Here is a 57,542-nt window from a genome sequence, read left to right as displayed (position 1 = left end):
TAGAAAAAGATGCAGTAGTAGAAATTAAAATAGGAAATAAGAAATTACCAGATCCGACTGGACAATTTGAAATTGAGAAAGTTGATGATAAGGATATCAATTTAAAACTACAAGGCGCTATATTTCAAGTCTTAGATAAAGAGGGTAAAGAAGTGGCTAGATTAACAACGGATGAAAAAGGAAAGGTGATTTCCAATCAATTAGTACTTGGAAAATATACGATAAAAGAAATAAAAGCGCCAAACGGATATATGTTACTTAGGAATCCAATAGAAATAGAAATTACAGAAGCAGTAAAGACACAAAAAATAACAGTGAAAAATGCGAAGAATAATTGGGTAATTCCTAATACTGGTGGGAGCGGAACAACAATTTTTTACGTAATTGGTATTATGCTAATGTTTGGTGTGCTATATTTCTGTAAGAAAAATCGTATATCATGAACTAATTTTATAAAGTTAGACAGATTGTTACATTAGAGAGTTTATAGGACATGAGTTCGGTATTGTACTGGACTCATGTTACAAAATTTTGAAGGAGGAAGGATAATAGTAAACATAGAATATATTAATGAATTAAAATATTTAAGAGGTGAAAATGGTGGCAATAAAACAAGACGAAATTAAAGTAGTTGTCGGAGCTGGAGTGTTTAATAATAATCCAGGCTGGATTCAAACGCAAGAAGGTGAACTTAACTTACTAGATAAAGCTACGTGGGAAGAAAGATTTGAATACAACTCTATTTCAGCTATTTTAGCTGAGCATGTATGGGAACACCTTACTTTTGAAGAAGGTGTAAGAGCAGCTGAAATTTGTTATGAATTTTTAAAACCATCTGGTCATATTCGGTGCGGAGTCCCTGATGCATTCTTTCAGGATGAGGCATATCAAAATATAGTTCAAATAGGAGGACCCGGTCCGAAAGATCATCCAGCAGCAAGTCATAAAATCGTTCATAATTATACAACATTAACGAAAATGTTTGAAACTGCTGGATTCGAGGTAGTTTTACTTGAATATTGTGATGAAAATGGTCGGTTTTATTACAACGAATGGGATGCAAACGACGGTGTTATTTTCCGTTCGAAAAGGTATGATTCTAGAAATAAAGGCGATAAACTTGGTTTTCCATCGCTAATTGTCGATGCGATTAAGCGTTAATCATTCAACAAAACAGGAGTTAATCCTATGATTTCATAAGTCGCAAATGCGGCTTTTTTATTTGTACGTAAATCTATATTTAATTTTTAATAGTATATAACTGGATTTAGAAAATATTTAAGTTTTTCTCAGCACCATTCACTTTAAATTAACACTTCGTTGTCATAAATATTTATTTTATATTTATATTCGTGTAAAATGAAGTGAGAACATATATTCTGTATAAGGAGGCAATCAAAATGATAGCTGAAATTGGGAAACTAACTGATGGATATATTGTAAAATTTGAACGCGAATTTCCATATACGGTAGAGGAAGTTTGGTCTGTATTAACAGAAAACAGTAAGCTGAAAAAATGGATGTCCAATTTACAGATTGAAAGCCTTAAAACTGGTGGAATAATAAAGTTCGACATGATGGACGGTTCATTCATAAACATTGATATTTTAGAATGTCAACTAAACTCAGTACTTGAATTTACTTGGGATAAAGACCGTGTCCGATTTGAAATACATAAAGAGGAAAATGGTACTCTTTTACTTCTTAAAGAGTACATTCATGAATTAACAGATCATACACCGAGAGATATAGCTGGTTGGCATATTTGTTTAAATCTTTTTTCTTACGTTTTAAAAGGAGAAGAGAAAGAATTTTCTAAAGATGAATGGCAACAATGGTTTGAAATATACAAGGATAAGATTCATGAAACGAGAGGATAATTGCATAATAGGTAATATTCATTATGTAATTATTATATTGTAAAAATGCTTTTGTGAATAAATAAGAATAGAGGTTAATATGAAAGTAAATCAATTAATTGCTAATAACATAAATAAATTAGATGCAACTATACCGTTTAATAAATCGTTTGGAATTGCTGGGTTATCTGGATCGGGTAAAACAACTTTTTGCCAAACAATTGGTGAAGAGTCAAAAAAACGATTAGTTTCTTTATTACCAAAGGCTGAATATCAATATTTATTTCCTAACATTATGGAAACAAATTTTAGTGCCATTAAGATGGAAGAAATGCCTTTAGTACTTTTTCTAGGAAAATCATCGATTTCGTCTAATCCGCGTTCAACGATTGGTACTCATACTGGTGTTTTTACAGAGGTTCGGGAAAAACTTGCTGAAGTTTTTAATCTTTCTCCAGAGGTCTTTTCATTTAATAATCAATTAGGCTGGTGTACTGGTTGTAAAGGCCGTGGTACTACAAAAAATGTTGAGTGTAAAAAATGTAAGGGAAAACGTTATAGTGAAGAAATTGAACAATATGAAATTGATTTGTTGGACAAGCCACATTCAATCTCAAATATTAATGATTTAAGTATTGAATCTATTCTTTCACTAGCAAAAGAATTAAATATTAGTGAAGAAAAACAGCATATACTGCAAAATATTATTAATATGAACATTGGTTATTTAACATTAAATCGAATTATGGGTACGTTGTCAGGTGGAGAGTTAACACGACTTTATTTGGCTGAATTCATGGCAGTAAGTGAAAATGCTGTAATTATTATTGATGAGATTTCAGTTGGACTTGATCATGAAACATTATTGAAAATTTTGGAAGAGATTAAACGATTAGGGTGTAAAAATCAAATTTGGCTTATTGATCATTCAGATACGGTACTAGATACAACTGATGAGCAATTGTTCTTTGGACCTGGTAGCGGAAAATATGGCGGGAAAATTGTGAAAGAATCACCAAGACCAAAGTCAATACTGTGGGATCGAAATAAAGAAATACCAACAGAATATTATACATTCTATGATTTATATTGCCGTAATATCCAAATGGAGGAGTTTCAAATTCCTAAAAACAGGCTTGTAACGGTTACAGGAGAATCAGGATGTGGGAAATCTACACTTGTCAATGAATGTCTAGCTACAGATTTCTTGAAAAGATATCCAAAAGATAAATTAGTTATGGTGGGACAAGACCGAAATCAATCAATTACAAGTCGATCAACTGTAGCAACTTTCCTAGATATTAAAAAGAAACTAACAAAGTATAGTGAAGACATTGATGATATTTTTGAGCGCTCGATTGAGGATATTATTGATGAACTTCCAAATGAAGATATCGCTTATAAACGTTTGAGCCTACTAATTAAATTAGGACTTGGCTATTTAACATTAGAGAGAAAAACACAAACATTATCGACAGGTGAGTTTCAATGTGTTCATTTAGTTTCGGAATTATTTGCAAACACTAGAAATCCACATACATTATTCATTTTTGATGAGCCTTCAAAAGGTTTATCACAAAATATTTTAAATCAATTTATCGATAGTATTAGAGGTATTCTGCAAGATGAATCAGTTTCAATCATTATGATTGAGCATAATCGTTACATGTTAGAAAGCTCTGATTATATAGTTGATTTTGGAAAAAGGCAGAATGAATCTGTAGAGCATTTGGATGTTGTTAATCATGAGGATTACTATCGTCAAAAAAGTAATGTGAATAGCACAGAGAAAATAAACATCTCTTCAATGCTTAAGCAGAAAAAAGGAGTTCACTATTTAGAAGGGAATCATATTAACTATTTTAAAAATGCCGAAAACGTTTATAAGGGCGGTATTTTAAAAAGTTTATCATCAATGGCTAGGTTAATTTATGGTGAATATGAATCTGATACAATCGCACCTGTTGTTGCTATTGATCTTGAAAGACATTTATATAGTCAATATAGTTTCTTATATGAGATTGGTGGATTAATTAATCATATTGTAGCTGCTCATCCAATTAATAAAGATACGAGAAGTTTTGATTTCTATTCACAGGACAATCATTGTCCATCTTGTTCTGGACGTCTTCAAATTGAAGTTTTTGATAAAGATATTGCCATTCAAGATAAAAGTGCTCCATTTTGGGATGGGCTATTCGATCCAGAAATCATGAAGGTATTAAAATTTTATCAGCATGAAAAAATAGAATTTCTATTCGAAGAAATAAAAAATGAGCTTGGTCACGATTTGTCAAAGAGCTATAATGATATGTCAGAAGAAGAAAAGCATACGTTTTGGTACGGATATTTTGAGAAATCATTTTATGATAAAAAAGGAAAGACACGCAGAACATGGGTAGGGTTTAATACAATTATTGGTGGATATATTGTTATTTCAAAAGCACCTATTAAAGAAGAAATTAAAAGTTCAAAAAAAATGATGAAATGTCCAATTTGTGAGGGGACGGTTTTAAATCATCATAAACCACTTAAATTTGATAACGTAGATATTCGTGAAATAATCAATCAGCCTATTAATGAAGTATTGAAAACAGTTGGTGATTTACCGGCACTTGTTAAATTGAAGTCTATTGTTGGTGGCGATATGGTATTGACGGAAGATATTTCTTTATTGTCAAGAAAAGCACAAGTCGCACTGAAGATGTTTGAATTAGAACAAGCAAGCTTTTCAAACTATGAAATGGTGTTACAAAATGTCTTACCATTCTGGGGCGAAATAAAAGGAAATATCGAATCCATTAGTGTTAATAATCAAGTAACTGTTTGTGATTTCCCTAATGTTTATGAAACGAGAGAAACCATTATAGATAAGTATTTCACAAATGGTAAATATAAAAAACTTACGTATGTATACGAAGCATTTGGATACAAAAAATTAGTTACCCAAATTAATAAAATTAAAAAAAGTAATCCATGTCCATTTTGTAAAGGTAAGAAAGTGATAACCGAAGATAATCTACATGATGGTGTCTTTAAACTAACAATTCCATGTGTAACTTGTAATGCAAGTGGTATTAATGACGAAGGGTTAAAAGAAGTTGTCGAGGGCGTGGATGTACAAACGTGGTTAACTGGAAAAGTAAGTGATGTTGTGAATGAAAGCTTATTAACAGAAGCTGTTGGGCAAATACCAATTTTTAATCGTATTCGTGAGTTGGATAAACGAGATATGATGGCGGTTTATGAATGTCTTGAGAAAAATAACTAGTGATGATTTTGTCAATTGCAGTAGTCATAAAAACAGGAATATGGGTTTTTAATTATATAAATATAACATGTTAAATTGTTATTTAAATCGTTAAAAGCAGTTGACCCTCACATAATGTCATTGTTTATGATGAAGTTGAGCTTCAAAGTAGATGTAATTTATAGGAGGAAATCATGTTTAAAATAGGGGATTTTTCTAAACTATCTTCCATTAGCATACGTATGTTGAGACACTACGATAAAGTGGAATTATTACAACCAGTAAAAGTCGATGAGCAGAGTGGATATCGATTTTATTCAGCTGACCAATTAAAAAAGGTAAATCAAATTCAAACATTAAAAGCTATGGGGTTTAATATTGCTACCATCAAAGAAATAATAGAATGCGATAATATAGATAGCATAAAAGAGCAATTTTTAAATCGTAGTGCTCAAATTAAAGAAGACATGAATAACCTCCAAAAACAATTACGTCTCCTCGAAGACTCAATGAAAACGATGAGAGAGGATGTTGTTGAGATGAATTATCATGTTTCAATAAAAGAAATTCCAGAAAGAACTGTAGCTAGTGTTAGAAAGATTATTCCATCGTATAATTGCGAAGGTGATTTATGGAGTGTATTAATGCAAGAAATTCAAATGAAAAATATTAGTATCGCCCAACCGAGTTATAGTATTGCGGTTTTCCATGATCGTGAATACAAAGAAAATGATGTAGATATAGAAATACAGCTAAGTATTCTAGGTAAGCACGAAAATACAAAAGACGTTACATTTAAAAATATGAAATCAACCAATGTAGCTTCTATAACAGTTAATGGAAGTTATGAACAGATGACAGCTGTAAATGAGGCTGCGGCAAAATGGATTGAGACAGAGGGTTACAAATTAGCAGGCCCGATGTTTAATATTTATCATGTGAGCCCAGCGATGGAATCGGATCCTAATAAGTGGGTTACAGAAGTTTGTTATCCAGTTAAATGATGATAAAGAAAAAAGGCATTATTTATATGCCTTTTTTCTTTGTAAACTTATCCGTAAATATCAAGACAAATTACTTCTAGATTCGATTCGTCAACTACTAGTACAATTTTATTTGCAAATGTACAAAATGAGCGGATTGTAATGGATTCCTTTAATGAATCATCTAAAAACCAACCTGTTGGTACTAAAGAAATGTAATCATCTTTTTGGAAATTTCAGCAATGTTTAAATGAGCAACAAAAGCCACCGTAATAAGGGGCTTTTGTCTTAAATAATTTAATGATATGTGTATCCTCCATCAGGAAACAATACATTACCCGTAGTAAAACTATTTTGCATTAAATATAGGACAGTATGTGCAATTTCATCATTATATCCAGCTCGTTGTACAAGTGAAAGAGATTTATAAGCTTCATAAGCAGCTAGTCTATTTTCGTTTTGTTCATTCTCTCTTTTTATTGTTCCAGGAGAAACCACATTAACTCTAATAGGAGCTAATTCCACAGCTAAAGCTTTCCCTAAACTTTCAATAGCACCATTGCAAGCTCCATAGGCAGGTGCGCCTTTAAGTGGTCTTTGACTAAATGCACCAGACATTAACACAATCGATCCAGAGTTTGAAAGAAAAGGAATTGCATATTTTACGGCATAATATTGAGGCCAAAACTTTCCGATGAAGCTACTTTCAGCAATTTCCTCTGTAGAGGTAATCGGTCCAAGTGTGTAAGAGGCTCCCGGTGTGAATAAATGATCAAAGTTCCCAACTATCTTGAAAAAATTTTGTAATTGCTCTTTATTTTGATTATCCAATATATAAGTTTGAAGATGATTGTTATTTATTACTTCTCGAGCAACTTTTAATTTTTCTTCCGAGCGTCCGGCAATAATAACATGTGCGCCTTGTTTAATTGCTTGTGTTGCTGTTGCTAATCCAATACCAGAACTCCCGCCAATGATAACAATACGGCTATTTTTTAATGTAGTAATAGACATATTTTAGCCACTCCTTTAATAAAAAATTTAGAATATAACTGTGCTATGCTTTTATTATTCGCTAAAAGGGAGCAAGTGAAAAGTACGCACTTTATATGTACATAGTCGTAAATTTCGTACTAATCGCTATTTACGCGGATAAGTAATTGGAAAAATCGCTAAATATGGTTTATCCCGCATTAACGGGCAGTAAAACTCTCACCTCAAAGTTAGGAAAATGCAAGGAAGTTAGGTAAGAGGTCAACTGCCCGTAAAAGCCCGATTGGTTCAACTAATAATCAGTGTGGGATGGACAAAACCCCCACTGATTAAAGTTTCACTTTATGATATCTGAGGAGAGGTGAGAAAAATGGATTTACAAGAACCGAAGTTAAAAGGGGTAATAGCAACATTACAAATAATCGGTGGGAAATGGAAGCCACTCATTTTGTTTATTTTGCTAACAGATGGAACGAAACGTTTTGGTGAATTAAAGCGATTAATACCAGATATATCTCAAGGGACGTTAGCAAAGCAATTACGTGAATTAGAGCAAGATCAACTAATAGAACGCGAAATTTATCAAGAAATACCACCTAAAGTAGAATATAGCTTAACTGAACATGGAAAAACAGTCAGTACTGTTTTGGATAGTATGTGTAGTTGGGGAAGAGGGCATTTAGAATATATAGATAAAGATAAACCATAAAAATGTTATGTAAACTTATTGTAGTGTGAAGGGAAATGTTGTTTTAATAATTTGTATTTTATAATATGTAATTAAGGAGTGTCGTAGGTTATTATACATATTTAATTTATTTTTACAAAGGGGAAGTAATAAGATGAACGAATTAGAGTATAAAAGCTTCTATGATAAAGTAGGAAGATTAAATGGATGGGATTTTAGCAAAATAAAATGTGAAACTGTAGGGGATACATGGGACTTTTATAGTGAGGTAAAAGAAAGGTGTAAACCATCACATATTTTACTTGATGTTGGTACAGGCGGAGGAGAAAATGTACTTAACATAGCATCATCAGCTAAATTGTTGATTGGAATTGATAATTCTAACGGCATGATTGAAACGGCACATTCTAACTTGAAAAAATCAGGTGTACAAAATGTTGAGTTTCTTCAAATGGGTTCTGAAGCTTTAACATTTCCACATGCACATTTTGATATTGTTTCAAGTTGTCATGCCCCGTTTCTGGCATCTGAGTTAGCGAAAGTAATGAAAAAGGGTGCATTTTTCTTAACACAACAAGTAAGTGAGAATGATAAATTAAACCTGAAAGAAGCATTTGGTAGAGGACAATGCTTAGGTGAACGGGATGGTACTTTAAAAGAAAAGTATATGAATGAACTTATTAGTGCAGGATTTGATCTCGTGCAAGTACGTGAATATGATGTTACTGATTATTACAGTAGGTCTGAAGATCTCATTTTCTTATTAAAACATACCCCTATTATTCCTAGATTCGGAGGACAGGAAGAGGATTTTACTATTTTACAAAAGTTCATTGATACGTATAGTTCTGAAAAAGGGATTCGTACTAATTCAAAAAGATTTATGATTATTGCTGTAAAATCTTAATGTATTTTATTGTAAAAGGTGCTTTTCGTTTAAGGAAAGGCAGCTTTTTTTATATAGAAACAATGCAGGGGAAACTTGAAAAAATAAAAATAAGTAAAGTGTTAATCAAAAAAATGAAATATGGAGGATAATTGTGTTGAAATGTTACTGTACTAACAATGAAAGAAGCTAACATATTCATACTAAAGTTGTAGTTTTTATATCACAAATCAATCCTTCCGTTTGATTTCATCTGTTTATAAGTTTAATACAATATGAATAGATAATAAAAAACGAGGGGGAATGTAACGTGATTACACATATTTCAGATATAAAACTACAAACGGTTTCTATAGAAGGGGTAAAACAAGTTTATAAGGACATATTATCTTTTCCAATAAAAAAAGAAACTGCATCATTTATTCAATTTGAAGTAACACCGTATACAACAATTAGTTTTCAAGAAGTATATGGGCCAATTGCACCTGCGCACTTCGCTTTTGAAATTTCTTATTCAAAATTTCATGAAACTGCAAGATGGCTTGAAGAGTCCGGATTACTCATTGTAAAATGGAAAGATGGAAATATAATTGGTGAGGAGAATGATCTATTCAATTTATACTTTAAAGACGGAGATGGAAATCTACTCGAAATTATCGCGCATAGTTATGTTAAAGAAGATGTATTAGTACCGCAGTCACCTTTAAACATTTTATATGTAAGGGAAATTGGTCTTCCTGTTAAAAGTGTACCTATTTTTACGGAATGGCTGAAATCAAATCTAAATATGAAAACGATGGAAGATGGGGATATTTTCAACTTTGTTATAGGTGGCACTGCATATATCGTCGCGACTTGGTGGCAGAGACCTTGGATTCCAATCGCAATGAAAGCTTTACCACCGAAAGTACACGTTTCTTTCGGAACACCGGATTCAGCATTTTTACAGCGAATCCAAAATAACTTTAAGAAAAATAGTGTACCATTTGAATGTAAACGTAATGAAGTATCATTTATTGAGCAAGGATATGCATTTTCAATTGTGCATACATCAGAGTTTCATTCGGATATTCCTAAACAATTAAACTTACAGCTTTCTATTTAAGGATGGAAAGCTGTAAGTTTTTTGTATATTCGTGAAGAAGGTTTTAGTTAGGATTATAGTGAATTTAAAGAGAAGTATAAGGTGTTATTCTAATTTATGTTAAGGGGAGAAATGAAGTGGTTTTAGGTAATCCAATTGCAAAAGGGAATACTGCAGAAATTTATTTAACTGATGATAAGGTTGTAAAATTATTTAAAGATTACCTCCCAGATACAGAGTCTATGAATGAAGCAAAAAAACAAAAATATGCCTATTCATGCGGGCTGCCAGTTTCAAACGTATTTGAAGTGACAAAGATACAAAATAGACAGGCAATTATTATGGAACATGTAAAAGGGGACAACATTGGTGATCTTCTGCTTAATAATTTAAATGAGGCAGAGCGTTATATCGGTCTTTGTGTTAATGAGCAAAAAAAGATTCATGCTATACATGTGAATACAGATGAAATGGAGTTAATGAGGGAAAGGTTAGAGCGTCAAATTAAATCTGTACATAAATTGGATGAAAGCAAAAAGAAGAATATATTACAAAAATTAGATTCTATTATATTTGATTTTAGACTATGTCATGGAGATTTTCATCCATTTAATTTGATTTTGAGTAAGGAAGAGAAAGTGAAAGTTATAGACTGGGTAGATGCTAGTTCAGGTGATATTCGTGCAGATGTATTTCGAACATACTTGTTGTACTCACAATCTTCGGTAGAATTAGCTGAAATGTATTTACATATATATTGCAGTCGTACCGGCTTATCAAGAGATGAAGTTTTTCAATGGGCTCCTATTATTATTGCAGCTAGATTTTCTGAAAAAGTATCACCACAAAATGAAGTGTATTTGAAAAGATTATTGAATCAGTATTTATAAGTCATAAAAAAGGTTGTCAGCTAATTAATAAATGCTGCTGTTTAACTAAAGTTTCCTTGTAGTTAAACAGCAGCATTCTTAAATATTGATATAGGTATTCTTATTTTCGATCTTCATCCTATAAAGGTTCATAATCCGTACTTGTTCCTCCGCTAATTCTTCTTTATCCCAATACATATGCATTAAGCTATATTCAAAAATCTCCTTTAATTTAATAAATAATGGAAACTTGTCTATCATCTCTTTTGGTAGCTCATTTTCCTCTTGGTAGCCTTCAAATAGTGCTTTTGTAATTGAATACTCATAGTCAACGATATTCCCATTTCCAGCAAATGAATATTCTATCGCACTATAAATAGGAACGGCTAAATCGAATATGTAAAAATGTTTTTCGCAGTCTTGAAAATCTATCATTGTTAAGTTTGAATTATTTTCGACTAAAATGTTTTCTAACCATAAATCTCCGTGAATTAAGCCGTAATTTGAAGAGGATTTTGGTAGCTCTTTTATGGAAGTTAAAACGTCAGATGCAATTTCTCTTATTGTATTTTCTTCTTTAGGGATATATTTAAGAAAATTATATTCTTCATTTTCATACCAATCGTTTATATGTTTTACTGGTTTAATCTTTTCAAAGCTTTTAGATATACGATGTAATTTTCCAATTTGTTTACCAAGTTTTTTAAATATATTAGAATTCCATTCGCACCTTGGTAAATGTATACCAGGAGCAGCTTTATATAATACAGCAAAAAGCTCCTTGTCTAATGTGAATTTTTCTACAAAATTCCCTTGTAATGAAGGGATTATTGGTGGAACACTTAAACCATTTTGATATAAAAAATTCGTATATGTAACTTCTTCTATCTGTTCTTCATATGTTTTGTAGTTTGTAATTCTACTGAAGTATGTACCTTGTTCTGTAAGACATTCATACATCTCATTTGTTATTGGCTTAATGTTAATAAAATTCAACGGATACTGTTCATTTATGAATTGAAGTATTTCTTTTTCTAGCTTGTTCATTGAAACGTCCTTTCCAAACCTTAATTTTTTAACTTGGGAATCAAAAGAATTTTATTTTATAAAATTCGTGTTTAATTTTTGAAATCCTTTAAAATGAAATATGATGTAAATTGACCTTTAATAATTAGTAAGGTGTTGCCAACATACCCATTAACGCTAAATTGAAAAATGAATAGAAGGTATGAAAAAATATAAAATTAATACTTATATATAGATTATAAAGACTTTAGAGAAAGGCTCATGTTATAAAACACAAGAAATATCAAAAGAAAGAAACGCACTTCTCCTATAATTTTAAATAAGGAGTGAAGGAAATGAATGAACATATACAGCAGATGATTAATTGGATTGAGAGCAATTTAAAAAAGAGATTTTCATTAGATGAATTATCTCGTTACATGGGGTATTCTCCGTATTATTGCTCTTTTAAATTTCATCAAGTAACGGGTTTCAGTATTAGACGTTATATTCTTCTTAGAAGGTTGTATTTATCTACGGAAGATTTAAAGAATGGTAGGAAGATAATTGAGGTAGCGTTGGATTACGATTACTCTTCCCAAGAGGCTTATAGTAGAGCTTTCAAAAATGTTTTTGGAATGAATCCAAGAGAATACCAACTTAACAAAATGCCTATTCAATCATTTGTTAAACTAAATTTAAATAAAGAAGGGGCGTTTAAAATGAATATTTCTAGAAAAATAGAGGTTGAACAGTTACGAGATAGGAAGAGTGAGCTATTTGATAAAGAGGTACTTAACATATTAAATGGTCAAGTTATGTATGAAGAATTTAAAAACGAAAAGCTAATGGGTGATTCTGATTATGCCCCATTTAATGAGGCAATGTGTGTGAACTCGGCTACTACTCAAGTTTTTAATGAAGAGTTTATTAAAACAAGAGCGAAAGCACATAACAGTTCAGTAGAAAGTTATATAAAAAAGGTTATAGATCCGTTAGAAAACCTTTTTACGAAAAAGTATAAATGTATTGTTCTATGGTTTGGTGAAGATATGTTTTGCCAAATGAACCTACTTACCATACTTTCTCACCTTGAACAGTCTGCTTATGAAGGGAAGGTATACTTAAATAGCTTTAGAGAGGATGAATTTAAAGTAAATCAAATTGAACTTGAATTGGGGAATTATTCTTCTATATACAATGAAGTATTAGTAAACCATAAAAAGACCTCTCATAAGGTACCACCTGTAATGTATCAGGCTATAGACTTATTTTTAGAAATGTTAACAGAAGATAATGCAGTAATGAAATTCATCTCTAAAAATAAAGATTTATCAACACGTGAGTTATTAATAAAGTTGTTTTATCTTTTTCCAACAATCGGTTATGGAGATACTCAGTACATAGAGCTGATTAATAAAATAAAGAAGAAAGCTACACCAAAAATATAGGTGCAGCTTTCTTCTTATAATTGTTCAAGTAATTCTAATTCTTTTTCTACAAATAGCATTAGTTCTTTAATTGTTTCACCAGAAAAATCAAAACGAATACCGGCTGCATCATACACTTCTTTTATAGATTGCGAGCTTCCTAGTGATAATGCCTTTTTATAATTTTCTAGCGCTTGCTTAGGATCCTCTTTATATTGTTTATACATTTGTAATGCACCAAGTTGGGCGATCGCATATTCAATATAATAAAATGGTACTTCAAAAATATGGAGTACAGGTAACCAACTCGTTGCTATCCAGTTTTCGTAGCCATCAATATGTATGACGCTAGACTGATAATGTTTTTGAAGTTGTAAGTATTTTTCATTTCTTTCTTCAGAAGTATGACTTGGATTTTCATACAGCCAGTGTTGAAATTGATCGACAATAAGCATAACAGGTAAATATGAAATAACATCTTTAAAGAAGTTAATTTTTGCTTGTTTTAAATCTTTTTTGTCTGTATAGAAGGTATCCCAATAATTAAGCGAGAATAACTCCATTGTCATACTGGCTAGTTCAGCTGTTTCAGCTGGAATTTCTATATACTGTCGTAATTTTAATGGTTTTATGAGTTCGTTATGAATACTATGACCCATTTCATGTATAAAAGTGACAATATCATCTTGTGTATAATTTAAGTTCATAAAAATATAAGATAATTGTGAAGCTGGTAAGTACTCACAAAAGCCACCAGCTGCTTTTCCTTTGCGGCTTGTTAAATCAAGACAATTGTGTTTATACATTCGGTTTAAAAGTGCTGAAAATTCAACATCTAGTTTATTAAAGATATGAGTGCTCTTTTCAATTAAATCATTTTCATTTGTAATAGGTTTAAGTACTTTTTGATCTGGAGTTACAGCTGATACATCCCATAGATGAAGCGTATCCACTTGCAGTTTCTCTTTTTTCTCTAGCAATATTTTATCTTTAAGAGGCACAACATACTTACGTATGGATTCAGCTAGTTCATAGCAGTCTTTCGCTGTATAATCAAAACGCTCGTATTTTTTGAACATATAATCACGATAATTATCTAGTTGAATATTTTTTGCCTTTTGATGGCGAATTTCAATTAATTGATTTAATATGTTTTGGAGTTCTTTTTCAACAGATAAAAATTTTTCAGAAATAATGGTTTTTGCCTTTTTACGGGTGTCACGATTCGAATCTTGTAAATAGGATTGTAATTCTGTTATCGTTTTTTCTTCTCCGTCCCAAATTCCACTTAATCCTCCAGTGATTTCAAAGTACTCTGTGATTAATTTGTCTTCCTTTATTTCTAATTCGATATTTTCCTCACAAAATAACTTTTGAGCGTTTTTTATTTTTGTATCTAATAAACCATATACGTTAGAATCTAATTCCATTCGAAAAGGTGACTCTAAATATTTATTATCCAATAAATTTTGGTACCGCTTTAAAAGTGGCTTTACAAATTGTTGATCATGTTCAAAAGTATCCTTTATTTCTTCATCATCCGTATTACATTGAAAGGCGATGTAATGTGATCTTACTTGTTCTTCGATGTCCCAAATTACTTTTGACTGCTCTTTTAACCAATTTTCAAGGTCTAGTTTTGAAGAAATCATTTTATTTAATAAAGTCGAAAGAGTTTTTTCCAATTGTAGTACATTACTAATATCAATCGTATTTACACGTTGCATTATATATCCCTCACTTTTTATTTATTCATAGAGATATTCTATTTATTAATTGTAATTCCTTTGTTAAGTGGGAGAAATGTGAAATAATGTTAAATTTAATAATTAAAGAAGGTATTTATATGTCAAAGTAAAAAGTTTATCGTAAATGAAAATATATGGAGGGGTGCTACATGAGAAAGGGAAAGAAGTTACTTGTATTATTATTTCCACTTGCTTTATTATGTGCCTGTGAGAATGACATTGAAGATGCTAAAAGTGAAGAGTCTATAGTGATGGATATTGCTACAGCCGCGGTAAAGGAGGAATCTTTTTTTAGTGCTGCTATAAGAGATGAAAAAGAAAGGATAGTAGATTTAGAGATTGCTGATAGCGAAAATGCTAACGAAATAAAAAAAGAAATTAATAAAAGATTGCAAATTCAAGGCGTTATGTCCTATAAAGTAAATGTATCTCAAAGAAACAAGGAGATTGTAAATGCAGAACATAGATGGGAGTTAGTTTTTGGACAGATATTTGATGACGTATTCAGAAAAAATGGATATGAAGGGTTTGGTATTCAGCAAATAAATTATAAAAAGAATCAACCTGTTACCATAGATATAAAAACTAAGATTAGCGATGATGAAGTAGGGGCGAGAGAACTTGGACAGAAAATAGAAAAAGAAGTTGAAGGTGTACTTAAAACAGAAGCAGTAAAGAAATGGATTGAAAATGATTCATATGCTATTGGGATTTACGATATAGATGATCGGAAAATTAACTAATTGAGGAATGAATGCTATATGAATAGAAAACCGATGGAATCAAATATAGAATTGCTGGAGGAGGTGTAATATGTATAAGTATTTACATATTTTAAATGACATTGAAAATAAGATTCAAAATGGAGATATAAAAGAAGGAAAGAAATTACCGTCTATACGGTCACTCGTTACGCAATATGAATGTAATAAGGCAACAGTTATACGTGCGCTTCATGAATTAGAAAAGCGTCACATTATATATTCTGTCCCTCAAAGTGGATACTACGTTGTTAAAAAATCAGAGAATACTATAGAAAATAACGAGATAATTGATTTTGCTTCCTCAGCACCAGATCCAGATGTTTTTCCGTATTTAGATTTTCAACATTGTATTAATAAGGCTATTGATACGTATAAAAATGATTTATTTGTATATGGAACGCCGAAAGGGTTACCATCTTTAATACCAGTTATTCAAAAACAATTAGAAAATTATCAAGTCTTTACAAAAGAAGAAAATATTTTTATAACATCAGGTGTTCAGCAGGCACTTGCTATATTAACTTCTATACCATTTCCGAATGGAAATGAAACCATATTAATTGAACAGCCAACATATCATCTATATATTGATTATCTAGAAATAAATAAAGTTCCTGTAATCGGTATTAAACGTTCGAATGAAGGTATCGATTTGAATGAATTGGAGCAAATTTTTCAAACTGGAAAAATAAAATTCTTTTATACGATACCGAGATATCATCATCCGCTTGGAACTTCTTATTCTAAAGATGGGAAAGAAAAAATTGCACTATTGGCTAAGAAATACAATGTATTTATAGTGGAAGATGATTATTTAGCAGATTTAGAAACTGATTCAAAAGCAGATCCGTTATATAGCTTGGATAATTGTAGTCATGTCATATATTTGAAAAGTTATTCGAAGATTATTTTTCCAGGTTTACGGGTTGGAGTTGCAGTCATCCCACCATCCATTGCAAATGCTTTCTATACATACAAAAAGATACTAGATATTGATAGTCCGATGATTTCTCAAGCGGCTTTAGAAATTTATATAAAGAGCGGTATGTTTGAACGTCATAAAAGTAAAATTAATTCTTCCTACTACAATAGATCAATAAAACTAGCAAAAACATTAGAAAAAGTGCAAAATGAAAATCCATCATTATTTACATATAATAGACAAAACACATTTGGAATACACACTTGTTTAGAGATGCAGAAAAACATAGTTACAGACACACTTATACAAAAATTAGGTGACATTCAAATAAGTGTCGATACTATTGATAAGAATTATATGAGGAATTTTCCTAAAGAAAAACTGTTAAAGTTAAATGTTTCGAATGTAAAAGAAGATAAGATTGAAGAAGGTATTCGCAAAGTAATTGAGGAAATCAAGCAATCAGGGCGTTTAGATTTTCAATTTAAAAAAGAATAATACGTATAGGAAGGTTTATTGTGAGACGAAAAATAATAACCTTGTTTGTAGCTATTGCTATAGTAATTGGAGCGTTGGTAGTTACGAAATATTATAAAGAAGATGATTAATTCATAGCAATTATTAAGTATTCAAAAGGTATTATCGTAGATTAAAAATAAGATGCATAGTATTTCACATGAAAAGATGAATTTGAAATTGCAGATGGTGTTTGTGGTGACATTTCGTTGCAAATAATTACTCCAAATAAAACAATCTACACAAGGAAATATGAAAGAGAACATATACCAAAAGTTATACAGTTGAATTATAAAAATGAGGCTGGATAAAATGAAACCATTACAAAGGGAAGTAACAGTTGTGACCGGGGCAACAGATACGCTGGAAAAACAGTAGTAGCGTTAGAAAATGAACGAAATATTGGGGGTAATTATTTTGAGGAGAATGTTTTGAATCAAAATTAATATTTTTAAGAGCACTCTAGAGCCGAGTGCTCTATTTTTTATACTGTACATAAATAATGAAGCTCTCTTAAATATTAAAATAGTTATTTGAAAAGCATTGGTAAAAATGAAATACAATCAAAAATAAAGTGGCAAATCCAACTTACCCAAACACTTTTTGAATTTTTCCATATATAATTTAGTGCTAATCTAACTGGGATTATAGTTATTAATAATTGCATTGGCACAAAACCGTAAGCTGGAATATGCCATAAAGCGAACAATAAACTACATATTACGGATGCTGTACTAAATTTCAATCCTAATTTTTGTAATGCAATAATTACATTAGTACAAATCAATTCTTCACCCATTAACATAAATGGTATACGGAATAAAATCATATAAATACTTATTACTTCAGCAACAGAATTTTTAGTTGCAGGTTCAAAAATGTAACTGAATATTAAACTGGAACCCATACCTACGATAATAGTTAAAGGCACACCCAAAAGTAAAGTTTTAAAACGAAAATGTTTAAATTGCTCTAATGATATTTTTCCTAAAAAATAGTATCCTATAATTCCACATAATACAAGGTTCCATAAAGCTTCAAGAAGTATTCCTAACAATTGGGGTAGATTCGCCCCTAGATAAACCGCAAAAATTTGATATACAATCCCGGTAGTAATTAATAAACCAAAAGCCAAAAGAGATTTCGAATCAATTTTTTTCTCTGTTTCCAAAATCTTTGTTTCCACAACAACCCCTTCTTTCTTATTATTTGTTAATTATAAATATATAATAGTACATTAATTACCTAAATAATGGTAAGTGATATAGGTATTAAAATACTTTTTTAATCAGTAAGTTCAATAAATAATAAAATGATTGGATTGAGTATGAACTGCTGAGAATTCAACGTTAATAGGTAAATTATAAAATTATGATTAGGAAATTGTTTATTTCCACATAGTCGTATATATTTTTTAATTCCGCTAAACTAATGGTAATATTTTACTGGTAGATGGTATCATTAAATTATAATTTTTATTTTGAATAGGAGGGAGATCGAGTCTATGGCGGTACGTATAGTCGATAATCTACAGCAATTATCATTGTTACTTATGTTTTTAAGTACATTCATATTTTACAGATACTTAAAGAAGGTTAAACGAGAGAGAAAATTGACTGGCTTTGAATGGACAATGTATTTTGTCACTCAATTTGCGACATTAATTTGGGCAATTACTTATTTTATTAAACACTTAGCTGAATCGTAAATACTAATCATTCAATCTAGTTTACTGTTATCTATTTGGGATATAAAGAAACAACTTAAGTGGAAAATAAATGAAATTAAGGACATACAGGATGATGAAATTATCGTTAAAACAATCGCAGGGGCGATAAGCATTGGGGCCGAGTTACCACAGTATAATGGACCCGATGTTACAGATTCGAATCCTTTTTATCCAAGAAAAACTGGATATGAAAGTTATGGTGAAGTGATTCAAGTTGGTAATAAAGTAACACATGTAAACGTAGGCGATAAAGTAGTTTCTTTTTATGGACATGAAACGATAGGGATAGTTAAGGGTTATAAAGTAATTCGAGTGCCTAGTTCTATACAACCTAAAGTTGCTTTATTATCTATTCTTTCGTGTGATGCCGCTAAAGGAGTATTGAAACTAAACCCGCGACAGGATGAAAAAGTACTTATAACTGGAATGGGAGTTATTGGTTTACTCGCTTGTTATTTCTTAAAATACTATGTAGGCGTTGAGCACGTGGATGTTGTTGAGCCTAATAAAAATAGAAGAGATTTCGCAAAGAATTTTGGTGCGAAAAACATATATGATTCAGAAGAGAAAATAATAGAAACATATAATTATGGTTTCGAATGTTCTGCTACAAATAGTGGGTTCCATACTTTGCAAAAAGCTCTTAAAACTAATGGTGAAATATGTATACTGTCTGATGGTAATATAGAAGAACTAACATTAATTGCTAACTTTTATCAGAAAGAATTGCAAATCATTGGATCAAGTGACGGATACGATTATCAAAAGCATGCAGATTGGTTTTTTAAAGAAATAGCACAAACACCATTTATAGAAGAAATCTTTCAATATGAAATACATTATACTTCACTCATAGAATGCTTTGATGAATTGAGTTTAGGGATAATTAAACCATTAAAAGTATATGTTTCATATGAATAACGAAAAAAATGAGCAAATATTTGTCACATACCTCACAAATGTTTCGTCACATTTATGATTACTAAATGAGGAGGAACATATATGAAAATATTTGTAGCAGGTGCAACTGGTGTAATAGGACGTTCTTTATTGCCAATGTTAATAAAAAAAGGGCATACGGTGTTTGCGATGATCCGTAATACTTCGCAAGTAGAAGCAATGAAAAAGATTGGTGCCATACCAGTAATAGCTGATGTATTTAATAGAAAGGCTGTGTTTTCTGTATTAGAAGAAACAAATCCCGATGTAGTTATTCATCAATTAACGTCATTGTCTTCATGGGATTTTGAGAATAATGCAAAAATTAGAACGAAAGGCACTCGTAACCTTGTCGATGCCGCTAAAAATGTAGGGGTACAGAAAATAATCGCTCAAAGTATTTCATGGGCGTATGAACCAGGGGATACATTTGCGACTGAAAAAGACTCACTACATATTACTGCTTCTATTCCTCGGCAAGTCACTGTTAATGGCATATTGAAATTAGAAGAAGCTGTTACTGAGTTACCTGAATCGGTTATACTTCGTTACGGCACATTATACGGACCAGGAACATGGTATGCGGAAAACGGATTAATAGCAAATCAAGTTCGTAATAATGAAATTATCGCATCAGACGGGATAAGCTCGTTTATACATGTTGAAGATGCTGCAAGAGCTACTATGCTAGCCCTTAATTGGCCTTCAGGAATCGTAAATATTGTAGATAATTATCCAGCAACTAGTAAAGAATGGTTACCAATATATGCAGCAGCGATAGGGGCACCTAAGCCTAAAGTTCAAGATGGGAAAAATAGTTGGGAAAGAGGAGCTTCCAATAATAAGGCACGTAAAGAGTATGGATGGACACCTTTATTTCCATCATGGTCTGAAGGGTTTAACAATTTGATAGGTAAGTAAAACACACCTTTAATGGGAATGATAGTAAAATACACCATTAAAGGATTGGGTAGTTATGAATATAATTTTGGAAAGTATTATATTAACTTTTACTGGAATAATTGTTTTGAAAATGACAGGTAGTACATCTGCCAGCCAAATGACAAGAGCTGAAATCATTATAGTTGTATCAATTGGCCGTATTATTGTAGAACCTGTATTAAGTAGAAAAGTAGTCCCATCTATATTCGCGGCTATCATATTTGCAAGCATATTACTTATCATTCATTTCTTTGAATTGAAATCAAGGAAGGTGGAACAATTCCTAAATGGAAGTAGCATTATAATTGTTGAAAACGGAGAGATTGCAAAAGAGAATTTGATGCAGGCAAAAATGTCGGAACAACAACTTTATATGCAATTAAGAGAAAAAGGGATTCATGACGTAAAGAGTTTACAGCAAGTTACAGCGGAACCGAATGGGCGTATTGGTTATCAATTAATAAAAGAAGCACAACCAATAACTTTAGAAATGTTAGAAAAAGTATTAGATCGGTACAATATAAAAAGATAATTTCTCATGAGAAACAGCCAATACTACAATAAAAATATTGGCTGTCTTTTTATTTTCTATAAACGTAAGGATTAATAAAATAGGGTAGATTTTTAACCAATCTTTATATTAGATATAGGCTTATTATTATGCTATATTCAATGGAGCTACGATGACTAAGGTAAGTGGTATGAGTAGAAGAAAAAACTGTATAGCAAATACAAAAATGCTTTTAATTTGATACTAAAAATGGATTGAAAATAAGGAGATAGATACATAATGGAATTTTGGGAATCAAGTTTTATTGAAAAACAAACGATGTGGGGATTTGAACCTACAGAATCTGCAATTTTGACAAAAGATTTTTTTCTTGAAAAGAATGTTAAGGATATATTAGTTCCAGGTATTGGATATGGAAGGAATGCAAAGGTTTTTATCGATAATGGTATAAATGTAACAGGTATTGAAATTTCAAAAACAGCCATTGATTTAGCAAAGCAACATGGACTAGAAGATATTAGCATTTATCACGGTTCGGTAAATGAGATGCCTTTTAATAACAAACTGTATGATGGTATATATAGTCATGCACTTTTGCATTTGTTGAATAAGCAGGAAAGAGAGCAATTTATTAAAGATTGTTATAATCAGCTAAAACCAGGTGGATATATGGTTTTCACAACTGTTTCTCAAAAAGCTCCAATGTTTGGCAAGGGAAAACAGTTGGATAAAGACTATTTCGAAATAATGGAAGGAGTAAAAATGTTCTTCTATAATTCTGAATCTATAAAACGAGATTTTAATAAATATGGACTAGTACAAGTTTCCGAAATTGATGAACCAAATAAGCACATGGAAAATAAACCTTCAATCAATTTCTTAATGATAAAATGCCAGAAGGAACTATAAATAAAAGTTTTTAAATATTTCTAAAGATGTTTATATATTGATCATGCACAAATAAAAAGGACAAGCATATAGTATAAATACCTCTTAACTTTAAGTAACCTTAACTTTCGTTAATAGGTTATCTCAAAATCCCTGAAAAGAGCACTTGCGGAAACAAGTGCTCTTTTATTTGGAATTTTACACCATAAATATTGCATAAAATGTTAAACTGAAAAGAACACTTGTTTTAATTAAGAGTGTAGCATATGAATGGAGTGTTATTGAATGCAAACAAGAAAAGCCTATCTATATGTATTTGACACGATGTCTGATTGGGAGTACGGACATTTAATTGCTGAACTTAATACAGGGAGATATTTCAAAAAAGATGTAGCGCCTTTTAAAGTAGTAACAGTTGGAATAAATAAAGAAATGGTTATTTCAATGGGGGGCTTGAATATAAAGCCGGATATTTCCCTAGATGAATGTATCCTTGAGAGTAACGATCTATTAATTTTACCTGGAGGGAATACTTGGAGTGAAGAAATACATAAACCTATTTTGAAAACAATTGGTGAAGCTTTAAAACTTGGTACAATTGTAGCGGCAATTTGCGGTGCAACTATAGGTCTTGCAAATTACGGTTACTTAAATTCTAGAAAGCATACAAGTAATAGTTTAGATTATATGAAGATGGTTTGTCCTAATTATAATGGAGAAAATTTTTATGAAATGGGACCTGTAGCAACCAGTGAAAATCTTATTACTGCATCGGGTGTAGCGCCTCTAGAATTTGCAATGGAAGTACTGAAAAAATTAGATGTATTTGCGCCGGATACACTTCATTCATGGTATAAATTGAATGAGACTCATGAAGCAGAATATTTCTTCCAGTTAATGAATTCAATTAATAGCTGAGTAGTATTTCGAATGAAAAGTATATTTTAGATGATGCGAAAACTAATAACAAAATAATTTTATGAAAATAAAAGGTAAGGGTATTCCTATGAATATATGAGGAAATATCCTTACTTTTTATAGTATTATTTCTGAACGACAAACGTAATGGCATTTGTTTTTAATTGAATGTGTCTTTCATTTCGAACAATATCATAAGCTAATTCTTTTATTTCAACTTTTAGTTCTTTCCATTCTTTATAAATGCTTTTTAAAGTACTTATCATTTCTTCGGTTGAAAGATTAATTTCAATTAAAGCTTCTAATTCTTCATTCGTTATTGAATCAATTTCTTGTATGTTAGAGTTAATAATTAAACAATTAATACCACCGTTTTTTGTACCTCTTTTCATAGAGTGGAGTACATTTTTAAAATCTTCTTCTGATCTGACATGCTCTAAACTTGATACTGCAACGATATAGTCATAAGTATTAGGTCTAATATGATAGTTTTCAATTGCTGCTTCTTCTGTTTTTATAACCTCGAATACGTCATGTTCTTTGCTATAAATTTGTAGCTTTGTTAAAGCGGAATCAAGTAAATCAATACATGTAACAGTTCCGCTAGCATTTTTAATCTTTTGTGCAATTGGAATGCTATTTCTACCGACGCCAGAGCCAAGGTCAAGCACTTGTAATTTGTTTTTCTCTTCAAAGTAGTCCATTAAATCCATAACTGTTTTAACCGGCTTGTGAAGCCAAGATCCAGTTTCAAATAGTTTATATTGTTCATAGCAAAGATCGTGATAGTTCTTTTCTTCTTGTCTTATGTAATCGATACGGTTCATATTGTTTCAGCTCCAATATTTTTATTACAAAATGAATAGGTGGGGCAGCCTTTAACATTTGTTTGAATTCGAAAAATACCACCAGCATGTGGATACTCTTTTAATTCGTCATCCGTCATTCTTGTTCTGGCTGTTGTAACATATAAATCAGTTAAGTTAGGCCCACCAAATGTACATGATGTTACATATAACGCAGGAATTGGAATACTTAATATTTGTTCTCCATTAGAGGGATTCCATCTAGTTATTTTTGAACCTCCCCAATGTGCAATCCATAAACAACCTTCTTCGTCAATTGTCATACCATCAGGTAGACCATCATTTTCAGAGAAAATGATTACATCACTTGGATTATGAATGTCTCCAGTACGTATATTATATTGATAGCGAACCACTTTTTTAGTAGGTGTATCTATAAAGTAAAGGTATGTATGATCAGGTGACCAAGCGATTCCGTTTGAAGTATTTACATGTGAAACTTTTTTCTTTACACTCAAATTATTATGTAAACAATATAAGGAACCTGCAGCATTCATACCGTATGTATCTGTAGTACCTGCCCAGAAACGACCAGCTGGATCACATTTTCCATCATTAAAACGATTTTCTATTAAATGAGGTTCGGGGTCAAAAATATGTGTCAGTTTTTCTGTATTTACATTAATAGAATAAAAGCCGTTTTCCATAGCTAAGAGTAATATGTTCTCTAAATATGGAACAACACAGCCAATTTGTTGATTGAGAGCGATTACTCGGTTCGTATTGGTAGTAGGATTATATATGCATAATTTTTTCTCCATAATATCAACCCAATATAAAAGTTGCTTTTTTTCATTCCAACATGGTCCTTCAGCTAAACTTGCTTTAACATTTAAAACTAAGTCTATATTACTGAACAAGATGTTCACCTCGCGTTATAAGATATTAATATAATTCGATAAGAATAGAGGTAAACCTTTTAGTCAGAGGATATTATGATTTGTGCTCTAGAAAACTAATCTTCTCAAGTGATTAAAAGGTTTATAAACACGGAGAGGAAAATGCATATGATGTTTTATGAGATTGTTTGCTTTTCTTGTAAGAATATATTTCGTGTTTACGAAGGTAGTGAAAAATATAAGCGATTTAAAGAGAAACCAAAAGGGGCATATTGTTGTGATGAGTGTAGCCACAAAATTCAATTAGAAGCGATAAAGAATTTTTTTAGATAATTTTACGATTTCGATTCGGAAAAGTTTGACAATAAAAGTGTTATAAATTATCATATTAAAAAACTAATATTTAAGGCATAGAAGAGAAGAGTAGTTAAGAAAGAATACGTACAGAGAGCTCTGGTAGCTGAGAAAGAGCGGTATACATCTTAATGAAAAAAGACTTGGAGCTGCGCAAGGAACTAATTTATTTAGGGATGGTGCGACGGGTTCTCCCGTTATAGAGATAGGGTATAAGCATATTTTGCCGTACCTGAAGAGGTTAATATGGTGACATATTAACAAACTGAGGTGGTACCGCGAAGCTAACAACTCTCGTCCTCAAGATGAATAATCTTGGGGGTGGGAGTTTTTTTGTTGCATAAAACTGGAAATGAGAAACGAAAAATAATTGAGGTGAGTAATATATGCATTGGGCGTATGAAGTAGCACATGAATTAATTAGGAAACATCCAAATAAAGAAATGTTTGTTTGTGCATCTGGAATTAGTCCGTCAGGTTCTGTTCATATTGGGAACTTTCGTGAAATCGTAACGACTTATTTCGTAGTAAGAGCACTTCAAGATTTAGGGAAAAAGACTCGTTTTATATTTTCGTGGGATGATTATGATAGGTTTAGAAAAGTTCCAAAAAATATTGATCCATCTTTTGCAAAGTATATTGGTATGCCATACTGTGATATTCCAGATCCGTATGGATGTCATAACTCGTATGCGGAGCATTTTGAAAAAGAGTTTGAAAAATCGCTTCAAGCATTTGGAATTGAAGTAGAATTTATTTATCAACATGATGAATATAGAAGTGGAAGGTATAATGATAATATTTTAGAGGCTTTGTATAAACGAAAAGAAATATATGATATTTTAATGGATTTTAAAACTGGAGAGTGTAGTGAAGAAGAGCGAGAGAGCTTTTATCCAGCTACATTATATTGTGAGAGGTGCGGAAAAGATACAACAACTATTACACATTTTAATGAAGTATTAAAAACAGTCCGGTATGAATGTGAATGCGGAAATGAAAAAGAGTTATCCGTATTAAATACAAAAAAAATGAAATTGAATTGGAAAATCGATTGGCCGATGAGATGGATGATAGAGGATGTTGTTTTTGAACCGGGCGGTAGAGATCATTCATCAGAAACGGGTAGTTATAATGTATCAAAAGAAATTGCAAGGAAAATATTCAATCGAGAAGCGCCTCATTACGTTGCTTACGATTTCATTGGTATTAAAGGGAATCATGAAAAAATGTCTAGTTCTTCAGGGAATAGTATTACACCAAGCGATATATTGAAAGTGTATATACCAGAAGTAATTCTCTTTATGTTTGCAAAATACAAACCAGGCGCTGCTTTTCATATTGGGTTGGATGAAGATGTGATTCGTAATTATACAGAGTATGAACGATTGAAAGATAGTTATGAAAATAAAACGCTCAAAAATGAAGATTTATTTAATGCAATTAAAATCTCTAAAGTTGATAGCGAGTTTAAAGAATATCCGAAATTTAATCAAGTAGCAGGAACGTTACCATTATTAAATTTTGATTCAACTATTTTACAGGGGATATTAAAGAAAATAGATAGGAGCTATGCATTAGATGAAATGAGAGCGATAAGTAATCGCGCAGAGTATTGGATAAGAAACTTTCAATCTGAAAAATTAATCGCGGTAAATCAGGAGAAAAATGCAGAGTTTTACTACACATTAGATGAAAGGCAGAAAGAATGGCTAGTAGAAGTTTGTAAAATACTTCGTTCTAATAAAGATTACTCTAACTTAATGGAGCAATTATATGCGATTTGTCATCATGAAAATAAAAAAATAATGAAAGAAAATCAAAAACAATTATTCACTATTATATATAAGCTCATTATGAATCAATCAAATGGTCCTCGTATACCATTATTAATACATGTGGTCGGCATAGAAAGATTCATCACACTATTAGATTTCTAAAGCACAGTTATAAGCAACGCAAGTACCAAACTTTCTAAGTACTTGCGTTGCAAATTTTACTATCGTGAATACATTTTCGGACATTCATCACCACTTGGTTCATAAAAACAATGGCTTTTAAACTGTCCTACAAATGGCTGGTCATACCATTCAGGTGGACAAGCTCCAACTGGACGGAAATACCAAAGAGCCCATCGTGCAGGCCAGCGCCATTGACCTTGTAAAACTTTTCTTGCAATTTCTTTTTCTGAATTACGAGCGCGTTGATAAAAATACCCGTATTGCACTGCTTCGAATCCGCCGGGGCTTTGGTATACTGCATCACGTACAGACCGGAGTTGTTTAAAATCTAAGCAATCACAAAATACACGATTTACGACAACGCATCCAACAAGCTCCTCACCTTGGCGACCTTCGCCTTCAGCTTCAGCACGAATTAAACGAGCTAGTAAATCAACATCACTTTCGTTGTATGGAATAAGGGGCATAGTGATACCACCTTTCTGTTATAGTAAAGAGTGTATGTTATAAAACAATCTGCGTGCTTTTTTACATAAAAATAACATTTAATTTTAAGAGGAGCTTGTATAAAAAAAAGCTAATTAGTAATAGTAGATAAATATAAAAGGGAGAGGTATTATGTATCGAATTCATAAAGATGATATCATTTACGCAATGTCACCAGAAAATAAGCCGTGTATGGAGGTAGAGAATGGGAGTAGGCTTGTGTTTGAAACGTACGACTGTTTTGAAAACCAAATTGATTCTGAAGATGTCGTGTTTCAAGAATTAGATTGGAACCGAATTAATCCAGCGACTGGGCCTGTATATGTTAAAGGAGCAGAACCAGGCGATATATTAGTCGTAACGATTGAAAAAATTAATATTGCAGAGCAGGGTGTTTTAACTACAGGTGCGAATCTTGGTGTAATGGGTGATGAGTTAAATGAAAATACAGTAAAAATCGTCCAAATACATAATGAATATGTTTTGTTTTCAAGTGAACTACAAATCCCGATTAATCCAATGATTGGGGTAATTGGTACTGCGCCGAAAGAAGAGAGCATTTCATGTGGCACACCGCATGATCATGGCGGGAATATGGACTGTAAAGAAATTAAAGAAGGAACAATATTACTACTACCAGTTAATGTCCCAGGGGCACTATTAGCGTTAGGTGATTTACACGCAGCAATGGGTGATGGGGAAATTGGTGTTAGTGGTGTAGAGGTTGCTGGTGAGGTAACTGTAACAGTTCAAACGATAAAAGGAAAACAATGGCCATTACCAATGGCTATTCAAAAAGAAAAAATAATGACGATTGCTTCAGAGAAATTGTTAGATGATGCAGCAAATCGTGCTGTACGTAATATGGTGACATTTTTACATGAAGAATTAGCAATGTCTAAAGCTGATGCAACGCTTTTATTATCGGCAGCAGGTAATTTAAAAGTTTGCCAAGTTGTGGATCCGCTGAAAACGGCGCGTATGGAACTAGGAATGGATTATGTGGAGAAACTAGGATTTACTTTTAGTAAATTTCATATTAAATAGATAAGGGACGAAAAAGGATACTTTTGTATAAAAGCATCCTTTTTTTAATTTACGGATTTTGTGAAAAGAGGTAGTATTTATTTTATATAAGTATATTTGAGATTGTGGATTAAAAAGGAGTTCAATAATGGTCAAAATTATGATTGTAGAAGACGATATGAAAATTGCAGAACTATTATCAACACATGTTGCGAAATATGGTTATCAAGGAGTTATTGTATCGGATTTTCAAAATGTATTAAACATTTTTTTAGAAGAACAACCAGAGTTAGTTTTATTAGATATTAATTTACCGAGTTTTGATGGGTACTTTTGGTGTCGTCAAATTCGCGGAGTTTCAACATGTCCGATATTATTCATTTCGGCCCGTGAAGGCACGATGGATCAAGTGATGGCGTTAGAAAACGGTGGTGATGATTTTATTCCGAAACCTTTTCATTATGAAGTTGTAGTGGCGAAAATTCGTAGTCATTTAAGACGTGCATATGGAGATTATGCACCGAAATTAGAAGAACGAATGATTGAACAACAAGGTCTTTGTTTATATCCCGAAAGACTTGTATTGAAACTTAGAAATGACGAGATTGATATAACGAGAAACGAAGCTATTTTATTAGAGACATTAATGAAAAATTATCCGCGTGTTGTGAGTAGAGAAGTGTTACTTAATAAATTATGGGATAGTGAATCTTATGTTGATGATAATACATTAAGTGTAAATACAACACGTGTGCGTAAAAAGTTACAAACGTTGCATATAGAAGGTGCGATTGAAACGATTCGTAGTGTTGGATATAGATTTCATATTACTTGGGATAATGGTATAGAAAAATGATAAGGTTGTTTATACGTGATCATATACCACTTATTTGCTTTACCATAATTCAACTACTAGCTATATTTCTCGTATATTGGTTTGATGGGCATAATCATATTACAACGGCGTTATATGCAATGTTTCTAGGTGTTTTCTTTATGGGAAGTTATTTAGTGTTTCGTTATTTTACACATCGTTCTTTTTATGAGCGCCTAGCAAACCCGATGCAATCTTTGGATGAATCTGTTCAAAAATCTGATTTTGCAGCTGTATCGGCTGCTCTTCAAGAACTACTTGAGGTGCAATATAGACATTATCAAAATCAGCTGCAAATGCAAGAGAGAAAAAATAATGACCATTTAACCTTTATGAATCAGTGGATCCATCAAATGAAAACACCTTTATCTGTAATAGAATTAATTACACAGGATGAAGTAGATTCACGTTTTGAAAGTATAAATGAGGAAACTGATCGATTAAAAAAGGGATTAGAAATGGCTCTGTATGTCGCACGTTTAGAAGCGTTTACACAAGACTTTTATGTAGAAAGGGTACAACTACATAAAATAGTGAATGATTCGGTACATGAACATAAACGATTCTTTATACGGAATTTTGTATATCCAGAGCTTGAAATTGATAAGGACATTACTGTAGAAAGTGATGTGAAATGGTTACAATTTTTAATCGGACAAATACTATCGAATGCGATTAAGTATTCATCAGGTAGTAGAGAAAAGATTAAAATGAAAGCTTGTAAGGAAGGTAATACCGTTATACTTGAAATTGCTGATAATGGCGTAGGTATACCGAAACAAGATTTACCAAGAGTATTCAAACCTTTCTTTACAGGAGAAAACGGTAGAGATTTTAAAGAATCAACAGGAATGGGGCTATACCTTGTATATGAAATTACAAAACAATTAGGACATAGTGTGGAAATCCATTCAGAAGTTGGTAAAGGTACGGTAGTACGAATAGTATTTTTTTAATGTGTAAAAAAGTAAACAAGGCTAAAGAACTTTGGAGATAAGTTTTTTAGCCTTGTTTTGTACCCTTGATAACATTGGAGAATGAAATATTATATAGATAAGAGAGACAAAACGAACCCGATAAGAATAAATGTAAGACTACATACATGAACCATTTTTAATAATAAAAATAGAATCTTATAGAAGTTGCGAATGATAGGAGGATTGAAATGGATATTCGTAAAATGAGATATTTCATAACAGTGGCAGAAGAATTAAACTTTAGTCGTGCAGCAGAGCGTCTTATGATGGCACAACCTCCTTTAAGTCAAGAAATTCGAAAATTGGAAGAAGAATTAGGAGTTCAACTTTTTCACCGGACAAAAAGAATGGTTGAACTTACCGAGGCGGGGAAAATCTTTTTAGAAGGTGCTAGGCAAACATTACTTCAAGTAGATAGAACTATTAAAGAAACACAGCTTGCAGATGAAGGGAAAATCGGGCATTTAATCATTGGTTTTGTCGATTCTACAGAAACAGTTATAGACATATTAAACATATTTCGAGAACGGTTTCCAAAAATTCAGCTCATATTACGTGAGATGACAACAGACCAGCAAATAAAAGCGCTTTACGAAAAACAAATTCATATTGGATTTATTCGTTCGGAGCAAAATAATGAAATATTATCTTCTGAAGTTTGTTCTGAAGAGTGTTTAAAGCTGGTTTTGTATGAAAATCACCCTTTCGTTTCGTTACCTAATATTTCAATCAAATCATTAGTGGATGAACCATTTATTTTATTTCCTCGTCATTTCGGTACAAATTTTTATGATTTAATTATTAGTTACTTTTGGGAACATAAAGTAAGTTTAAATATTGTTCAAGAGGCAGTTCAAATGCAAACAATTGTAAACTTAGTTGCAGCCGGAATAGGGATTTCAGTCGTTCCATCATCGGTGGAAAGCTATAAAAAATCAGGAGTCATGTATAAAGATATTCAAGAAAATACACCAAAAATAAATTTATATGCTGGATGGAGGAAGGATGAAAAGTCTGTCGTGTTAGAGAACTTTTTAACAGCTGTTAGAGAAGTTTATATGACTTCACAATGTGAACTTAACAGATAAAAGCCCATCTTGATAGGATGGGCTGTGGGAAGTTGGCAAGGGGTGTTTATTTATAGGTAAAACTCACTCATGGTTCAACCTGTTTTGCTAGAATCATACTCAGCGAAACCTTTTAATACACGATCAATCTGATCCATAATTTCAGGTTGCAATGTAATACTAGAAGCAATTACGTTTTCTCTTACTTGTTCCGGATTTGAAGCACCAATAATTGCAGAAGAAACAGCTGGATTTTGTAACACCCAAGCAATTGCGAGTTGAGATAGGGTAAGGTTAATTTCTTGTGCGATGGGGTTAAGTTTCTGGATAGAAGTAAGCACATCATCACTCATCCAACGTTGCACGAGTTTGTCAAAAAACGGTTTTCCAGCATCAGAGTTAGCACGCGATTGATTCGGTAAGGGTTTACCAGGTTGATATTTTCCAGTGAGAATGCCTTGTGCGAGTGGGGACCATACGATTTGGCCAAGTCCCTCACGTTGACATGTTGGAATTACATCAGTTTCAATAACTCGCCATAACATTGAATATTGAGGTTGGCTAGCGATAAGTGGAATGTTTAATTCCTTAGCAAGTGCTGCACCACGGGTAATTTGTTCTGATGTCCACTCACTTACGCCTAAATAAAGGACTTTACCTTGTCTTACAAGATCTGAGAAAGCTAACATCGTTTCCTCAAGAGGAGTTGTTTTATCAAATCTATGTGCATAATAGACATCGATATAGTCTGTCTGTAATCTTTTTAACGATGCATTACAATTTTCTATAATATGTTTTCTTGATAATCCACGATCATTTTTTCCAGGGCCGGTCGGATGGCATACTTTTGTACATAGTTCTATACTTTCTCGGCGTATATCTTTCAAAAATCGGCCAAGTACTTCTTCGGCTATCGTATCTGAATAAACATCAGCAGTATCAAACGTTGTAATTCCGACATCTAGAGCGGTTTTCACACAATCATTTGCAGTAATCTCATCCACTTTTCCACCATGATTTATCCAGTTCCCGTATGCAATCTTGCTTACTGTTAATCCACTGTTTCCTAGTTTACTAAATTCCATTGTAGAATCCCCCTTAAAAATGATACCTTTATTATAAGAACTGAAATTTAGTATGTATAATATATGATTTATGATGAATTTATATAAAAATTATATAAGAGGGGATGCTTACAATTTTATTGCTAGGGAAAGCTAAAGCAAATAGTACAACAAATGTGTTTGATGCTTGTTCGATATGAAGTGAAGAAATAATGAATAGACTTTAAAAGAAAGCAATCTTTTTAGCAGCACAAATAATTGCATTTACTCATACAGTACTATTATGGTACAATATGGTTACTAATGACGGAAAGGAATGATGGGTGGACGATGATTAACTAATCTTATTTTTAAATGTTGAAATGAAATAAATTTCAATTTATAAAAATTAGGATTAGTCTGCCCAATTCCAAACAACGGTATTGCTATTTGATTTGCGTAATAGCTTATTTGGGTATAAATAATGTAATGACTAATCCTGCCAAAATTACTTTGGGAGGATTTTTTTGTTCTCCTTTAATGAAAGGGATCGGTAATATGAAAGAAATTTTAAAATTAAATGATGTTTATGTTGAAATAAAGGAAAATACTTTGTTAGAAAAAATGAATGTAGCAGTGAAACAAGGGGATGTTATCGGATTAATTGGTAAAAATGGTGCTGGTAAATCAACGTTACTTCAATTAATAAATGGAAAGATTGAACCTTCAAAAGGGATTGTTGAATGGCAACAAATGAATATGACAACCGCATATGTTGAGCAAGAAATAGAATCTTTTATTAGTAATGATGTGATTTCGCAAGAAGCAGAACTTCTTGCGAAATGGGGCGTGCCAACGAACGATTTTCATACTTTAAGTGGTGGTGAAAAGCTGAAAATTCGATTAGCAAAAGGATTTGCCGAAAATCCTAATGTTTTGATATTAGACGAACCGACAAATCATTTAGATGAGATCAGTACGGGATTTCTCATTAAACAAATAAAAAAGATGAAAGGTACTGTTATCGTTGTATCGCATGACAGATATTTTTTAGATGTTGTCGCAACCAAAATATGGTCAATTGAGGACAAAAAAATAATTGAACATAGTGGCAATTATACGAGCTACATGAAAGCACGTGAGCAAAGAAGGAAGTCGCAGCAGCGTGAATATGAAAAGCAGCAAAAAAAGATAGAACAAGTAGAAATACATATAAAAGAATTGAGTTCATGGTCACAAAAGGCACACGCGCAGTCTACAAAACAAGAAGGTGTGAAAGAATTCTATCGTGTAAAAGCGAAGCGAATGGATGCGCAAGTGAAGTCAAAACGAAAACGACTCGAAAAAGAGCTGGAGAAAACGAAAGTAGAACGTGTGAAAGAAGAGTATTCAGTTGAGTTTTCTATTCAAGCGAACAAAAAAGTAGGAAAACGCTTTTTAGAAGTAAAGCAATTAAAAAAAGACTTTTATGGGAAAGTATTATTTGAAAACGTTAATTTTACAATTCAGCACGGTGAGAAAGTTGCGATTGTTGGACCAAACGGTAGTGGGAAAACAACATTACTGAAGATGATTATGGGAACGGAAACTGCTGAAGGAGAAATATGGATTTCACCATCTGCAAACATCGGCTATTTAACACAAGAAGTTTTTGATTTACCGCTTGATAAAACACCAGAAAATTTATTTTTTAAAGAGACGTTTGAAGAAAGAGGAAAAGTCCAAAATTTAATGAAACATTTAGGGTTCCAAGATTTTCAATGGAAAGAGCCGATTGAGCATATGAGTATGGGAGAAAGAGTAAAATGTAAGCTAATGGCTTATATTTTAGATGAAAAAGATGTACTCATTTTAGACGAACCGACGAATCACCTAGATCTACCTTCACGTGAACAACTTGAAAATACATTAGCTGAGTATAACGGAACATTAGTAATTGTTTCTCACGATCGATATTTTCTAGAGAAAACTACTAACACAAAACTCGTGTTTTCAAACAATACGATACAAAAGCAGCTAGAAGAGCCTACTAAAACAAGAGATAATATTGAAGAGCTACGTTTAACGTTAGAAACAGAGAGACAAGAAGTATTAGGGAAATTAAGCTTTTTAACTTCTAACGACAAGGAATATAAAGAACTTGATGAACGATTTATAGAACTTACGAAGCAGATAAAGGCGCTATAGCGTACGTAAGGGGGATTAGCATGGGAGAAGAGAGTTTGACTAAGTTATTTAGAATAGATTGTGGAGAAATATACTTGCAAGAGTTTATGGTCAAAGATGCAGAGAGTATTTATAAAATAGCAAATCAACCGGAAATAGAAAAGTTTTTACCAGACTGGAAATCAACGAAAGAACAAAGGATGGATTGGATTGCAAATTATGAAATACCAGCAAACAAAGCATTTCTTGAAGCAGTGAAAACTACGAATAACATAGATAATCATATGTTAAAGCTAGGAATATTTAAGGAAGCTACAAATGAATGCATTGGATGGTGTTGCACAGGAATGAAAGAAGAACTCCCTTCACCAAACAGAGAGATAATGTATGCTATCTCAAATGAACATCAAAATCATGGCTATGCTACAAAAGCGACTAAAGGCTTAATTGACTATTTGTTTAAAGAAACAAATTTAAACGTCCTCAACGCAATTGCTTTAATTAACAATGTACCATCAAATAAAGTTATTAAAAAATGCAGGTTTACTTATTTGAGTGAACAGAAGATAGAAAATCAAATATATAATCATTATGTATTGAGTAAATCTGAATGGATAAAAAATATTTCTCTGTAAAAGGAATTAAAACGAAATCATAAAAAAGCTTAGAGCTAAAACTCTAAGCTTTTTTATATTCATTTTATCAAGCATTACCGGGCAGTAAAACCCCCACTGATTAAAGTTTCACTTTATACCTGCTAACATATGAAAGGTACAATTGTAATGACTTCTTGAAGGAATTGCTTTTCAACAAAATAGGGAAATCAAGCTGTACAGGGGATATCCAGTTGAAAATCATTTATGAAAAGGTAATTGGAAGATTTTGTCGAATTTATGTATCAATGATAATACAAATTTCTTACTCAAATCATTCTACAGATGAATTACTTGAAAAATGGAAGGGAAAAGAACAGAACAGTGGGCGGTATAAAGAAGCATTTAGTCTTAGTCAACAAAAATTGCTGGTAAGTCTATTAAAGAGTTACATATAAAACTTACGGTTGAGTGCTAGTAGATTAAATCTTTAAGCCAGGAATTAGTTTAAATGAGGGAGGGGAACACGTATTATAATTTGGTTTCGTCACTTGCCACAAATAAGTATGGATTTTTCAGAATGGACTCCTTTTATACAGAATAATTGGTACCGAAAACATTATATGAAGTTTGTATATTTACTTCATATAATCATTTTTATAATACCTTATTTTTTTGAAACAGGTTTCACTCATATTAATATATTTTATCTTATCTTATCTTATCTTATCTTATCATAATAGGTACCTTAGTCTTCATCATTCACGAATGTCTACACATTTTAGTAATAAGTAAACAAGGGGATATTAGCTTAACATTTAGTAAAAGATTTTTTTGGTTAAATACAAATGCAGTCTTATCCAAAACGAGATTTTGGGTCTTTATGAGCTTGCCTATTATTGTATTATCAGTAGTTCCTGCCATGATGTCGTTCTTTGTATCAGGAAATATTAAATCAATTTTATTATTTATATGTTGGATAAACGCATTCATTTCCGCCTCAGATATTTACAATTCGTTTTTGATTGCAATGAAACCGAAGCACTCATTTTTTTGCAGAGGTTATTATAAAGTGAAATAGTATTTAATGGGTAACTCAAATATGCTTCAACTACATACAACAGTTAAAATATAATATTTGAAAGTAAAAAGACCGATAAAAAAATCGGTCTTTTCTTATTAATAAAATAAAGATTAGAAAATAGCATTGTAATTCAAACCAATATGCAAATATTATAAGATAGATATGCTTTGTTTATAGATTGAAAATAGGTTTGTTATCAGTTTTTTTAGAAATCTTACAAGCGTGTAAGATAAATGAAAGATGAATCAATATGAGCTATAAGACAATTCATTTACACTCTATAGTGAGCAGTGGAAATGAAGGGAGAATATAAATGGAAATTTTACAGGCAAAAAGTATTAGTAAAGTATATAAAGGGAAAGTACCTTATAAAGCATTAGTAGATATTGATTTATCAATTCAAGAAGGTGAATTTGTAGGAATTATGGGCCCGTCAGGTAGTGGGAAAACAACGTTATTAAATATGGTATCTACTATTGATTCTCCATCATCAGGAGAAATATTTATTAATGGCACAAATCCTTTTCAATTATCATCAGAAGAATTAGCATTATTCCGCAGAAAACAATTAGGATTTGTATTTCAATCATTTAATCTTCTTAGCACACTTACTGTAAAAGAAAACATTGTATTGCCGATGACTTTAGATGGTGTTTCCGTCCAAGAAATGAATAAACGAGTGGAAGAGATTGCAGAGAAGTTAAACATTACTGATATATTGAGTAAAAGAACGTTTGAAATATCAGGGGGGCAAGCTCAAAGAACAGCAATCGCTCGTGCGATCGTTCATAAGCCGCAATTATTACTTGCAGATGAACCAACAGGGAACTTGGACTCTAAATCTTCAAATGATGTAATGGAGATGCTTGATACTCTAAATAAAGAAGAAAAAGCAACGATGATGTTAGTTACACATGATCCGTATGCAGCGAGCTTTTGCAGCAGAGTAATTTTCATTAAAGATGGTCAACTATATAATGAAATTTATTGTGGTGAAAGCAGGCAAGCATTTTATCAAAAAATTATGGATGTCCTTTCTTTGTTAGGAGGGAAAAGGCATGACTTTTCGTCAGTTCGCATTTAATAATATCTTTCGTAATAAACGTACCTATGTAGCTCATTTTTTAAGTAGTGCATTTTCTATTATGATTTTCTTTACGTATGCTCTTTTATTATTTCATCCTGATTTACAAGGTGAGTTGAAATCGACAAGTGCAACAATAAGTGCATTTGGTACATTGGGATTTTCAGTTTCGCAAGGATTGATTTTTGTATTTTCATTTTTCTTCATTCTATATTCAGTTAGTTCGTTTTTAAAGACGCGTAAAAAAGAATTTGGTATTTTAATGATGCAAGGTATGTCAATGAGACAGCTTAAGAAATTATTATTAATTGAAAATATGTTGATTGGACTTGGTTCAATTTGTATAGGGATTTTCATTGGACTCATATTTTCTAAACTAGTCTTATTAATAAGTGCAAGTGTATTAATGATTAATAATGGTTTACCTTTTTATATACCAGTTCGGGCTGTATTATTAACAGTTATTACATTTCTTTTCTTGTTTTTAATTGTTTCATTATTTACATTTAAAATGATAAAAGTAACGGAACTTGTGGAACTTATTCGAGCAGAGGAAAAGCCAAAACCTGAACCGAAATCTTCAGTTTTATTATCGATACTTTCTTTAATTAGTATAGGGTATGGATATTTTTCAGTATTTCGCTTCATACCAAGTACCAATTTTATTACGCTTGGAATAGGTGTGCTTCTAGTAATTATAGGAACGTACTTTTTATATACTCAGTGTAGCGTTTATATATTGCACCTTGCTAAAAGGAGAGAATCTTTCTTTTTAAAGAGAACAAATATATTAACATTTTCTGAATTAATTTACCGTATGAAAGATAATGCAACGATGTTTTTTATAGTATCTATTGTTTCAGCAGTTGCATTTACAGCAATTGGTACAACAGCCGCAATTGGAAATAGGGATTTGGTAAGGATGACAAATCCGTATACATTTTTGTATGGAAGTTTTGAAAATGACAAAGTATTGAATAAAAATCTTTCTATTATAAAAAAACACCTTTCTGATGCTAATATTCCGTATCGAATGGCTTCATCTTCATATATATACACAGAAAATGGCGTAAATGTAATGAAGTTAAGTGAATACAACGATCTTGCTAAAGCACTAGGCTATCAACAAGAAACAATTGAAAAAGAAGATGAAATTTTATTAATTCCTGGAGTCGTATCACAAAAACAAGAATTTAAAAATGGCGAGTATAAAAAGAATATAGAAGTCATTCAAGGTGACTGGACAAAGACATTTCATGTGAAAAAAGCTGTAGAAAATTTAGTTTTACCACATGATTCTAGAACTATTTATATCGCTGTTCAAGATCAGGTATATGATGGAATACCTCTTACTAGTGACCCAGTTAATAAAGAAATTCCATATCGTACTTACGGATTTGTTGTAGATGATTGGATAAAAACGAAAGAGATTTCAAATCAATTAAAGAGTATATTCGATAAAGATCTTAGGGACAGAGATTTCTACTTTGAAGCTTTAACATTAAACTTGTTGGAAGCAAAGCAAAAGAATGGTTTATTACTTATGGTAAGTATTTTAGTTGGAATCGTCTTCTTTACATTCGCCGCTAGTTTTATTTATTTTCGATTATATACAGATTTGGATCGCGACCAACAGCAATATAAAATGATTTCGAAAATGGGATTAAGTAAAGGTGAGTTGAAAAAAGTTGTAACGAGGCAGTTATTATTAATGTTCTTTTTACCAATTGTCGTTGCAGTGATTCATACTGTAGTTGCTTATATAGCATTACAGCAATTAGTCGATTTTTCTATCATAAATAGCTCTATCGTTATTTTAATTTCATTTATATGTATACAAGTTTTATATTTCTTTATAACCCGTTGGCGTTACCTACAAAAGCTTTATAAAACTATGGAACAGTAGAGAACATCAGCAAGTAACATTGCAGAAAAGCATGTAAAAAAACAATATGAGTTATGAAAGGAATTGTAATGAAAAAACCATTATCAATTTTCATATTATGTATATTAATTTTAATTAGTTTATGTGCATGTGCTAAAAGTGAAGAATTATTTCCAGCTAACGGTGTATTAATCATTGGAGATGAGAATCATACTGGAGCAATTATGAATCGTTATAAGGAAAATACGAAAGAACATGAAATTTTTCCAGTGAAAACAGGGGAATTTGAAAAAGGAAAGGTACTAATATTAAATGAATCTACTGCACAGGCGATGATTAAAGCAAAGATTTTTCGTAAACGTGACCAAGTAGCCCTTTCCAAACTGGTAGATACGTTACCGAATTTTCCAAAAGAAAGCTCACTACTATTTATAAATGAAGAAGAAAAGAATATTAAAAGTATTAAAATAGAAGGAGAAGAGATACCAGTTGCATATGATAGCGATGCTTGGCTTGGCAATAAACGTGACTATGGAGCACTATGGTATATCATTGTGGCGAAAAATAGTGTGTATAAAGAAATAAAAGCGAATGAAACGAATATGCAACTTCTACATCTGAAAAAGTCGTTAGGTGATGAAAAACCTAAAATGTCGACAGATAATACATTGATTAATGAAAAAGTAAAAGTAAGAAAGTTAATTGAAGGTTTTAAAGAGAAAGTATCAGTTCAGTTTGTAACGATCGGAGAAAAATCTTAAAAAAGAGTTCGAGGTTGATAGAAAGTTTATCAATCTCGAACTCTTTTTAGTTTATAGACAAATCAATTATTATGCTTTACATTACTTCATTTAATCGAGTCTCATTTGTTTCCTTAATCGCATTTGAATTTTGAACTGAATTATTTTGGGCTTCTTTTTCTTTACGAGCCTTTTGTAGCATTTCAAGGATGATCCATAAAGGAACACCTTTATCCTTTAACATCTTCCATAAATCTAATTCATTAAATTTATGCTCAGGCTGTTTCATTTCTTTTTCAGATGAACGAATATCAAACTTGATAGGATCATTTACTTTCTTACTTTCAAGTTTAGTAGAAGAGATAGTATTATGCTCAAGAGTAGATGGAGTTATTTTAGTAGGTTGAGATAATGTATGAATATTTGATCCGATTTGCATGTTTTTTCCTCCTTTTCAAGCAATGAGATTAGTTTTCTTATGGTTTTTAAATCTTTTTAACATGAGGAAACTATATCTAATTATAAATTCAAATAAACAGATTTACAAGTTGTATTGTAAAAAGTAAATGTTTACTTGAATTAATATTTATCAACATTTGTATATGTTTTCTATATATACAACGTATATAAAATATTTTACATTATGTTTAAGTTATTAAAGTATTCTGTTGATTTTCAAAAAAGAAAAATGTAAACGTTTTAATAGGGGGAGAAAGTATGGGGAAGTTAGTTTTAAAAATATGTTTTTTCGCATTAGTGACCGTATGTTCATTCGAAGCGAAAATATCATACGCTGAAGAGAGGCCACAAAATAATTATCCTATCATATTGGTGAATGGATTTGCTGGATGGGGTAGAGAAGAAATGCTTGGCGTAAAATATTGGGGTGGTGTTCATGATATACAGGAAGATTTGAAACGAAATGGTTATACGGTACATACCGCAGCTGTTGGACCTGTTTCTAGTAACTGGGATCGTGCATGTGAATTGTATGCGCAAATTAGCGGTGGAACAGTAGACTATGGTGTCTCGCATGCTGAGAAACATGGACATAAACGTTTTGGCAGAACTTATAGTGGTTTTGCGCCGAATTGGAGTGAAACAAATAAAGTTCATTTAATTGGACATAGCATGGGTGGACAAACAATTAGAACATTAGTACAGCTATTAAAAGAAGGGAGTTTTGAAGAAAAGAATTATGTAAAAAATCACCCAGACACCAAAATATCACCACTATTTGAAGGCGGAAAATCATATGTTCATAGTGTTACAACATTAGCAACCCCTCACAACGGTACAACACTTGCGGATGGGAGTCTTCTGCTACCGTTCGTTAAAGATTTACTCATTACAGCTGCGAGCTTCGGAGGAAACAATAATTTATCGTTATATGATTTTAAATTGGATCAATGGGGTATAAAGAAGAATGCTGGAGAGTCCTTTTTCCAATATAGTAATCGTATTCTAAATAGTTCACTTTGGAAAAATACAAAAGATATAAGTCAATGGGATTTAAGTACAGATGGTGCAAAGGAGTTAAATAATTGGGTAAAGACGCAACCGGATGTGTATTACTTATCCTATAGTGGACATGCATCACAAGCAGCACCTATAACAGGTTTACATTTACCTCATATAACGATGAACAAAGTGTTGATGGGGAATGCATTTTTCTTAGGTTCTTATGCGAGATATGAAGAAAACCGTCCGTTAGTTGATACTTCTTGGTGGCAAAATGATGGTGTAGTAAATACAAATTCCATGATTGCACCATCTTCTAATGTTGCTGTAAATAATAATGAGTCATTACAGGTTGGAAAATGGAATCATATCGAAACGAAAGCGAATTGGGACCATCTCGACATGGTAGGATTAAGTGTTTCAGACTCTTTAGGTTTTTCTAGCATTCAAGAGTTTTATAGAAAAATTGCTGAAAAGCTATCACGTTTACCGAAATAAGTAATAATAAAGCGCTCTCGATGGAATTCGAGAGCGCTTTATATTATATTGAAAGAGGGATTTGGTAGAAAAAATATGGGGGGATATTATGAAAATTCAAGTTGTATTATCAGGATACGGAACAGTAGGCAGAGAGTTTATAAAATTATTAAATGAAAAATATTCATATATATATGAAACATATGGGATTCAATTAGTTGTAAGTGGCGTATTAGGGAGAAATATTGCAATACATAATGAAGACGGCCTATCTCTTCATCATTTATTAATGTATGGTGGCGGTACCGCTGCAATTGAAAAATATTTAGAGTATCATCCAAAGGAACGTGCGACAACTAGCATAAGTGGTACTGTATTGGTAGAATCAACATTCACAAATCTTAAAGATGGAAATCCAGGGAAACAATATATGAAACAAGCGATTGAGAAACGGATGGATATAGTAACAATTTCAAAAGGTGCGCTCGTTACAAACTGGAGAGAAATAAATGAAGCAGCAAGAGGTGCAAATGTACGAATTCGATATAGCGGTGCAACAGCCGCTGCACTACCGACACTAGATATCGGACAATTTAGTTTAGCCGGTTGCAGTATTGAAAAAATAGAAGGAATATTAAATGGAACAACTAATTATATTCTTACGAAAATGTATGAGGAAGATATGACATTTGAAGAAGCGCTGAAAGAAGCACAAAATAAAGGAATTGCTGAGACAAACCCTCTATTAGATATAAGTGGTTCAGATAGTGCGTGTAAATTGTTACTTTTGACAAACAGCTTAATGGAAACAGAGAAAACACTTGCTGATATACATATAAAAGGAATCGAGCACGTTACAAAACAGCAAATACAAAATGCTAAGGAACACCATAAAATTATTAAATTAATAGCATCAATATATAAGGATGCGGGTGGCAATGTGAATTTAAATGTTGAACCGTGCGAAATAGAAAAAGATCATCCGTTAGCAAAAGTAAATGGGAGCGAAAAAGGAATTACGTTCTTTACAGATACGATGGGGCAAGTTACTACAATTGGCGGGGCTTCTAATCCACGAGGCGCAGCAGCTGCAGCTTTAAAAGATGTAATTAACTTATATCGAAAAGATTTGTAAGACCGTACCGCCCTTTATAAAAAATACATATGTTGTGGACCTTTTGAGAATGAAATAAATATGCAAAAATGATTGCAGGGGGTAAGGAATTGTTTAAGGATTTTAAAGTTGTTAAAGATCGTCCCGTTTATATTCAATTGAAAGATTATTTGAAGAAGATGATTATGAAAGGGCATTTGCTCGGGGATCAAAAAATCCCATCAACAAGGGAACTAAGTGAATTACTAAGTGTGAGTAGAAACACTGTACTCGCTGCTTATGCAGATTTAGAGCAAGAAGGACTCATTTATGCAGTTAAAGGAAAAGGGAACTTTGTTGCGAAGGTGGATATATCTAACACTTCGTCAGTTGAAATAGATTGGAAAAATAAACTTAATACAGTGACCGCATTAGCGGATGAATTAGATTTAATGAAACATGGTGTTCGTTGGGAAAAGGGAATGATTGTTTTTAATAGTATAGCCCCGGATGAGAAGCTATTTGATGTTGAAAATTTCAAAAGAGCTTTTCTTACTCGTATGTCCATTGAAGGGGACATCGTATTGAACTACGGATATGCAAAAGGATATAGACCATTAATGAATTACTTACTTCATTACATGGAAATGAAAGGTGTAGACATTTCTAATAAAGATATTCTAATTACAAATGGATTTACAGAAGGATTGGATATTGTACTCTCTTCTTTATCAAAAAAATCCGGTCGTGTCATTTGTGAGAATCCAACTCATCACGCTGCACTAAAGCTGTTCCGCTTACATGGCCTTGAAGTTCATGGGATTGATATGAATGAGGATGGTATTGATACGAATGAAGTTGAAAAAAGCTTGCGTGAAAAAGATTTTGATTTTGCATATTTAATTCCTTCTTATCATAATCCAACTGGTATTGTTACGAGTTCAGAGAAAAGAACGGAATTGATGAGATTATTCTCAAAATACAAGGTTCCTATTATAGAGGACGGATTTAATGAAGAATTACGTTATTCAGGTTCACATTTAGCTCCATTATTAACGTTTGCTGGAGCTGGCAATAATGTGATTTATATTAGCAGCTTTTCAAAGGTACTTTTCCCTGGTTTACGTGTAGGCTGGATTATTGCAGATAAAGAGCTGATTCATTATTTAGAAAGCGTAAAAAGAGCAAGAACGATTCACACATCTACGTTAGATCAAGCTGTTCTGTTTCAATATTTACATGAGGGATATTTTGAAAAATATTTAAAAAAGGCAAGATCTGTTTATAAGAAAAAATATGATTTAGCTGTCGGGGCATGTAACCAGTACATTCCTTTCAAAAGAATGACTGGAGATGGTGGACTTCATTTATTTATAGAGCTAGAAGAGCATATGAATGCTCGCACACTTTTACAAAAGTGTTATGAGAAAGGCGTTACGTTTTCACCTGGAGATGTTTTTTACTCTGGTGAAGAAGGAGCGAATACTTTCCGATTAGGATTTTCACGCTTGAAAGAAGAAGAAATAGTTCGGGGAATCAAAATAATTGGTGATACAATAAAAAATGAAATTTGGAGTTGAGGAAATGAGAATTGGCGTTATTATGGGCGGGGTATCGTCTGAAAAGCAAGTATCAATTATGACTGGAAATGAAATGATCGCACATTTAGATAAAAGTAAGTATGAAATAGTTCCAATTATATTAAACGAAAAAATGGATTTAATTGAAAAAGCGAAAGACATTGATTTTGCATTGCTCGCGTTACATGGAAAATACGGAGAAGATGGGACAGTTCAAGGAACACTGGAGAGTTTAGGGATTCCTTATAGCGGAAGCAATATGTTATCTAGTAGTATATGTATGGATAAAAATATTTCGAAAAAGATTTTACGTTATGAAGGTGTAGAAACACCAGATTGGATTGAACTTACAAAAATGGAGGATCTAAAGCTTGATGAGTTAGATAAGTTAGGATTTCCATTAGTGGTAAAACCAAACTCTGGCGGATCGAGTGTCGGGGTAAAAATCGTTTACAATAAAAATGAATTGATCTCAATGCTAGAAACTGTATTCGAATGGGATTCTGAAGTAGTAATTGAGAAGTATATAAAAGGTGATGAAATTACATGTTCCATTCTGGATGGAAAACAGTTACCTATAGTTTCAATTCGACATGCAGCCGAGTTCTTTGATTACAATGCAAAATATGATGATACTAGTACAGTTGAGGAAGTTATCGAACTTCCAGCGGAAATTAATGAACGTGTAAATAAAGCGTCACTGGCTTGTTATAAAGCATTAAAATGTAGTGTTTATGCAAGAGTTGATATGATGGTGAAGGACGGAATTCCATATGTAATGGAAATTAATACATTACCAGGGATGACACAATCAAGTTTATTGCCAAAAAGTGCAGAAGCAGCGGGAATTAGTTATAGTAAACTATTAGATATGATTATTGAAACATCATTAAAAGTGAGAAAAGAAGAAGGTTTTTAAGATAGTTATATAACGAATTATTTTGACAGTTTCACGAAGTATGCTATGATGAATACATTATAAAAACAAAATATTTATCCACTAGGGGGGCCTTTTATAGGCTGAGATCAAATGTGATTTTGAGACTCTTAGTACCTGATCTGGTTAATGCCAGCGTAGGGAAGTGGGAAAGACGTTGCTATTTAATGAGTAAATAAATACTGTCAATTTCACTTTCTTTACGCCTGTAAAGAAAGTTTTTTTATTTTACAGCTTTAATAATTGTGGATAAATACTTATATTTTATACATTATTGGAGGGATTTAAATGACTTTTTCACAATCATTACGTAAAGAAGTAGATTCAATTTGGGAAGCGAGTTTTAACCATCCTTTTGTAAAAAAACTTGGTGAAGGAACGTTAGATTTAGCTAGTTTTCGCTATTATGTGCTTCAAGATTCATATTATTTGAGTCATTTTGCTAGAGTACAAACTTTAGGAGCTGCAAAAGCTCTTGAATTAGAGACGACAGCTCGTATGGCACATCATGCTCAAAATACATATGAGGCCGAGTTATCTTTACATGAGAATTTTGCTAAAAAGCTAGGGATAACAAAAGAAGAAAAAGATAATTTTATTCCTGCGCCAACTGCATATGCGTATACTTCACATATGTATCGTGCTGCGTATGAAGGACATTTAGGAGATATTATTGCAGCAATTTTACCTTGCTATTGGTTGTATTATGAAATTGGCGAACGCTTAAAAGAGTGTCAGCCGGAAGAGCCAATTTATAACGAATGGATTTCTGCTTATGGATCTGATTGGTTCCGTACGCTAGTTGAAGAACAAATTACACGTTTAGATACTATCGCTGAAAAAGTAACAGAGGCAGACCGCAAGCGTATGAAACAGCATTTTATTATTAGCAGTCAATATGAATATTCATTTTGGGAAATGGCTTATACATTAGAAAAGTGGCCAGTGGATACAGACGTAAAAGACGTAATTGGATAAAGAATAGAAGTAATGTTATAGATAGGTATGGATCATACCTGTCTATATATTTTTTCTTATCAAATTTGTGCAAAGTCGATAGTGCTGAGGAAATGGTGAAATGGCATATCGATAAGTTAACTAGTTTAATTGTCTACGCATTAAATGGATAAACTACTGTCACATATATTTTACAATAAAACGGATATGTTACTAAGCTAACTTCAGATGCACAACGTAATGAGATGAAATTTTACCTTGAACGTAAAGCTTGGAGGTATGAAGTTAAATAAGAAAAGAAACCCGCACTGTTAGCTGTAACGGAGTTGTTTTTTCTTTGCAGGAATTTCTAAATTACCATGAAGTGCTGTTAACACAATATGCAAATATGCATATTGTGTTTTTTGAGTTCTTTTTGTGTTAAAATCAAATATAGAGATATATAAATATAAAGAAGTAAAAGCAGGAATATCCAATGAATTTTGAGAGGTGTTATATGTTTACAAATAAGAAATTAATTCGATTTGGTTTATCGTTGTTTGTATTTTTAGGAATCATTAATTTTACAATAAGCTATTTCCAAACATATCTTGAAACAGCAGCAGATATTAAATGGGTAATTCCGGGGATTTGGCAAACTATTTTAATAGATGTTCCTCAAGGTATACTTGTTCTTTTAGGCGCAATTGCTTTATATGATTTCACAAAAGAGGCATCACAAAAAGACGCATCAATCTAAATGCGTCTTTTTTCAATTAGCAATTTCATAGAGAGTTTTGCTAAAGAAATAGAATGAAAAGCCCTAATTAGGGCTTTTTTCTTTGTAGGAATTTCTTATCCGTCATAGAAACCGGTCACTAGGAAATGTTATAGCGAAACGCATTTACAGTACAGAAAAATCTAAGTGACAGACGGAAATATATAGGATATGGCGCCATAATTATTGAGAAATTAATTGAATTTAGTAAGTATGAAGATATGACGCTAGAATTCATATTTTTTAATTTTTATTTATCCCGCATTAACGGGTAGTAAGCCCCCCGCCTCAAAATTCAGCGGAAGCAAAGAAGTTAGGTGGCGGTCGGACTGTCCGTAAAAGCCCGATTGGTGAGGGCTAATAATCAGTGGGGGATGAGCTAATCCCCCACTGATTAAAGTTTCACTTTATAAAAATGAGCCCATAGTAAAAATAGGTATATGAACAAGGTGCATCATTTAATGATAAGTCATACTTTGTTGGTGTACGTATTGAACTTAGTTTATAGTGCTATTCCTACTTAGATGTAACGAACAGAAACATAGGGAAGCATCGATGAGGTTGTATTTTATAAATGGAGGTTATGAAAATGAATCAGTTTCAACAAGAACTACAAGCGTTAAGTCTTAATGATTACCGATCTGGAAATATTGTCTATTGGGACCAGCAAAATCAATATCCATATTACTATATTGAAGATGCTGCTCGTCGCTGTGGCGGTTGTGGTCGTTGTGGTGGTTGTGGTGGAGGTCGTTGTGGCGGATTTCGTTGTGGTGGATTCCGTTGTATTGGTTGCTTCGGGTGTTTTGGTTGCGGAGGTTGCGGAGGTTGTGGCGGCTGTGGTGGTTGCTCTAACTGTTTTGATGGTTTTAGTGGTACTACTGATACTACTGGTACTATTATAACGTATGAATATTGATTGCATTTATCCTACTATTTGCAGGGCAGTAAGACCCTAAAAAAATTCAGCGGGAGCAAAGAGAAGTTAGGTGGCGGACTACCCATAAAAGCCCAATTGGTGAGGGCTAATTAAAGTTTCACCTTATCAATTAAAAAACATTAGTTTTATATATGTACGTGCCGACAAAGAATATAGCCATTAATAATGGATATATTCAATCATTCAAGTGAAAGAGTAACAATAAGATATATAGGTGTAATCAAGAGGTGATGGATAAAGCAATGACTAGATTTAAAATCTAATCATTGCTTTTTTCTTATGGTTTTATCGTCAAATATCTGTCTGGTTTAGGGATTGATTTCTTCTAGCTAATGAATTTATTACAACTTTGTAAGGTTAATGTAATGTTAATCGATAGTAAATGAAGATGCTTGAGTGTAATTTAAATAAGATTAAAAAGTACTGTTTATCTATAAAATAATCGGGTAAATAATATGTAATTAGGAAGTGTATGAATATGATTGAACTAAAATCTATTATCCATTCGTATAAACGAAAGAGAAAAATAGCTAAAGATTTATACGGAAAAAGAGATGAATTGACACTGTTATTAAATGAATTTAATAAAATGAAATGTACAGTAACATCTGAAAAGAAGAAAAGCAATATATTATCTCGTTTGCAACTAATTTATCAAAATATGAAATTAGATAAGCAGTATCCTCTATCAGTTGCTTTTGATAGTAAATTATTGGAGCGATTAGAAAAAGAACCTCTACATACTATTGAGGATGGTGTAACATGTTTACATCTAATGTTAGATGTGAATTATGAGAAAATAAAACAATATGGTTCGAGTACAAGTAGGTCATTTGTTCCATTATCGCAGTCTTCTGTTTGTCTTGCTGATTGTATTTGTTTAACAGGAGTTGTAGTAGGTTTACTAGGAGCAATTTCATTTGGAGGATTACTGTTATCTATATGTTCAATTACATAACGGTTTATATTTGTAAAAAGGGCACCGAATTAAGGTGTTCTTTTTTGGTTTTTTTGTAAAGATATTGTAAATGATAAGTACAATGCATTATGTGTAATGTATAATTCGAATGTATCGAAATTCAAATATAATAGAGGTGTTATACATGATAATTACTTTGAATTTTTAAAAGAGTCGGTTTGATAATGATTTATGTAGATAAACAGTTTTTACGTTTCTTTTAAATACTTTGTTTAAATGGATTAGATTAAGTAACTATTTCTAGCTTTTTGATAATCAAGACAACTTAAGAAAGGAAGGAATCATTTTATGAAAAAATTAAGGCTGCTAACATTTGAAAATATAGTAGAACCTCTATTAAATGAAAAGGTATCATTTATATACTTTCCTATTGAATGGCTGGACATCGTAGAGATACATTATAAGACGTTTTTATTAACGAGTAAGTTGAAACGTTTGAATGAAAGATTGTATGATATGTTTTCGGATATATTGTTTATTCAGCATAATCCGTACGTATTAAATGAAAATACACCATGGATTGTATCGAAAGAACCTATTAGACAAGAACAGCTCGATTATATTTTTCAAAGTTGGTATGAGATTATTCATGATTGGAAACCAAATCAATTAGTTGAGCCACCAAAATATGAATGGCAATCCGATTTGATTTCTAATTTGCCAGTACTACATGATATTGAAACGTATTCTAAGTGGGGGCCCGCTTTAATCTCACATATTTTTTGCGAGCGTCTTATATATTTAGAAAATACAAATGAAGAAGAGATCTATTTTTCTCCTCTTAGATCACAAAATATTTGTGAGGCGATGTCAGGACCGATAAAAGATGAAAAAACACAAGATTTTTTCTCCTATGTATATCGATTCGAATGCATAAGCCGTGGTGGTGAGAACGCTCCATTATTAAATATTTCAATAGGAATTCGGAGATTCTATCAAGAATATAAGATGTTGGGTCAAACAAACCTTGATATAATAACGTTTGTTTGACTTATTTTTATAAAATGCAAACATTTTGCAAACATAAGTTATCCAAAGATACTTTTACCGAAGTTTTTAACAGCTTCTTCTTGCATATTCGGTAAAACATGAGAATAGACACTTAATGTCATTGAAATATCTGTATGACCTAATCGCTCACTGATGATTTTAGGGTTAACTCCTTGTTTCAATAGTAGAGTTGCGTGTGTATGTCTTAAATCATGGAATTTAATTTCTTTTATACCTACTTTGTGTGTCATCCTAATGAAACTTTTTCTGAAATGTGCTCTTTTTATGATTCTTCCAAACTCATTACAATTTATTAAATCTTGATCTAGATAAGCAGAACCAAACCTTAATTTCTCTTTATTGATTAAAATTTTATGTTTTTTTAAGGCTGCTATTGTTTCGTTAGGTACAGGAATTGTGCGTTTTGATGAATTTGTTTTTGCAGTTTTTTTGATTTTATTGTCATGACCAGATGTTTGATTTATTGTAACAGTATGTTTTTCAAAATCAATGTCCTGCCATCGTAAACCTAGAACTTCTCCCAGACGCATACCTGTAGTTATTGCAAGTAGATACCCAATGTGATATCGTGATTCTTGTGAATGAGCTAAAAACTTTTTTACTTCTTCCTCTGTCCAAGTCTGGATAGGGGTTTTTTCTTTTTTAGGTATCTCAGCAAAATCTGCTGGATTTCGAGAAATAATATTTTGTTTTACGGCTAGGTTTAAAGCGCTCTTTAAAATTCTATGCATAAGCAGAATAGAATTGTTTGCAATCCCTTTATCTATCGCAGCCTTATAGCATTTTTGAATGTGCATAACATTTAATTTATGGAGCGCGACCATTCCTATACTAGGTATAACATGTTGGTTGATAAATGCCTTATAGCCAGCAAAAGTGCTCTTTTCTATGCTCATACTTTTAATTTCTAGCCAATGATTTAGGTAATCTTTTAGCGTAACTTTAGATGGCTCTATAAAAGTTCCTTCATTCAACTCTGTAATCTTCTTTGCTACATCTGCCTGTGCTTCTTTTTTTGTCTTATATCCAGAAAACCACTTCTGTCTTCTTTTCCCTGTCTCTGGATCAGGACCGATATCAATAACGATGCAATATTTATTTCCTCTTTTTCGAATATGTCCTTTCACTTAAAACACTCCTTCATTTTATTTTGAATCATGTTGTATAAGTCTAGTTGTAATTTTGCTGCTATGAAAATTACATGTTTGGACATATCAGCGATAGATACATTTTACCATATATGAACAAATTCAGTTATAGGGTATGATTGTAAGATAATACTAATTTTATCTTTACAATATACAGAAAATTCGGTAATATAATCAATGGAATTATAAAGGGGTTCAAGGGGAGGAAGAAAGATGAAAAAGTTATTAGTAGTATTTTTTGCACTAGCATTAGCATTTACGGCTATTGGTTCTACACCAGCTATGGCAGCGGGGAATTCTGATGCAAGAATTGTATCTTATGTCGGAGTACTACAAAACTATATTTATGGTAAAAAGCCACTATTCAATAGTCCAAGTGATCCAACAGTAGTGGGATATGTAGCTAATCAATATGTAACAATAAAGCAACCATGGTTTATTGTTAATACATCTTTAGGGGAAAAATGGATGGGATTCAATCAATCGGAAGCTTCACTATGGCGTGATTTTGATGCAGGTGCGGGACGTTTATATGTATCAGGAAAAGTGGCTATACGCAATGATCCGGGCTCTCAACCAGTAGGTTATGTTGCTAATCAAAACGTTACAGTAAAACAAGCTTGGTATTTAATTAATACATCTTTAGGACAAAAATGGATAGGTTATAATTTGTAAAAAAGTGCTCATTATGAGTGCTTTTTTATTTATATATATAAGTCTAGTTGTAATGTTGTTGCTATGAAAATTACATGTTTGGACATATCAGCGATGGATACATTTTATCATATATGAATAATTTCAGTTATAGGATGTGATTGTCAGACCTTTTTAAATGATAGTAAAGTTTATATTTTAAAAAACCAGCCAATAACTTATAATCGATATAAATAGATTTAATTTATAAAATTAATTAGTGAAAGGAGGAATCTCTAAAATTCTCTTATAAACATAAGAGGGTGGTTAGAGAGAAAACATATGTTAGCAAAAATCAATAAATTTATGTTTGATTTACCTGTAGTTTGGTTTATATTACTAATCTTATTAGGTTCATTTTTATTTGCTATGCCATTAGATTTATTCTTACCTGAAATAGAGAAAAATCCAATAATGGAACAGCCTATTATTATTGAAATTTTAGCAGGAATAGTTGCAGCACCTATATATGAAACAATAGTTTTTCAGGTGTTTTTATTCTGGATATTGAGTTTTATTCCTTTTATCAGGGATTATGATTATCTTGTTATCTTAATAGCATCGATTATATTTGGTTTAAATCATTCATTTGGAATTACTTATATCGTTGCTACAACAATAATTGGACTTTTCTATAATTATGCTTATTGGGTATATCATAAAAAAAATGAAAAAAATCAAGTTACAATATCTGCTTTTTGGGTTGTTTGTTGGATTCACTTTTTACATAACTCTATTGCTTTTATTGGGTCACATTTGTAAGTTTTTTAACGATAGATTAGTTTAACAAAACCTGTTCGGTTCTAATTGAATATAAGAAAACATAAGTAGGTATTAAAGAATATTAGTTAATTTACTAGAATGGCGAATTGAGGTTCTTTTAGTTTATTTCTTAACAAAAGAACCTTTGGGGATCTATATTAATACATAATAAAAAACCACTCATTTGAGTGGTTTTTTATTTATAGTAAATGCATACATAATGGGAACTTTTGTATGAATAATTTTGTAAACACAAAAGTCGTATATATATCATTTATCAAATGCAATATTGCATAATTTTTTTCAGTGTCTAAAAAACTAGGCGTATATTAATTTTATCAACTTTCTCAAGTATTTTCAGAATATGAGAGAATGGATGTTTGGGTTATTTGTGATAGAATATTCTTAATAATATAATTTGACGGAACGAAAAAGACCCATAGCGTGTGTAATTGTGCTGGGAACACTTTTACACCGTTTGCCCTAATTGTAGTAGGGAAAACATTTGCCATGAGCCTTTCAGTTACGACTATGCGTAACATATATGGCTAGTATAACACAGCCTTTAGATGTAATTCATCATTAAGGTGCGTTTTCATGATAGGGAAGTGTGTCTTGTTCCAATAAGGGGGACAAAACATGTGGAAAGCTCTAAATCAAATTGAAAAAGAGTTATGTGCAGCTGGAATAAGGAAAAATAAACTAGCAAATTATTGGGGAGTTAAACCAAGTACTGTTACAAAAATTTTTAAAGGTAACACAGACATGAGTTTTGGTTTTCTTTCCAAAACAGTCATCCTATTAAACAAAGGCATACAGGTTCAAGAAAATCTATTAATGGATTATATATATGTAACGAAACCAAAATCAGAAAACTTACGTGAGGCAATGGAAGATTTAGCTTTAAGAGGAAAGTTTAATCTATTAATTAATATTATAAATAGTGAATTACAATCAAAGGTAGCAGAAAATAGAGAATTTGCTAATGTGTATCGAATTATATATAAACGATATATAGGTGAAATTGATGCTGCACAGTACCATAAGGCATTAAGCTTGGAAAGTAAATCAATAAGAACATTAGAGATGGAAGTGTTAATTGAAATTCTATTATGTCAAGCGCAATATCAATCGGGTAACTTTACTTCTTTAATTGAGCGATTAAAATCTCTTGAAATAAAAATAAATAAAATAAGTAATAGGTACATTCGAGAATGTTATAAATTACGATATAAAGAAGCAATTGTCGTTACTTCGTTGCAGGGTGGTGAAGTCATTGAAGCAAGGGATGTTAGTATGGAACTATTAGATGACCTTGAATGGGATAACTTTTTTTCTTTTCCAAAAGTAAATGCATATTTAAAGTTAGGTGAATCGTATATTTTTTCAGCGAATGAATATGAGAGATCAAGATATTATTTGGAAAAGACTCTAGAAGTGATAGGGGTTAGTAAGACTAATGGAATTGAGAAAAAAAGAAAAATGGTACAACATACATTATCATTTCTAAAGATTCATCATGATAAAGAAATTAGTAGCTTAGATGTTGTTCATTCAGGTGAACTAGCATATTTAAAGATTAAACAAGGTAACAGAATGGAGGCGAGAAAACTATTGAATCAATTAAAAGAGAAGAATGGAAGTTTAACAGATATACAGACTGCATATTTAGCTTTAACATATGAAGGTACTAAAAAAGAAGAGTTAATGAAACGTTCTCTTTTGATGTGTCAAAAGTCAGGGAATATATTTTATTCGAGTTTACCAAAAATACACTTGGGTTTAATTTGAATAATTGGTATAATTGTCTTCGGAAAGAGGTGAAATAATGAAAAAAATAATTAAAATCATTCCTGCAATATTAATAGCTGCTACATTATTCATTAACACTGATTCTATAAAAGAAAAACCTAGTACAAATGATTCAAAACCTACAGTTCAACAAATGATGGTTGACCCTGGTGGCGGTTGGTAAAATACATAATCAAAGTTTATATATATAACAAATGACATCGTCTTAATTGACGATGTCATTTGTAGTTTTGGGAGAAATTTCTTTTTTTACTGAAAGAAGAAAAAAGAAATTTTTGTAAAAAAATACAAAAACACAAAGAGGGAGATAGAAGAAGATGAATAGCAAAGAAGGGGAAGTTAATCTAATTAAACAAGCTTTATTACTTTTGCAAGGAGAGGATGATCCGAAAGAGGCATTATTTTCTATCTGTTTGAGTGAACCAAAAAAAGAAAAAGTTATGTAAAAAAGACTATCTAACTTTTTGATAGTCTTTTTACACTACATATTTCCTTTAGATTTCTCGTAGTTCACAAACATCTCTAATTGTTCTAATGCTTTTTTTCGTTGTTCTTCAGGTAAGTCATTAATGATTTGAAGAATTTCGTGTGCTTCTTTTGTTAGCTGTAAATCTTGGCCTGCTGTTAAATCTGGTGAATCAGATAAACCTAACAAATAATCTGTTGTTACTTTTAAATAATTTGCTATCTTCTGAAGTGTACGTGTACCGGGTGCTTTTTTCCCCTCGACATAATTATAAACAGAAACATGACTAACACCAATTACATCGGCTAACTGCTGTTGGGTGATGCTCTTCTTTTCAATTAATGATTTTAACCTCTCATGACTAAACATAATAAAAAACACCCCAAGTTTATTTTATATGAAATTATTTTTTAAATTACTATTATGGTGTCACACTGTCATTATATATTAACTATCAGTTAAGTGGAAAGGTAATTTTTTTGAAAAAGTTTTGGGAAATGCTTGAACTTAACCTTAGGTTAAGTTATTATGTAAATAACAACAAAAACGGAAGAGAGGAGTTGTTTATGAAAACTCTAAAACAGCTACGTGTAGAACAGGGATATACATGTAGGGAAGTAGCTGAAGCCGTGGGCATTACTGAAGTTTATTATTGGTATATTGAAAACGGGAAGCGTCGACCTTATTATGACTTAATTGTAAAAATTGCTGAGTTTTTTAAAGTGAAGCTAGATGCAATTGAAATTTTTTGCCCATAACTTAACTATAAGTTAAGTTATGTTTGGTTAAGTAAATTAGAAAGGAGCAAAACAAAATGGGATTAGATCAAATCATTAAAGAGTCAATCCGCGAAGTTGTTCGAGAAGAAATTCAAGCAGCTTTAGCTTCATTCCAACAACAATCACAACCAAACAAGGTAATGCGAGTGAAGGAAGCAGCAGCTTTCTTAAACATAGCGGTTTGTAGGATGTATGAATTAGCAAATCATCCTAAGTTTCCAGTGATAAGAGAAGGGCGTAAACTACTTTTTCTACAAAAAGATTTGGAAGCATGGTTAGAAGCACAAAAGGAGGTGATCTAGTGGAAGATATAACATCATTAGCAGTATTCGCAATGTTTATCACGTGCAGTGCATGGCTACTTTACATTACTTACGAACCAATAAAACGATGGGCTTGGAGTGACGTAAAACAAAACAAAAAGACCCATGGCAGTGGGTCCTTTAAGAAAAACAAGTTGTTATAAGTATACCACGGAAAGTAGGGGAATAGTACATGGATTTAATTGAATATCAAGTGCTATTACCTAATAAGTTCTGGGACTTAGCAGAGAGCAAGGATGAATTAAAAAAGATGATTAAACGGTATTTCAAAGTTGGTTATCCGCATTATGAAATTCAACGAATTATCCAAAGTGGACAAGTATATGTGGCGGTTTGTATAAGGAGGTAAATATTTATGTCAAACATAGTAACTGAAATTGGTGGGTTAAATTTCAAAGGTAATGTGGTAGATCATGAATGGTTTAATTACATCACTTTTAGTAATGGTAAACCTCATATTGTAGCGATTATGGTTTTGAGTGAAATTGTTTATTGGTATCGCCCTACAGTTATTCGAAATGAAATAGATGGGAAAGTAACTTACAAGAAAAAATTCAAAGCAGACAAGTTACAAAAAAATTATCAACAGTTAGCCGATACTTTTGGATTTACAAAATTACAAGTGAAAAGAGCATGTGATTTATTAACGGATATGCTACTAATAAAAATCGAGTTTAGGACTATCAACGCCGATGGAAAGATTTTGAATAACGTAATGTTTGTGGAGCCTGTACCAGCAGAAATAAAGAAAATTTCTAGTATGTATCAGCAAATAGAGGAAGGCCCTGGTTACTTAGAAGTAAATAGGGTGGTTACTTCTAAATCAAGACCCTCCTCACTTACAAGTAAGGAGTCTCCTAATTTCAAAGTAAAGACAAATACAGAGATTACTACAAAGATTACTACAGAGAATGTAAGTAGTAGCATCTTCTCTTTCTACGAAAATAATTTCGGTATTTTAAATTCATTCATAGCCGAAAGTATTTCGCAATGGGTAAACGATACTAGCGAAGAACTTGTACAAGCAGCTATGGAGCGTGCTTTGAAACAGCAGAAGAAATGGAATTATGCTGAAGGGATTTTAAAACAGTGGGTTAACAAAAACATTCGTACTTTAGCTGATGTAAATGCAGCAGAAATAGAGTTTAAGAACAAAGGTGAAAAAGGAGCGAATAGAAATGGCAACACCAATGAAAAAACTGGCGGAATCCCTGGAATCGAAGGTGAATTACCATTCTGATCAATGTATGAATCACTCCTATGTAATAGGTGGACAAACAATCATTAAGCCAATTCAAATGATTATTTATCAAGGAAAACCTGTTTGCCCAAGATGTGTAGTTGAGCAAAACGATAAGGTTTTGGAAGAACAAGCTAACGCTCATTATAAGAAGATTA

Annotated in this window: 58 protein-coding genes, 4 pseudogenes, 1 riboswitch and 1 other annotated feature; of the genes and pseudogenes, 51 read left to right on the top strand and 11 right to left on the bottom strand. The window is 32.0% G+C overall.

From position 1 onward, the window contains the following. From MR170_RS14575 to MR170_RS14555, 5 genes are all read left to right on the top strand, one after another. A partial coding sequence (locus tag MR170_RS14575; protein WP_242308524.1) for a SpaA isopeptide-forming pilin-related protein occupies window positions 1-443 on the top strand: 443 nt, incomplete at its 5' end. A 154-nt stretch (window positions 444-597) separates the two neighbouring features. Further along, complete coding sequence (locus MR170_RS14570) at window positions 598-1,161, top strand: class I SAM-dependent methyltransferase (RefSeq protein ID WP_226605441.1); 564 nt, start codon at window positions 598-600, stop codon at window positions 1,159-1,161. Between the two features lie 239 nt (window positions 1,162-1,400). Next, window positions 1,401-1,880, top strand: coding sequence for an SRPBCC family protein (locus MR170_RS14565; protein ID WP_088114703.1), 480 nt, complete (start codon window positions 1,401-1,403; stop codon window positions 1,878-1,880). Window positions 1,881-1,959: 79 nt separating this feature from the next. Next, the gene (locus MR170_RS14560) at window positions 1,960-5,130 is read left to right on the top strand and encodes an ATP-binding cassette domain-containing protein (RefSeq protein ID WP_242308523.1); all 3,171 of its coding nucleotides are present in this window, start codon (window positions 1,960-1,962) and stop codon (window positions 5,128-5,130) included. A 173-nt stretch (window positions 5,131-5,303) separates the two neighbouring features. Continuing rightward, complete coding sequence (locus MR170_RS14555) at window positions 5,304-6,113, top strand: MerR family transcriptional regulator (protein WP_242308521.1); 810 nt, start codon at window positions 5,304-5,306, stop codon at window positions 6,111-6,113. A gap of 276 nt (window positions 6,114-6,389) precedes the next feature. Here MR170_RS14555 and MR170_RS14550 read toward each other — a convergent pair whose 3' ends face one another. Next, the gene (locus MR170_RS14550) at window positions 6,390-7,106 is read right to left on the bottom strand and encodes an SDR family oxidoreductase (protein WP_016081540.1); all 717 of its coding nucleotides are present in this window, start codon (window positions 7,104-7,106) and stop codon (window positions 6,390-6,392) included. Between the two features lie 349 nt (window positions 7,107-7,455). Here MR170_RS14550 and MR170_RS14545 point away from each other — a divergent pair, with 349 nt between their 5' ends. The 4 genes from MR170_RS14545 (at window position 7,456) to MR170_RS14530 (ending at window position 10,633) form a co-directional block, all read left to right on the top strand. Beyond that, a complete protein-coding gene (locus MR170_RS14545) occupies window positions 7,456-7,794 on the top strand; it encodes a winged helix-turn-helix transcriptional regulator (protein ID WP_016081539.1) in 339 nt (112 codons plus the stop codon). A 133-nt stretch (window positions 7,795-7,927) separates the two neighbouring features. Beyond that, window positions 7,928-8,680, top strand: coding sequence for a class I SAM-dependent methyltransferase (locus tag MR170_RS14540; protein WP_242308520.1), 753 nt, complete (start codon window positions 7,928-7,930; stop codon window positions 8,678-8,680). Between the two features lie 289 nt (window positions 8,681-8,969). Beyond that, window positions 8,970-9,764, top strand: a complete 795-nt coding sequence (locus tag MR170_RS14535) for a VOC family protein (RefSeq protein ID WP_242308519.1) — start codon at window positions 8,970-8,972, stop codon at window positions 9,762-9,764. A gap of 116 nt (window positions 9,765-9,880) precedes the next feature. Further along, on the top strand, window positions 9,881-10,633 hold the full coding sequence (locus tag MR170_RS14530) for an aminoglycoside phosphotransferase family protein (protein ID WP_242308518.1): 753 nt from the start codon (window positions 9,881-9,883) through the stop codon (window positions 10,631-10,633). Window positions 10,634-10,711: 78 nt separating this feature from the next. On the opposite strand, the gene MR170_RS14525 is transcribed toward MR170_RS14530, so the two are convergent. Next, window positions 10,712-11,659 (bottom strand): phosphotransferase enzyme family protein, encoded by a 948-nt coding sequence (locus tag MR170_RS14525; protein ID WP_016081533.1) that lies wholly within the window; start codon window positions 11,657-11,659, stop codon window positions 10,712-10,714. A gap of 314 nt (window positions 11,660-11,973) precedes the next feature. On the opposite strand from MR170_RS14525, the gene MR170_RS14520 reads away from it, so the two are divergent. Then, window positions 11,974-13,068 (top strand): helix-turn-helix domain-containing protein, encoded by a 1,095-nt coding sequence (locus tag MR170_RS14520; RefSeq protein ID WP_242308517.1) that lies wholly within the window; start codon window positions 11,974-11,976, stop codon window positions 13,066-13,068. 14 nt (window positions 13,069-13,082) lie between these two features. Here the strand turns inward: MR170_RS14520 and MR170_RS14515 are convergent, their stop codons facing one another. Then, window positions 13,083-14,774: a M3 family oligoendopeptidase gene (locus MR170_RS14515; RefSeq protein WP_242308516.1), complete on the bottom strand. Its 1,692-nt coding sequence runs from the start codon at window positions 14,772-14,774 to the stop codon at window positions 13,083-13,085. 170 nt (window positions 14,775-14,944) lie between these two features. On the opposite strand from MR170_RS14515, the gene MR170_RS14510 reads away from it, so the two are divergent. From MR170_RS14510 to MR170_RS14500, 3 genes and pseudogenes are all read left to right on the top strand, one after another. Beyond that, window positions 14,945-15,538: a DUF4030 domain-containing protein gene (locus tag MR170_RS14510; protein WP_242308515.1), complete on the top strand. Its 594-nt coding sequence runs from the start codon at window positions 14,945-14,947 to the stop codon at window positions 15,536-15,538. Between the two features lie 70 nt (window positions 15,539-15,608). Then, entirely contained in the window at window positions 15,609-16,979 is a 1,371-nt protein-coding gene (locus tag MR170_RS14505) for an aminotransferase-like domain-containing protein (RefSeq protein WP_242308514.1), read from the top strand. A 113-nt stretch (window positions 16,980-17,092) separates the two neighbouring features. Next, a pseudogene (locus MR170_RS14500) lies at window positions 17,093-17,308 on the top strand (hypothetical protein). A gap of 218 nt (window positions 17,309-17,526) precedes the next feature. Here the strand turns inward: MR170_RS14500 and MR170_RS14495 are convergent. Further along, entirely contained in the window at window positions 17,527-18,183 is a 657-nt protein-coding gene (locus MR170_RS14495; protein ID WP_242308513.1) for a CPBP family intramembrane glutamic endopeptidase, read from the bottom strand. A gap of 318 nt (window positions 18,184-18,501) precedes the next feature. Here MR170_RS14495 and MR170_RS14490 point away from each other — a divergent pair, with 318 nt between their 5' ends. From MR170_RS14490 to MR170_RS14465, 6 genes are all read left to right on the top strand, one after another. Further along, complete coding sequence (locus MR170_RS14490; protein ID WP_053564422.1) at window positions 18,502-18,705, top strand: hypothetical protein; 204 nt, start codon at window positions 18,502-18,504, stop codon at window positions 18,703-18,705. A 24-nt stretch (window positions 18,706-18,729) separates the two neighbouring features. Then, complete coding sequence (locus tag MR170_RS14485) at window positions 18,730-19,647, top strand: zinc-binding dehydrogenase (protein WP_276575607.1); 918 nt, start codon at window positions 18,730-18,732, stop codon at window positions 19,645-19,647. Between the two features lie 81 nt (window positions 19,648-19,728). Beyond that, window positions 19,729-20,586, top strand: coding sequence for an NAD-dependent epimerase/dehydratase family protein (locus MR170_RS14480; protein WP_242308512.1), 858 nt, complete (start codon window positions 19,729-19,731; stop codon window positions 20,584-20,586). 55 nt (window positions 20,587-20,641) lie between these two features. Next, window positions 20,642-21,139 carry a DUF421 domain-containing protein gene (locus MR170_RS14475; protein WP_242308510.1) on the top strand — a complete coding sequence of 166 codons (498 nt, stop codon included), beginning with the start codon at window positions 20,642-20,644 and terminating at the stop codon, window positions 21,137-21,139. A 258-nt stretch (window positions 21,140-21,397) separates the two neighbouring features. Then, window positions 21,398-22,027, top strand: coding sequence for a class I SAM-dependent methyltransferase (locus tag MR170_RS14470; protein WP_242308508.1), 630 nt, complete (start codon window positions 21,398-21,400; stop codon window positions 22,025-22,027). Window positions 22,028-22,291: 264 nt separating this feature from the next. Beyond that, window positions 22,292-22,924: a type 1 glutamine amidotransferase family protein gene (locus MR170_RS14465; protein WP_242308507.1), complete on the top strand. Its 633-nt coding sequence runs from the start codon at window positions 22,292-22,294 to the stop codon at window positions 22,922-22,924. Between the two features lie 125 nt (window positions 22,925-23,049). Here MR170_RS14465 and MR170_RS14460 read toward each other — a convergent pair whose 3' ends face one another. Further along, complete coding sequence (locus MR170_RS14460; RefSeq protein ID WP_242308506.1) at window positions 23,050-23,751, bottom strand: class I SAM-dependent methyltransferase; 702 nt, start codon at window positions 23,749-23,751, stop codon at window positions 23,050-23,052. Continuing rightward, window positions 23,748-24,650 (bottom strand): SMP-30/gluconolactonase/LRE family protein, encoded by a 903-nt coding sequence (locus MR170_RS14455; RefSeq protein WP_242308505.1) that lies wholly within the window; start codon window positions 24,648-24,650, stop codon window positions 23,748-23,750. Before MR170_RS14455 ends, MR170_RS14460 begins: the two co-directional genes overlap by 4 nt. Window positions 24,651-24,791: 141 nt before the next feature. Between MR170_RS14455 and MR170_RS14450 the strand changes: the two genes are divergently transcribed. Together MR170_RS14450 and lysS are read left to right on the top strand one after the other, a co-directional pair. Next, window positions 24,792-24,962: a DUF2197 domain-containing protein gene (locus MR170_RS14450; protein ID WP_000551042.1), complete on the top strand. Its 171-nt coding sequence runs from the start codon at window positions 24,792-24,794 to the stop codon at window positions 24,960-24,962. 69 nt (window positions 24,963-25,031) lie between these two features. Further along, window positions 25,032-25,288 (top strand) — a binding site (T-box leader). An 81-nt stretch (window positions 25,289-25,369) separates the two neighbouring features. Then, window positions 25,370-26,923: a lysine--tRNA ligase gene (gene lysS, locus MR170_RS14445; RefSeq protein WP_242308504.1), complete on the top strand. Its 1,554-nt coding sequence runs from the start codon at window positions 25,370-25,372 to the stop codon at window positions 26,921-26,923. A 59-nt stretch (window positions 26,924-26,982) separates the two neighbouring features. Here the strand turns inward: lysS and MR170_RS14440 are convergent, their stop codons facing one another. Beyond that, entirely contained in the window at window positions 26,983-27,411 is a 429-nt protein-coding gene (locus MR170_RS14440) for a cell wall hydrolase (protein WP_242308503.1), read from the bottom strand. Window positions 27,412-27,562: 151 nt separating this feature from the next. Here MR170_RS14440 and MR170_RS14435 point away from each other — a divergent pair, with 151 nt between their 5' ends. The 4 genes from MR170_RS14435 to MR170_RS14420 all read left to right on the top strand — a co-directional run bounded on the left by MR170_RS14435 (window position 27,563) and on the right by MR170_RS14420 (window position 31,395). Next, window positions 27,563-28,477, top strand: coding sequence for an acetamidase/formamidase family protein (locus tag MR170_RS14435; protein WP_242308502.1), 915 nt, complete (start codon window positions 27,563-27,565; stop codon window positions 28,475-28,477). A 127-nt stretch (window positions 28,478-28,604) separates the two neighbouring features. Continuing rightward, window positions 28,605-29,312 carry a response regulator transcription factor gene (locus tag MR170_RS14430; RefSeq protein WP_000238994.1) on the top strand — a complete coding sequence of 236 codons (708 nt, stop codon included), beginning with the start codon at window positions 28,605-28,607 and terminating at the stop codon, window positions 29,310-29,312. Next, the gene (locus MR170_RS14425) at window positions 29,309-30,286 is read left to right on the top strand and encodes a sensor histidine kinase (RefSeq protein ID WP_242308501.1); all 978 of its coding nucleotides are present in this window, start codon (window positions 29,309-29,311) and stop codon (window positions 30,284-30,286) included. The genes MR170_RS14430 and MR170_RS14425 overlap by 4 nt, the downstream gene beginning before the upstream one ends. Before the next feature lie 209 nt (window positions 30,287-30,495). Beyond that, complete coding sequence (locus MR170_RS14420) at window positions 30,496-31,395, top strand: LysR substrate-binding domain-containing protein (RefSeq protein ID WP_242308500.1); 900 nt, start codon at window positions 30,496-30,498, stop codon at window positions 31,393-31,395. Window positions 31,396-31,469: 74 nt separating this feature from the next. On the opposite strand, the gene MR170_RS14415 is transcribed toward MR170_RS14420, so the two are convergent. Next, complete coding sequence (locus MR170_RS14415; protein WP_242308498.1) at window positions 31,470-32,459, bottom strand: aldo/keto reductase family protein; 990 nt, start codon at window positions 32,457-32,459, stop codon at window positions 31,470-31,472. 516 nt (window positions 32,460-32,975) lie between these two features. Between MR170_RS14415 and abc-f the strand changes: the two genes are divergently transcribed. The 6 genes and pseudogenes from abc-f to MR170_RS14385 all read left to right on the top strand — a co-directional run bounded on the left by abc-f (window position 32,976) and on the right by MR170_RS14385 (window position 39,990). After that, window positions 32,976-34,604, top strand: coding sequence for a ribosomal protection-like ABC-F family protein (abc-f, locus tag MR170_RS14410; RefSeq protein WP_242308496.1), 1,629 nt, complete (start codon window positions 32,976-32,978; stop codon window positions 34,602-34,604). Between the two features lie 20 nt (window positions 34,605-34,624). Continuing rightward, entirely contained in the window at window positions 34,625-35,218 is a 594-nt protein-coding gene (locus MR170_RS14405; RefSeq protein WP_016081511.1) for a GNAT family N-acetyltransferase, read from the top strand. A gap of 524 nt (window positions 35,219-35,742) precedes the next feature. Continuing rightward, window positions 35,743-36,257: pseudogene (locus tag MR170_RS14400) on the top strand (DUF3267 domain-containing protein). 316 nt (window positions 36,258-36,573) lie between these two features. Continuing rightward, the gene (locus MR170_RS14395) at window positions 36,574-37,344 is read left to right on the top strand and encodes an ABC transporter ATP-binding protein (protein WP_016081509.1); all 771 of its coding nucleotides are present in this window, start codon (window positions 36,574-36,576) and stop codon (window positions 37,342-37,344) included. Continuing rightward, entirely contained in the window at window positions 37,319-39,250 is a 1,932-nt protein-coding gene (locus MR170_RS14390; protein ID WP_105434243.1) for an ABC transporter permease, read from the top strand. Before MR170_RS14395 ends, MR170_RS14390 begins: the two co-directional genes overlap by 26 nt. Before the next feature lie 68 nt (window positions 39,251-39,318). Beyond that, window positions 39,319-39,990 (top strand): lipoprotein BA_5634 family protein, encoded by a 672-nt coding sequence (locus MR170_RS14385; protein ID WP_242308495.1) that lies wholly within the window; start codon window positions 39,319-39,321, stop codon window positions 39,988-39,990. Between the two features lie 76 nt (window positions 39,991-40,066). On the opposite strand, the gene MR170_RS14380 is transcribed toward MR170_RS14385, so the two are convergent. Next, complete coding sequence (locus tag MR170_RS14380) at window positions 40,067-40,408, bottom strand: DUF3914 domain-containing protein (RefSeq protein ID WP_242308492.1); 342 nt, start codon at window positions 40,406-40,408, stop codon at window positions 40,067-40,069. Between the two features lie 278 nt (window positions 40,409-40,686). Between MR170_RS14380 and MR170_RS14375 the strand changes: the two genes are divergently transcribed. The 10 genes and pseudogenes from MR170_RS14375 (at window position 40,687) to MR170_RS14330 (ending at window position 50,140) form a co-directional block, all read left to right on the top strand. Then, window positions 40,687-41,928 (top strand): esterase/lipase family protein, encoded by a 1,242-nt coding sequence (locus MR170_RS14375; RefSeq protein ID WP_242308491.1) that lies wholly within the window; start codon window positions 40,687-40,689, stop codon window positions 41,926-41,928. A gap of 88 nt (window positions 41,929-42,016) precedes the next feature. Continuing rightward, window positions 42,017-43,042 (top strand): homoserine dehydrogenase, encoded by a 1,026-nt coding sequence (locus tag MR170_RS14370; RefSeq protein ID WP_242308489.1) that lies wholly within the window; start codon window positions 42,017-42,019, stop codon window positions 43,040-43,042. Between the two features lie 89 nt (window positions 43,043-43,131). Next, entirely contained in the window at window positions 43,132-44,580 is a 1,449-nt protein-coding gene (gene pdxR, locus MR170_RS14365; RefSeq protein WP_043937205.1) for a MocR-like pyridoxine biosynthesis transcription factor PdxR, read from the top strand. A gap of 4 nt (window positions 44,581-44,584) precedes the next feature. Further along, window positions 44,585-45,499 (top strand): D-alanine--D-alanine ligase, encoded by a 915-nt coding sequence (locus MR170_RS14360; RefSeq protein WP_029442396.1) that lies wholly within the window; start codon window positions 44,585-44,587, stop codon window positions 45,497-45,499. 73 nt (window positions 45,500-45,572) lie between these two features. Beyond that, window positions 45,573-45,678, top strand: a riboswitch (TPP riboswitch). A 127-nt stretch (window positions 45,679-45,805) separates the two neighbouring features. After that, a complete protein-coding gene (gene tenA / locus MR170_RS14355) occupies window positions 45,806-46,495 on the top strand; it encodes a thiaminase II (RefSeq protein ID WP_000144509.1) in 690 nt (229 codons plus the stop codon). A gap of 454 nt (window positions 46,496-46,949) precedes the next feature. Further along, window positions 46,950-47,213: a DUF3937 family protein gene (locus tag MR170_RS14350; protein ID WP_029442397.1), complete on the top strand. Its 264-nt coding sequence runs from the start codon at window positions 46,950-46,952 to the stop codon at window positions 47,211-47,213. A gap of 607 nt (window positions 47,214-47,820) precedes the next feature. Next, a complete protein-coding gene (locus MR170_RS14345) occupies window positions 47,821-48,150 on the top strand; it encodes a heterocycloanthracin/sonorensin family bacteriocin (protein ID WP_048564718.1) in 330 nt (109 codons plus the stop codon). 152 nt (window positions 48,151-48,302) lie between these two features. After that, a pseudogene (locus MR170_RS14340) lies at window positions 48,303-48,434 on the top strand (site-specific integrase); the annotation flags it as partial. A gap of 209 nt (window positions 48,435-48,643) precedes the next feature. Further along, window positions 48,644-49,129 (top strand): hypothetical protein, encoded by a 486-nt coding sequence (locus tag MR170_RS14335; protein WP_016081499.1) that lies wholly within the window; start codon window positions 48,644-48,646, stop codon window positions 49,127-49,129. A gap of 309 nt (window positions 49,130-49,438) precedes the next feature. Continuing rightward, on the top strand, window positions 49,439-50,140 hold the full coding sequence (locus MR170_RS14330) for a pPIWI_RE module domain-containing protein (protein ID WP_242308487.1): 702 nt from the start codon (window positions 49,439-49,441) through the stop codon (window positions 50,138-50,140). 38 nt (window positions 50,141-50,178) lie between these two features. Here MR170_RS14330 and MR170_RS14325 read toward each other — a convergent pair whose 3' ends face one another. Next, window positions 50,179-51,288 carry a site-specific integrase gene (locus MR170_RS14325; protein WP_242308486.1) on the bottom strand — a complete coding sequence of 370 codons (1,110 nt, stop codon included), beginning with the start codon at window positions 51,286-51,288 and terminating at the stop codon, window positions 50,179-50,181. 234 nt (window positions 51,289-51,522) lie between these two features. Between MR170_RS14325 and MR170_RS14320 the strand changes: the two genes are divergently transcribed. The 5 genes from MR170_RS14320 (at window position 51,523) to MR170_RS32250 (ending at window position 55,022) form a co-directional block, all read left to right on the top strand. Beyond that, a complete protein-coding gene (locus tag MR170_RS14320; RefSeq protein ID WP_053564400.1) occupies window positions 51,523-51,984 on the top strand; it encodes a hypothetical protein in 462 nt (153 codons plus the stop codon). 300 nt (window positions 51,985-52,284) lie between these two features. Then, window positions 52,285-52,764 (top strand): CPBP family glutamic-type intramembrane protease, encoded by a 480-nt coding sequence (locus MR170_RS14315; protein WP_242308485.1) that lies wholly within the window; start codon window positions 52,285-52,287, stop codon window positions 52,762-52,764. Between the two features lie 639 nt (window positions 52,765-53,403). After that, window positions 53,404-54,555, top strand: a complete 1,152-nt coding sequence (locus MR170_RS14310) for an AimR family lysis-lysogeny pheromone receptor (RefSeq protein ID WP_242308484.1) — start codon at window positions 53,404-53,406, stop codon at window positions 54,553-54,555. Between the two features lie 37 nt (window positions 54,556-54,592). Further along, window positions 54,593-54,739, top strand: coding sequence for a hypothetical protein (locus tag MR170_RS14305; RefSeq protein WP_053564397.1), 147 nt, complete (start codon window positions 54,593-54,595; stop codon window positions 54,737-54,739). A 154-nt stretch (window positions 54,740-54,893) separates the two neighbouring features. Further along, complete coding sequence (locus MR170_RS32250; RefSeq protein WP_276575606.1) at window positions 54,894-55,022, top strand: hypothetical protein; 129 nt, start codon at window positions 54,894-54,896, stop codon at window positions 55,020-55,022. A gap of 35 nt (window positions 55,023-55,057) precedes the next feature. Here the strand turns inward: MR170_RS32250 and MR170_RS14300 are convergent, their stop codons facing one another. Beyond that, window positions 55,058-55,411 carry a helix-turn-helix domain-containing protein gene (locus MR170_RS14300; protein ID WP_053564396.1) on the bottom strand — a complete coding sequence of 118 codons (354 nt, stop codon included), beginning with the start codon at window positions 55,409-55,411 and terminating at the stop codon, window positions 55,058-55,060. Between the two features lie 197 nt (window positions 55,412-55,608). Here MR170_RS14300 and MR170_RS14295 point away from each other — a divergent pair, with 197 nt between their 5' ends. The 5 genes and pseudogenes from MR170_RS14295 to MR170_RS14275 all read left to right on the top strand — a co-directional run. Next, window positions 55,609-55,800 carry a helix-turn-helix domain-containing protein gene (locus MR170_RS14295; protein ID WP_053564395.1) on the top strand — a complete coding sequence of 64 codons (192 nt, stop codon included), beginning with the start codon at window positions 55,609-55,611 and terminating at the stop codon, window positions 55,798-55,800. Window positions 55,801-55,856: 56 nt separating this feature from the next. Beyond that, window positions 55,857-56,123: a helix-turn-helix domain-containing protein gene (locus MR170_RS14290; RefSeq protein WP_000522028.1), complete on the top strand. Its 267-nt coding sequence runs from the start codon at window positions 55,857-55,859 to the stop codon at window positions 56,121-56,123. A gap of 193 nt (window positions 56,124-56,316) precedes the next feature. Next, window positions 56,317-56,493 carry a hypothetical protein gene (locus tag MR170_RS14285; RefSeq protein WP_242308483.1) on the top strand — a complete coding sequence of 59 codons (177 nt, stop codon included), beginning with the start codon at window positions 56,317-56,319 and terminating at the stop codon, window positions 56,491-56,493. 6 nt (window positions 56,494-56,499) lie between these two features. Further along, a complete protein-coding gene (locus MR170_RS14280) occupies window positions 56,500-57,384 on the top strand; it encodes a DnaD domain-containing protein (RefSeq protein WP_242308482.1) in 885 nt (294 codons plus the stop codon). Then, window positions 57,323-57,542, top strand: a pseudogene (locus MR170_RS14275) (ATP-binding protein); the annotation flags it as partial. The gene MR170_RS14280 and the pseudogene MR170_RS14275, both read left to right, overlap by 62 nt.

It is taken from the genome of Bacillus cereus group sp. BfR-BA-01524, assembly GCF_022662595.1.
Lineage (GTDB): Bacteria > Bacillota > Bacilli > Bacillales > Bacillaceae_G > Bacillus_A > Bacillus_A thuringiensis_S.
This window is presented reverse-complemented; position numbering and strand designations above follow the sequence as displayed.

Coding starts and splice junctions, on each gene's coding strand:
- MR170_RS14475 (WP_242308510.1), top strand. CDS start 20,642: ATGAATATAATTTTGGAAAGTATTATATTAACTTTTACTGGAATAATT.
- MR170_RS14545 (WP_016081539.1), top strand. CDS start 7,456: ATGGATTTACAAGAACCGAAGTTAAAAGGGGTAATAGCAACATTACAA.
- MR170_RS14395 (WP_016081509.1), top strand. CDS start 36,574: ATGGAAATTTTACAGGCAAAAAGTATTAGTAAAGTATATAAAGGGAAA.
- MR170_RS14280 (WP_242308482.1), top strand. CDS start 56,500: ATGTCAAACATAGTAACTGAAATTGGTGGGTTAAATTTCAAAGGTAAT.
- MR170_RS14285 (WP_242308483.1), top strand. CDS start 56,317: ATGGATTTAATTGAATATCAAGTGCTATTACCTAATAAGTTCTGGGAC.
- MR170_RS14295 (WP_053564395.1), top strand. CDS start 55,609: ATGAAAACTCTAAAACAGCTACGTGTAGAACAGGGATATACATGTAGG.
- MR170_RS14370 (WP_242308489.1), top strand. CDS start 42,017: ATGAAAATTCAAGTTGTATTATCAGGATACGGAACAGTAGGCAGAGAG.
- MR170_RS14350 (WP_029442397.1), top strand. CDS start 46,950: ATGAATTTTGAGAGGTGTTATATGTTTACAAATAAGAAATTAATTCGA.
- MR170_RS14430 (WP_000238994.1), top strand. CDS start 28,605: ATGGTCAAAATTATGATTGTAGAAGACGATATGAAAATTGCAGAACTA.
- MR170_RS14305 (WP_053564397.1), top strand. CDS start 54,593: ATGAAAAAAATAATTAAAATCATTCCTGCAATATTAATAGCTGCTACA.
- MR170_RS14440 (WP_242308503.1), bottom strand. CDS start 27,411: ATGCCCCTTATTCCATACAACGAAAGTGATGTTGATTTACTAGCTCGT.
- MR170_RS14450 (WP_000551042.1), top strand. CDS start 24,792: ATGCATATGATGTTTTATGAGATTGTTTGCTTTTCTTGTAAGAATATA.
- MR170_RS14320 (WP_053564400.1), top strand. CDS start 51,523: ATGAAAAAGTTATTAGTAGTATTTTTTGCACTAGCATTAGCATTTACG.
- MR170_RS14420 (WP_242308500.1), top strand. CDS start 30,496: ATGGATATTCGTAAAATGAGATATTTCATAACAGTGGCAGAAGAATTA.
- MR170_RS14460 (WP_242308506.1), bottom strand. CDS start 23,751: ATGAACCGTATCGATTACATAAGACAAGAAGAAAAGAACTATCACGAT.
- MR170_RS14405 (WP_016081511.1), top strand. CDS start 34,625: ATGGGAGAAGAGAGTTTGACTAAGTTATTTAGAATAGATTGTGGAGAA.
- MR170_RS14435 (WP_242308502.1), top strand. CDS start 27,563: ATGTATCGAATTCATAAAGATGATATCATTTACGCAATGTCACCAGAA.
- MR170_RS14515 (WP_242308516.1), bottom strand. CDS start 14,774: ATGCAACGTGTAAATACGATTGATATTAGTAATGTACTACAATTGGAA.
- MR170_RS14540 (WP_242308520.1), top strand. CDS start 7,928: ATGAACGAATTAGAGTATAAAAGCTTCTATGATAAAGTAGGAAGATTA.
- MR170_RS14360 (WP_029442396.1), top strand. CDS start 44,585: ATGAGAATTGGCGTTATTATGGGCGGGGTATCGTCTGAAAAGCAAGTA.
- MR170_RS14415 (WP_242308498.1), bottom strand. CDS start 32,459: ATGGAATTTAGTAAACTAGGAAACAGTGGATTAACAGTAAGCAAGATT.
- MR170_RS14525 (WP_016081533.1), bottom strand. CDS start 11,659: ATGAACAAGCTAGAAAAAGAAATACTTCAATTCATAAATGAACAGTAT.
- MR170_RS14380 (WP_242308492.1), bottom strand. CDS start 40,408: ATGCAAATCGGATCAAATATTCATACATTATCTCAACCTACTAAAATA.
- MR170_RS14555 (WP_242308521.1), top strand. CDS start 5,304: ATGTTTAAAATAGGGGATTTTTCTAAACTATCTTCCATTAGCATACGT.
- MR170_RS14425 (WP_242308501.1), top strand. CDS start 29,309: ATGATAAGGTTGTTTATACGTGATCATATACCACTTATTTGCTTTACC.
- MR170_RS14335 (WP_016081499.1), top strand. CDS start 48,644: ATGAATATGATTGAACTAAAATCTATTATCCATTCGTATAAACGAAAG.
- MR170_RS14565 (WP_088114703.1), top strand. CDS start 1,401: ATGATAGCTGAAATTGGGAAACTAACTGATGGATATATTGTAAAATTT.
- MR170_RS32250 (WP_276575606.1), top strand. CDS start 54,894: ATGAATAGCAAAGAAGGGGAAGTTAATCTAATTAAACAAGCTTTATTA.
- MR170_RS14520 (WP_242308517.1), top strand. CDS start 11,974: ATGAATGAACATATACAGCAGATGATTAATTGGATTGAGAGCAATTTA.
- MR170_RS14290 (WP_000522028.1), top strand. CDS start 55,857: ATGGGATTAGATCAAATCATTAAAGAGTCAATCCGCGAAGTTGTTCGA.
- MR170_RS14570 (WP_226605441.1), top strand. CDS start 598: ATGGTGGCAATAAAACAAGACGAAATTAAAGTAGTTGTCGGAGCTGGA.
- MR170_RS14465 (WP_242308507.1), top strand. CDS start 22,292: ATGCAAACAAGAAAAGCCTATCTATATGTATTTGACACGATGTCTGAT.
- MR170_RS14310 (WP_242308484.1), top strand. CDS start 53,404: ATGTGGAAAGCTCTAAATCAAATTGAAAAAGAGTTATGTGCAGCTGGA.
- MR170_RS14315 (WP_242308485.1), top strand. CDS start 52,285: ATGTTAGCAAAAATCAATAAATTTATGTTTGATTTACCTGTAGTTTGG.
- MR170_RS14375 (WP_242308491.1), top strand. CDS start 40,687: ATGGGGAAGTTAGTTTTAAAAATATGTTTTTTCGCATTAGTGACCGTA.
- tenA (WP_000144509.1), top strand. CDS start 45,806: ATGACTTTTTCACAATCATTACGTAAAGAAGTAGATTCAATTTGGGAA.
- MR170_RS14345 (WP_048564718.1), top strand. CDS start 47,821: ATGAATCAGTTTCAACAAGAACTACAAGCGTTAAGTCTTAATGATTAC.
- abc-f (WP_242308496.1), top strand. CDS start 32,976: ATGAAAGAAATTTTAAAATTAAATGATGTTTATGTTGAAATAAAGGAA.
- MR170_RS14385 (WP_242308495.1), top strand. CDS start 39,319: ATGAAAAAACCATTATCAATTTTCATATTATGTATATTAATTTTAATT.
- MR170_RS14300 (WP_053564396.1), bottom strand. CDS start 55,411: ATGTTTAGTCATGAGAGGTTAAAATCATTAATTGAAAAGAAGAGCATC.
- lysS (WP_242308504.1), top strand. CDS start 25,370: ATGCATTGGGCGTATGAAGTAGCACATGAATTAATTAGGAAACATCCA.
- MR170_RS14550 (WP_016081540.1), bottom strand. CDS start 7,106: ATGTCTATTACTACATTAAAAAATAGCCGTATTGTTATCATTGGCGGG.
- MR170_RS14480 (WP_242308512.1), top strand. CDS start 19,729: ATGAAAATATTTGTAGCAGGTGCAACTGGTGTAATAGGACGTTCTTTA.
- MR170_RS14490 (WP_053564422.1), top strand. CDS start 18,502: ATGGCGGTACGTATAGTCGATAATCTACAGCAATTATCATTGTTACTT.
- MR170_RS14470 (WP_242308508.1), top strand. CDS start 21,398: ATGGAATTTTGGGAATCAAGTTTTATTGAAAAACAAACGATGTGGGGA.
- MR170_RS14390 (WP_105434243.1), top strand. CDS start 37,319: ATGACTTTTCGTCAGTTCGCATTTAATAATATCTTTCGTAATAAACGT.
- MR170_RS14330 (WP_242308487.1), top strand. CDS start 49,439: ATGAAAAAATTAAGGCTGCTAACATTTGAAAATATAGTAGAACCTCTA.
- MR170_RS14560 (WP_242308523.1), top strand. CDS start 1,960: ATGAAAGTAAATCAATTAATTGCTAATAACATAAATAAATTAGATGCA.
- MR170_RS14510 (WP_242308515.1), top strand. CDS start 14,945: ATGAGAAAGGGAAAGAAGTTACTTGTATTATTATTTCCACTTGCTTTA.
- MR170_RS14505 (WP_242308514.1), top strand. CDS start 15,609: ATGTATAAGTATTTACATATTTTAAATGACATTGAAAATAAGATTCAA.